This is a genomic window from Lelliottia sp. RWM.1 (assembly GCF_016859735.1).
Taxonomy (GTDB): Bacteria; Pseudomonadota; Gammaproteobacteria; order Enterobacterales; family Enterobacteriaceae; genus Enterobacter.
This window is the reverse complement of the sequence record NZ_WLVC01000034.1, coordinates 1-57648: the sequence shown is the minus strand read 5'-3', so window position 1 is coordinate 57648 and position 57648 is coordinate 1. Positions and strand designations below refer to the sequence as shown.

At 46.0% G+C, this 57648-nt stretch carries 61 protein-coding genes and 2 pseudogenes; 45 read left to right on the top strand and 18 right to left on the bottom strand.

Translation table 11 applies throughout. The features are described from left to right. The 24 genes and pseudogenes from trhI to GF617_RS27190 all read left to right on the top strand — a co-directional run. Positions 1–1083 (top strand): annotated as a pseudogene (gene trhI / locus GF617_RS19925) (IncHI-type conjugal transfer helicase TrhI); the annotation flags it as partial. Positions 1084–1477: 394 nt separating this feature from the next. Continuing rightward, the gene (locus tag GF617_RS19920) at positions 1478–2350 is read left to right on the top strand and encodes a hypothetical protein (RefSeq protein ID WP_000041927.1); all 873 of its coding nucleotides are present in this window, start codon (positions 1478–1480) and stop codon (positions 2348–2350) included. A gap of 57 nt (positions 2351–2407) precedes the next feature. Beyond that, positions 2408–2785, top strand: a complete 378-nt coding sequence (locus GF617_RS19915) for a hypothetical protein (RefSeq protein WP_000120822.1) — start codon at positions 2408–2410, stop codon at positions 2783–2785. Between the two features lie 60 nt (positions 2786–2845). Beyond that, the gene (locus tag GF617_RS19910; protein ID WP_000810361.1) at positions 2846–3823 is read left to right on the top strand and encodes a hypothetical protein; all 978 of its coding nucleotides are present in this window, start codon (positions 2846–2848) and stop codon (positions 3821–3823) included. A gap of 57 nt (positions 3824–3880) precedes the next feature. After that, the gene (locus tag GF617_RS19905; protein ID WP_000063335.1) at positions 3881–4939 is read left to right on the top strand and encodes an AAA family ATPase; all 1059 of its coding nucleotides are present in this window, start codon (positions 3881–3883) and stop codon (positions 4937–4939) included. 131 nt (positions 4940–5070) lie between these two features. Continuing rightward, entirely contained in the window at positions 5071–5244 is a 174-nt protein-coding gene (locus GF617_RS19900) for a hypothetical protein (RefSeq protein ID WP_001176645.1), read from the top strand. Between the two features lie 63 nt (positions 5245–5307). Continuing rightward, positions 5308–6435 carry a DUF3150 domain-containing protein gene (locus GF617_RS19895; protein WP_000174396.1) on the top strand — a complete coding sequence of 376 codons (1128 nt, stop codon included), beginning with the start codon at positions 5308–5310 and terminating at the stop codon, positions 6433–6435. Positions 6436–6511: 76 nt separating this feature from the next. Then, on the top strand, positions 6512–8518 hold the full coding sequence (locus GF617_RS19890) for a VWA domain-containing protein (RefSeq protein WP_000762700.1): 2007 nt from the start codon (positions 6512–6514) through the stop codon (positions 8516–8518). 72 nt (positions 8519–8590) lie between these two features. After that, entirely contained in the window at positions 8591–8812 is a 222-nt protein-coding gene (locus GF617_RS19885; protein WP_000192120.1) for a hypothetical protein, read from the top strand. 113 nt (positions 8813–8925) lie between these two features. Then, positions 8926–10158 carry a toprim domain-containing protein gene (locus tag GF617_RS19880; RefSeq protein ID WP_000220379.1) on the top strand — a complete coding sequence of 411 codons (1233 nt, stop codon included), beginning with the start codon at positions 8926–8928 and terminating at the stop codon, positions 10156–10158. Positions 10159–10427: 269 nt separating this feature from the next. Then, positions 10428–10949 (top strand): hypothetical protein, encoded by a 522-nt coding sequence (locus tag GF617_RS19875; protein ID WP_001011130.1) that lies wholly within the window; start codon positions 10428–10430, stop codon positions 10947–10949. A gap of 78 nt (positions 10950–11027) precedes the next feature. Further along, positions 11028–11906 carry a hypothetical protein gene (locus GF617_RS19870; RefSeq protein ID WP_000762003.1) on the top strand — a complete coding sequence of 293 codons (879 nt, stop codon included), beginning with the start codon at positions 11028–11030 and terminating at the stop codon, positions 11904–11906. A 69-nt stretch (positions 11907–11975) separates the two neighbouring features. Continuing rightward, positions 11976–12911, top strand: coding sequence for a hypothetical protein (locus tag GF617_RS19865; RefSeq protein WP_000691119.1), 936 nt, complete (start codon positions 11976–11978; stop codon positions 12909–12911). 68 nt (positions 12912–12979) lie between these two features. After that, positions 12980–13900, top strand: a complete 921-nt coding sequence (locus tag GF617_RS19860; RefSeq protein ID WP_000991697.1) for a hypothetical protein — start codon at positions 12980–12982, stop codon at positions 13898–13900. A gap of 66 nt (positions 13901–13966) precedes the next feature. Then, entirely contained in the window at positions 13967–14905 is a 939-nt protein-coding gene (locus GF617_RS19855; RefSeq protein WP_000472041.1) for a hypothetical protein, read from the top strand. 171 nt (positions 14906–15076) lie between these two features. After that, on the top strand, positions 15077–16033 hold the full coding sequence (locus tag GF617_RS19850; RefSeq protein WP_000149830.1) for a hypothetical protein: 957 nt from the start codon (positions 15077–15079) through the stop codon (positions 16031–16033). Positions 16034–16296: 263 nt separating this feature from the next. Further along, positions 16297–16572: a hypothetical protein gene (locus tag GF617_RS19845; RefSeq protein ID WP_001004200.1), complete on the top strand. Its 276-nt coding sequence runs from the start codon at positions 16297–16299 to the stop codon at positions 16570–16572. Between the two features lie 44 nt (positions 16573–16616). After that, positions 16617–17207 (top strand): hypothetical protein, encoded by a 591-nt coding sequence (locus GF617_RS19840; RefSeq protein ID WP_000578891.1) that lies wholly within the window; start codon positions 16617–16619, stop codon positions 17205–17207. 7 nt (positions 17208–17214) lie between these two features. Further along, a complete protein-coding gene (locus GF617_RS19835) occupies positions 17215–17472 on the top strand; it encodes a hypothetical protein (RefSeq protein ID WP_001371933.1) in 258 nt (85 codons plus the stop codon). Positions 17473–17545: 73 nt separating this feature from the next. Continuing rightward, positions 17546–18082 carry a hypothetical protein gene (locus GF617_RS19830; protein ID WP_000107167.1) on the top strand — a complete coding sequence of 179 codons (537 nt, stop codon included), beginning with the start codon at positions 17546–17548 and terminating at the stop codon, positions 18080–18082. 16 nt (positions 18083–18098) lie between these two features. Next, positions 18099–18545: a hypothetical protein gene (locus GF617_RS19825; RefSeq protein WP_000549069.1), complete on the top strand. Its 447-nt coding sequence runs from the start codon at positions 18099–18101 to the stop codon at positions 18543–18545. A gap of 90 nt (positions 18546–18635) precedes the next feature. Continuing rightward, positions 18636–19598 (top strand): DNA replication terminus site-binding protein, encoded by a 963-nt coding sequence (locus GF617_RS19820; protein WP_000119428.1) that lies wholly within the window; start codon positions 18636–18638, stop codon positions 19596–19598. Positions 19599–19607: 9 nt separating this feature from the next. Continuing rightward, positions 19608–20513, top strand: coding sequence for a hypothetical protein (locus tag GF617_RS19815; protein WP_001198595.1), 906 nt, complete (start codon positions 19608–19610; stop codon positions 20511–20513). Beyond that, positions 20449–20793 carry a hypothetical protein gene (locus GF617_RS27190; protein WP_001805195.1) on the top strand — a complete coding sequence of 115 codons (345 nt, stop codon included), beginning with the start codon at positions 20449–20451 and terminating at the stop codon, positions 20791–20793. The genes GF617_RS19815 and GF617_RS27190 overlap by 65 nt, the downstream gene beginning before the upstream one ends. Positions 20794–20814: 21 nt before the next feature. Here the strand turns inward: GF617_RS27190 and GF617_RS19805 are convergent, their stop codons facing one another. Then, the gene (locus GF617_RS19805) at positions 20815–21990 is read right to left on the bottom strand and encodes a tyrosine-type recombinase/integrase (RefSeq protein ID WP_000795949.1); all 1176 of its coding nucleotides are present in this window, start codon (positions 21988–21990) and stop codon (positions 20815–20817) included. Between the two features lie 169 nt (positions 21991–22159). Here GF617_RS19805 and GF617_RS19800 point away from each other — a divergent pair, with 169 nt between their 5' ends. Continuing rightward, complete coding sequence (locus GF617_RS19800) at positions 22160–22372, top strand: Hha/YmoA family nucleoid-associated regulatory protein (protein ID WP_001285422.1); 213 nt, start codon at positions 22160–22162, stop codon at positions 22370–22372. A 360-nt stretch (positions 22373–22732) separates the two neighbouring features. Further along, on the top strand, positions 22733–23815 hold the full coding sequence (locus GF617_RS19795; RefSeq protein WP_001232447.1) for a hypothetical protein: 1083 nt from the start codon (positions 22733–22735) through the stop codon (positions 23813–23815). Between the two features lie 165 nt (positions 23816–23980). On the opposite strand, the gene GF617_RS19790 is transcribed toward GF617_RS19795, so the two are convergent. The 13 genes from GF617_RS19790 to GF617_RS19730 all read right to left on the bottom strand — a co-directional run bounded on the left by GF617_RS19790 (position 23981) and on the right by GF617_RS19730 (position 37388). Continuing rightward, a complete protein-coding gene (locus GF617_RS19790) occupies positions 23981–25480 on the bottom strand; it encodes a helix-hairpin-helix domain-containing protein (RefSeq protein WP_001284318.1) in 1500 nt (499 codons plus the stop codon). 25 nt (positions 25481–25505) lie between these two features. Continuing rightward, entirely contained in the window at positions 25506–27143 is a 1638-nt protein-coding gene (locus GF617_RS19785) for a PP2C family serine/threonine-protein phosphatase (RefSeq protein WP_000081059.1), read from the bottom strand. Beyond that, the gene (locus tag GF617_RS19780) at positions 27143–28183 is read right to left on the bottom strand and encodes a TerY-C metal binding domain-containing protein (RefSeq protein WP_001253656.1); all 1041 of its coding nucleotides are present in this window, start codon (positions 28181–28183) and stop codon (positions 27143–27145) included. The genes GF617_RS19785 and GF617_RS19780 overlap by 1 nt, the downstream gene beginning before the upstream one ends. An 84-nt stretch (positions 28184–28267) precedes the next feature. Continuing rightward, positions 28268–28906, bottom strand: coding sequence for a VWA domain-containing protein (locus tag GF617_RS19775; protein ID WP_001253658.1), 639 nt, complete (start codon positions 28904–28906; stop codon positions 28268–28270). Next, positions 28906–29547 carry a TerD family protein gene (locus tag GF617_RS19770; protein ID WP_000116681.1) on the bottom strand — a complete coding sequence of 214 codons (642 nt, stop codon included), beginning with the start codon at positions 29545–29547 and terminating at the stop codon, positions 28906–28908. Before GF617_RS19770 ends, GF617_RS19775 begins: the two co-directional genes overlap by 1 nt. A gap of 22 nt (positions 29548–29569) precedes the next feature. Next, on the bottom strand, positions 29570–30208 hold the full coding sequence (locus GF617_RS19765; RefSeq protein WP_001253657.1) for a VWA domain-containing protein: 639 nt from the start codon (positions 30206–30208) through the stop codon (positions 29570–29572). Positions 30209–30670: 462 nt separating this feature from the next. Continuing rightward, positions 30671–31138 (bottom strand): tellurium resistance protein TerW, encoded by a 468-nt coding sequence (terW, locus tag GF617_RS19760; RefSeq protein WP_001176767.1) that lies wholly within the window; start codon positions 31136–31138, stop codon positions 30671–30673. A 17-nt stretch (positions 31139–31155) separates the two neighbouring features. Then, positions 31156–32364: a DUF4236 domain-containing protein gene (locus tag GF617_RS19755; protein WP_011152964.1), complete on the bottom strand. Its 1209-nt coding sequence runs from the start codon at positions 32362–32364 to the stop codon at positions 31156–31158. Positions 32365–32374: 10 nt separating this feature from the next. Further along, positions 32375–33331, bottom strand: coding sequence for an HpcH/HpaI aldolase/citrate lyase family protein (locus GF617_RS19750; RefSeq protein ID WP_011152965.1), 957 nt, complete (start codon positions 33329–33331; stop codon positions 32375–32377). Beyond that, positions 33331–34410: a cysteine protease StiP family protein gene (locus GF617_RS19745; RefSeq protein ID WP_001585166.1), complete on the bottom strand. Its 1080-nt coding sequence runs from the start codon at positions 34408–34410 to the stop codon at positions 33331–33333. Before GF617_RS19745 ends, GF617_RS19750 begins: the two co-directional genes overlap by 1 nt. Position 34411: 1 nt before the next feature. Then, positions 34412–35185, bottom strand: a complete 774-nt coding sequence (locus GF617_RS19740) for a hypothetical protein (RefSeq protein ID WP_001040058.1) — start codon at positions 35183–35185, stop codon at positions 34412–34414. Further along, on the bottom strand, positions 35178–36320 hold the full coding sequence (locus GF617_RS19735) for a phosphoribosyltransferase domain-containing protein (protein ID WP_001280115.1): 1143 nt from the start codon (positions 36318–36320) through the stop codon (positions 35178–35180). The genes GF617_RS19740 and GF617_RS19735 overlap by 8 nt, the downstream gene beginning before the upstream one ends. Before the next feature lie 9 nt (positions 36321–36329). Further along, positions 36330–37388, bottom strand: a complete 1059-nt coding sequence (locus tag GF617_RS19730; protein WP_012695441.1) for an ATP-grasp domain-containing protein — start codon at positions 37386–37388, stop codon at positions 36330–36332. A 320-nt stretch (positions 37389–37708) separates the two neighbouring features. Between GF617_RS19730 and GF617_RS19725 the strand changes: the two genes are divergently transcribed. The 8 genes from GF617_RS19725 to GF617_RS19690 all read left to right on the top strand — a co-directional run bounded on the left by GF617_RS19725 (position 37709) and on the right by GF617_RS19690 (position 44475). Further along, positions 37709–38290, top strand: a complete 582-nt coding sequence (locus GF617_RS19725) for a tellurium resistance-associated protein TerZ (protein WP_000254137.1) — start codon at positions 37709–37711, stop codon at positions 38288–38290. Next, positions 38290–39447, top strand: coding sequence for a TerD family protein (locus tag GF617_RS19720; protein ID WP_001054786.1), 1158 nt, complete (start codon positions 38290–38292; stop codon positions 39445–39447). The genes GF617_RS19725 and GF617_RS19720 overlap by 1 nt, the downstream gene beginning before the upstream one ends. A gap of 22 nt (positions 39448–39469) precedes the next feature. Next, positions 39470–39925 (top strand): tellurite resistance TerB family protein, encoded by a 456-nt coding sequence (locus GF617_RS19715; RefSeq protein WP_000007449.1) that lies wholly within the window; start codon positions 39470–39472, stop codon positions 39923–39925. 22 nt (positions 39926–39947) lie between these two features. Beyond that, the gene (terC, locus tag GF617_RS19710; protein ID WP_000255079.1) at positions 39948–40988 is read left to right on the top strand and encodes a tellurium resistance membrane protein TerC; all 1041 of its coding nucleotides are present in this window, start codon (positions 39948–39950) and stop codon (positions 40986–40988) included. A 48-nt stretch (positions 40989–41036) separates the two neighbouring features. Then, positions 41037–41615, top strand: a complete 579-nt coding sequence (terD, locus tag GF617_RS19705) for a tellurium resistance membrane protein TerD (protein ID WP_000116680.1) — start codon at positions 41037–41039, stop codon at positions 41613–41615. Positions 41616–41683: 68 nt separating this feature from the next. After that, positions 41684–42259 carry a TerD family protein gene (locus GF617_RS19700; RefSeq protein ID WP_000301247.1) on the top strand — a complete coding sequence of 192 codons (576 nt, stop codon included), beginning with the start codon at positions 41684–41686 and terminating at the stop codon, positions 42257–42259. A gap of 428 nt (positions 42260–42687) precedes the next feature. After that, positions 42688–43929, top strand: a complete 1242-nt coding sequence (locus tag GF617_RS19695; protein WP_001053340.1) for a VWA domain-containing protein — start codon at positions 42688–42690, stop codon at positions 43927–43929. Between the two features lie 90 nt (positions 43930–44019). Beyond that, positions 44020–44475, top strand: a complete 456-nt coding sequence (locus GF617_RS19690) for a hypothetical protein (protein WP_000374058.1) — start codon at positions 44020–44022, stop codon at positions 44473–44475. A gap of 240 nt (positions 44476–44715) precedes the next feature. On the opposite strand, the gene GF617_RS19685 is transcribed toward GF617_RS19690, so the two are convergent. Both GF617_RS19685 and GF617_RS19680 read right to left on the bottom strand, forming a co-directional pair. Then, on the bottom strand, positions 44716–44907 hold the full coding sequence (locus GF617_RS19685; protein WP_000398479.1) for a hypothetical protein: 192 nt from the start codon (positions 44905–44907) through the stop codon (positions 44716–44718). A 91-nt stretch (positions 44908–44998) separates the two neighbouring features. Next, positions 44999–45340 (bottom strand): hypothetical protein, encoded by a 342-nt coding sequence (locus tag GF617_RS19680; protein ID WP_001151572.1) that lies wholly within the window; start codon positions 45338–45340, stop codon positions 44999–45001. A 625-nt stretch (positions 45341–45965) separates the two neighbouring features. Between GF617_RS19680 and GF617_RS19675 the strand changes: the two are divergent. Both GF617_RS19675 and GF617_RS19670 read left to right on the top strand, forming a co-directional pair. Continuing rightward, a pseudogene (locus tag GF617_RS19675) lies at positions 45966–46186 on the top strand (type I restriction-modification system subunit M N-terminal domain-containing protein); the annotation flags it as partial. A gap of 140 nt (positions 46187–46326) precedes the next feature. Then, complete coding sequence (locus tag GF617_RS19670; protein WP_000880375.1) at positions 46327–46581, top strand: hypothetical protein; 255 nt, start codon at positions 46327–46329, stop codon at positions 46579–46581. 2 nt (positions 46582–46583) lie between these two features. Here the strand turns inward: GF617_RS19670 and GF617_RS19665 are convergent, their stop codons facing one another. Continuing rightward, the gene (locus GF617_RS19665; protein WP_000166877.1) at positions 46584–48623 is read right to left on the bottom strand and encodes an ATP-dependent helicase; all 2040 of its coding nucleotides are present in this window, start codon (positions 48621–48623) and stop codon (positions 46584–46586) included. Next, entirely contained in the window at positions 48620–49606 is a 987-nt protein-coding gene (locus tag GF617_RS19660) for a hypothetical protein (RefSeq protein ID WP_000211823.1), read from the bottom strand. The genes GF617_RS19665 and GF617_RS19660 overlap by 4 nt, the downstream gene beginning before the upstream one ends. Before the next feature lie 920 nt (positions 49607–50526). On the opposite strand from GF617_RS19660, the gene GF617_RS19655 reads away from it, so the two are divergent. The 9 genes from GF617_RS19655 to GF617_RS19615 form a co-directional block, all read left to right on the top strand. Beyond that, on the top strand, positions 50527–50919 hold the full coding sequence (locus tag GF617_RS19655) for a hypothetical protein (RefSeq protein WP_000341066.1): 393 nt from the start codon (positions 50527–50529) through the stop codon (positions 50917–50919). Between the two features lie 647 nt (positions 50920–51566). Continuing rightward, positions 51567–52223, top strand: a complete 657-nt coding sequence (locus tag GF617_RS19650; protein ID WP_000462754.1) for a trypsin-like serine protease — start codon at positions 51567–51569, stop codon at positions 52221–52223. Between the two features lie 202 nt (positions 52224–52425). Beyond that, on the top strand, positions 52426–52923 hold the full coding sequence (locus GF617_RS19645) for a membrane protein (protein ID WP_000340139.1): 498 nt from the start codon (positions 52426–52428) through the stop codon (positions 52921–52923). 4 nt (positions 52924–52927) lie between these two features. Continuing rightward, complete coding sequence (locus tag GF617_RS19640; RefSeq protein WP_012695445.1) at positions 52928–54316, top strand: hypothetical protein; 1389 nt, start codon at positions 52928–52930, stop codon at positions 54314–54316. 400 nt (positions 54317–54716) lie between these two features. Further along, positions 54717–55010 (top strand): helix-turn-helix transcriptional regulator, encoded by a 294-nt coding sequence (locus tag GF617_RS19635; RefSeq protein ID WP_012477377.1) that lies wholly within the window; start codon positions 54717–54719, stop codon positions 55008–55010. Between the two features lie 4 nt (positions 55011–55014). After that, positions 55015–56340 carry a type II toxin-antitoxin system HipA family toxin gene (locus GF617_RS19630; RefSeq protein WP_000088044.1) on the top strand — a complete coding sequence of 442 codons (1326 nt, stop codon included), beginning with the start codon at positions 55015–55017 and terminating at the stop codon, positions 56338–56340. A gap of 60 nt (positions 56341–56400) precedes the next feature. Next, the gene (locus tag GF617_RS19625; protein WP_000134171.1) at positions 56401–56607 is read left to right on the top strand and encodes a hypothetical protein; all 207 of its coding nucleotides are present in this window, start codon (positions 56401–56403) and stop codon (positions 56605–56607) included. Between the two features lie 100 nt (positions 56608–56707). Next, positions 56708–57118: a hypothetical protein gene (locus GF617_RS19620; RefSeq protein WP_000985909.1), complete on the top strand. Its 411-nt coding sequence runs from the start codon at positions 56708–56710 to the stop codon at positions 57116–57118. 12 nt (positions 57119–57130) lie between these two features. Next, positions 57131–57648: hypothetical protein (locus GF617_RS19615; protein ID WP_072203509.1), on the top strand; the 518-nt coding region annotated here is incomplete at its 3' end.

Here is a 57648-nt window from a genome sequence, read left to right as displayed (position 1 = left end):
ATCGGCCCAGATCCGCGAAATTTTAATCAGCGAGTCAGCTTGGGAAGAAATGACCTGCTTATTCGCACCTTCCTTAGGTGTGAACCTGAAATTTTAGAGGTGGCCGGAGCACTGATAGGAAAGAATGTTTACCGTTATGCCAAAGAGTTACGCTCGGCAAAAAAGGGAGGGGGAAAGGTCACTTTTCGTTCATATGTAGATATGGAGGAACAGATACAGGGTATTTTAAGCCTTATAAATCAGGATCCACATGGATGGGCAATTCTAAGCCGCAATAATGCTCACTTGGATGAGCTAGAAAGTTTGATCGAACAGCCAGTAATTCGTTACGGAGGTAAATCATTCTGGGATGAAAAAGAAACAAGCGATGTGTTAAGCCTTATGGCCTTTTTCCGACAATCAAATGATCCTCGCTTAATGAAGAGAGTATTGGCATTGTTTGGAGAACAGGAATCAGTTTTGGATGAAGTGGCATTGAGTATGAGAGGAAGAAAAGTTACTTTTGGCGACCTTGCCATCCCGGAGGACAGTTCTCTCGAAACAAAAACATTACATTCAAACTTCGTGCGCTTTACCCAGGAAAGTTCTGATAAAGTTGAGATAGCAAAACGTTTCGCCAACCTTACGAAATGGATGGAATCGTCGTCAATCAAGATGAGGAGTAATAAAGGTACAGCAACCTTAACAAAAATTGCTTTAGACACTTGTAAACAGTGGGCAGAAAAGACTGGTTGGATGAATATGATAAATCGTGCTGCTGCAATGTCATTAGGCCCTAGGAAGAAGGACGAGGAATACAGCCCAGAGAAAGTAGTCCTATCAACCTTGCATGGTTCAAAGGGTCTTGAGTGGAATAAAGTAATAATAATGAGTTGTAATGCGGATCAGATACCAAGTAAAAGATCAGTTGGGGAGGAGGCAATAGAAGAAGAAAGACGTTTGCTTTATGTTGGATTTACGCGTGCAGAAAAGCAACTTTTTGTAATGTGGTATGGTGATCCTTCTTTCTTTTTAAGAGAATGCAGTGAAGAAAAGATAAAAGAAGCAGCTAATATTCGAATTTCTCCACTTTATACAGAATAATTCGATATGGGCATTTACTTATGCTTAAAGCTATAGTATAAAAACAATGAGCTTAAATATCAGCTCCCAAATTTGAGTAACTTTGCTTAAAGTTACTTTCGCGTTAAGCGTTGATTTAGCCGTGAAAAGCGGCCAGCTTAAACAAGCTGTAAGACACCACCGGCAAAATGTCACCTTTGTCGCTGGTGCACTTCCCATGCCTGCAAAAGGCAATCTGAATTTACCAAACCGTAACTAATTTAGCTCCTCCTGGGGCTATTTTTGTTGCGTACTTCTAATGCCAGATAGTATAAATCAGGCGGTTCATAGCTTACGGGAGATGAATGACAGGCTTTGCCTTCGTGTTGAAACAAAAATTTGTTTCTTCCTTCTTACTATATATAGGTGACCCCAAATGTCTAAAAATAAAGCTCGCAGTAAAGCCCTTCATCAAACCTTTAGTGAAATTATTCCAGAGATGGATAAGGCGCTAAACAAACAGCTCTTAGAAGTTCTGATGAAATATACAGAACGTGATAATGAACTGATTGTTATTTTGAATGAGGACGGCCCAAATATCATTGAACTTAAGTCTCTTAAGCCTGTGTCTTTGTTGGCCGAAAAGCTTTCTGCTTATTCAAGCTATTATCATGTGGATGTTGTGGAGCTCGTGGTCAAGAAAATTGATTTCGAAGGAGCTTATAAGCTTCTTAAAGCTTCCCCAGATGTACCACTTTTTAAAAGCTTAACTGAACTGGATAAATATCTTGTTGAGGAGTTTGAAAAATACGGATTAAATTCATTTCTTGACGTGGATAATCTGGATTACTCACTTGAAAAAGCCAGTGAACTCAAAAATGAGCAGTTAATAAATTGGGTTTCGGACATCATTTGCAAACGTGAAAAATTAACTTTACGTAAGCGTTTTGATGTCGCAGTAAAGGCCCACTACGAAAATGTAGAAAAAATGTATGATACCATTCGTCCGTTAATGAAAAAACTGGGTTTCCCAGAAGATCTCATGACGCACACCTTTAGTGAGTTAAGCGTTTTTGAAACTAAAGGATGGGACCATGCAATAAAATCGAAAATTGAGACTCTCGCTAAGCGTGAAACTCAATATTTAGATGATGCGGCTAAAGCAGAGAATCGACGTCTTGTAACAGAGAAGTTGGAGAACTCTTTAGCGATTGCACCAACTAAACCAACAAGAAATTGGTTACATATTGCCGGAATTGCCTGTTTGGTAGTCTGCACGTTCATGTATGTAACTAATAAATTTATTTAATCCTGTTAAGGGGGAACCCTAACGGGGCTTCTCTTTGAACAAATCGAGGAGCGGAAAATGTCATATCTTGAATATATCAATGAAGTAAAAGTGTCCGGGATAGTTATCAGTGCTGTGGAGAAAAAAATGACTGACCAGAGTATAGGTTTGTTAATAAAGCTCAAAAATAGGATGAAGACAGAAGTTGATGGTGAAATCACTGAGAGAGAATTTTCAGTTCAAATCAAGGTGTCGCCTGAAATGTATTCAACCTGTTTCACTGGTATAAATCAGGGTGATGAGTTGATGGTCTCCGGTTATATTGTTGTCGATACTATTATGATTGAAGGGAGAGAACATCCTCTTGACTACATGAGAGTGGTAGCAACAAGTAAGTTGGCTCACATACCTAAACCTCTAAAAGGTTTTGGACAAAGTAGCTTTAATCAGATCTGACATTAAACCCACCCTAAAGGGGAGAAATCCCTTCATGGGATTTCTCCTTTTGGAGTCCCCATGAAACAAAAATTTAGGGCTACTGCAATAAGTAGTAATCAACTTAGTTTTTTTTCTATATTCGATATAGATGAAGATGAAATAACGCAAATAGTTGATTCACCCAAAGAGCATTTAAATGATGCATACACGTCCGGATTAAACTTTAAATCAGATGAAAGTAACATTTCTGAGATAAATTATGATTCTGAAAGGCGTGAAAATCACCTTTATGAAAAATCCAAATTACTTAAAAATCAGATTTTGCATACAATTAATTTTGCAGCAGAAACAGATTATCTATATTCGGTTGAAGAATATAACCCAGATTTGGGTGGTCTGGTAATAGAATGGACCCCTGAGGATGTGTATGTTGTTTTTCTATCCGCTATGGAAGAGTCTTTGGAAATCATTAAAGAACTAGTGTTGAGGAGAAAGTTATTCTTCAAAGATGACAATGGTAATATCACAGTGAATCCACTTTTAGAAGCTGAAACACGGTGGTATATGTCAAAATCATTTGAATACACTTGTTTATCTCATGGACTTGATGCATGTGAATTTAGAGCGGAATTAAAATCATGGCTCTATTATCATTCGCATCGTTCGATTAGTGAAAACACGAAATTAGCTGAATGCAGGAATGATGATGAAATCATTTTGCATGATTGCAATGACGATATGGGCTGGGACATCTTCTTTGATCAGGATTATTTAATGTCAGAAAAAAAACTGGCTGTTAAATGGACTGACAGGGAAATTATGGATGTTTACATAAAAGCTTTTAAATCCACATTAGAGTTGTTTGACGAGCTTGTTTCATGTGATCTGTTAACTAAACGAAACGCTTTTGGCAAGTTAGAAATAAATCCAATATTCGAAAATCATTTTGAATGGATCATGTCTGAAGCTTTTGAAATAGTGGGAAATCATCTTGGTTATAATGTGCCTCAAATCAGGAAACTGATGGCAACTATTTGCCAAATGAATCTCAAATAAAATGCCACTGGCAAACATCTGCCAGAGGGCGGTGTTTGCATTTTACCGGAGTTAAAAATGTCTAATGCCGCTATGAAGTTAAATGAAACATCTTCTGATGCTTATGAAAAATTAGAAGCTCTTCTTTCCCCGGATGTTATAAAGTTAAAACATTATGTGGATAAAGGTGAGTATCTTTTAGTTCTAGCAAAGGACCTTTTTGGTATTCCAGAAATGGATCCAAAGATGGCTGTGCCTGTTTTCAAAACTAAAACCTCGTATCGAGCTCCGCTGAACAAAGACTACATACCAAATCCCCGAATACTTGAACAAGTGGTTAAACTGCTTATCAGTCCGGATATAGATTTAAGTGTGTGTCTTAAAGGTGAGTCCGGTTCTGGCAAGACTGAAATGGTAATGTACATTAGCCACATGATGAATTGGCCGCTGACAATTAAGCAGATCAACAGCAATATTCGAGTTGATGAGCTTGAAGGTGAGCGCAGTCTTAATGGTGGTAATACAGGTTTTGTACACAGCGATTTGGTAACGGGATTTCGTAATGGTCACCTCATTCTTCTGGATGAAGTGGACAAAATCGATCCTGATACGGCAGCAAAACTTCACATGCCCATTGAACGTAAGCCCTGGTCACTCAGTGCTAATGGTGGTGAGGTTATAACTGCTAATGGCTACACGCGATTTATTGGTACTGCAAACACAAACATGAGTGGAGGCGCTCGCCGGTTCGTTTCTTCTCAACGTCAAGATGCAGCTTTTATAAAGCGGTTCTTGATAGTTGAAATGGAGAAGCCCGACAAAGTTGCTTTAACCAATGTGCTTACTAAACGATATAGCTCTTTGCCTTTTCAGGTCATTGAGAAGTTCGTAAGAGTAGCGATTGCAGTAAATGACTCTGGTACAGAAGACAGTGTGATGGATATTCGTCAATTAGTAGCTTGGGTTGGCACGTCGATGACGTTAAAAACCTTTAGTCTTCTTGACACTTTCAAAATAGCTTTTGCTTCTGCTTTACCTTTACATGTGGTCGATCTTGTTCTTCAAGCTATAGATCTTTCTCTTGGCGAAGACAAGGATAAATCGCTGGAGTATTTCACAGCAAAAAAGTCGAGTTAGATGGGATTTGTTATGAAACCTCTGATATTTGTATCTCAGAGTTATCCCATCTTGAATTTAGTGCGTTTTTAAGTACGGATGGTGCTGCTACCATTGCTATAGCAAAAAACGGAACTAATTTTACTGGACTTATGCAACTGAATAACGACTATTCTTTATTGTTTTATCATGATGGTAAAATAAATATGGAAGGTCTAATTAAAGAAATGGAATTAAAAGGTTATATGTATCAGGGAGCAATGGGCAATGATGATGTTGCCGCTGAGTTTCCCGGTATTCTTTTAATTGCACCAGAGAAGCTTTAATATCAACCCTATCGGGAAATCTTTCCCGTTGGGGAGGGTTTCCCCTTTTTTTTGGAGAAACCCATGACTTTAAATACTTCAATGCTTAACAAAGTATCTGCAAAACAAATCTCTGAGAATTTTGCAAAATCATATCCAGATTTACTGGAAGGTGCAGTTATAACAAAAATTGAAATAAGTGGCTGTCAAGGATCGCGTCGAACCGATAAAATCGATTTGTCTTATGATGGAGATGATATTACGGATCAAAAAAGCGTATCTAAAAGCGAAGTACGTTGGATTGACATAAAAGCCCTTAGCTTCAAAAGTACGATTACCAGCAGAATATCAACCCTTTGCTCACGCTTGTGCATCCGCTATAGCAATATGTGGATTTTACCAGTTTCCAGTATGGAAGAGTTTCTGGAAGGGGCCCAAGAGATTGAACGAGAGTTTCAGGCAGGTATTCAAAACGTTGTAGACAATTATGAGATGCATATTGAGGCTGAAAAAAATAGAAGCCCAAGAATGTCTTCTTTGATTGATCAGTTGAAATTAACTAAAGATGATTTCATAAAATCCTTTAGATTTAATATTGCTCACTTTATTCCTTTTACGCCTATTAGCGTTGAAGGTGATGAAACCCAGGACTACTATCAGGAACAATTGATAACAGATCTGGCAGAAGAAGCAATGAGGGTTTATGAAAAAATTAGTAAAAATAATAATTTGCGCTCAAGTACTATTGACCGACTGAAGCAAATGCAAAATAAGATCATTAGCTTCATGTTTATACATAAAGAGGCGGCAGTACTTGCAGAAGCTATAAAACACATAATGAATAATTTACCTAAAGGTGCCATTTCTGAACCTCGCGACGTTGCGGTGTTACAGCAGTGGTTTTATTTCATGAGTGATGCTTCAATGTTAAAGCGTATTATTTCAGGAGAGCAAAAGGTTACTGACTGGTTGGAATCTATTACCAGATCATTTAATCAAAGCTCACAAACAGAACCGAACGCGCTACAGAACACAGGTATTGAAGCTATTTTAGATTCAACAAATGTGTTTCAGGTTGAACCTGTCGTAGAGAACGATATAAAAAACAGCACGTTTTCAAACACTGATTCTGTAGCTGAACCTGAGAAATCAGTTTCGCAACAGGAAGACAATGCTGAAAATGGTTTTGATATCGAGCTCAAAGGCTGGTAACTGTTTGCTTTATTAAAAACCCCAGATGGGTACTTCACCATCTGGGTGAGTACCCCTTTTTATAAAGAGGTATTCTATGAAATTAGATCTTAAATCATCGCCGCGCCATATTAAGCGTTTACAGAATATAGCAAAAGTCATTAGCGGCTTAGGCGATGTAAGAGTTGTAATAGACGACAATACCAAAGGACCGTATTTTGATCCTGTCAATAAAGTTTGTGTTTTACCAAACGGCGATTATAGCGATGATGACTTTGTCAGTCTGATTGAAGGTTTTACCTGTCATGAAGCTGGTCATGGTCGCTATACCGTCAGTGAGGTTTACAGTGACGCCTTTAATAGTGTTCTCATGTCATCTGAAGGGTTTACACGCTTCGATGACGGAATGAATGCAGAGTTTGAGAGCCTCGCTGAGAAACGTAAAGCTTATAGCAGGGCAAAACGTCTTACCGGGCTTATAAATCTGTTCGATGATGTACAGATGGAAGAGAAGGTTGGTAACGATTATCCGGATGCAAAGCGGCGGCTTGCAGCCACTTACGCACTGATGGTTAAAGCCGGAAGGATGACTCCTGATATATCTTCTCGTCCGGAAAATCCTGTCCTATTTATTGAGTGGTATCTGCTTAACTCATTGCGAGTAAAAGTCCTTCAGCAGGTAGGTCACAAAGAAACCCTCGATCCGTTTTTTGACTATGCCCAAAAGATACTTTCTCCAGTAATTTCTGATGTTGAGGAAATTTTTCATGATGCTCTTGGTTGTGAAAATACTCAGGGCTGTGAATCCCTTGCTCGTAAGACCCTGGCTCTTTTAGAGAGACTGCGGGATGAGGCAAAGGAACAACAGCAGCAGACAGAGCAGGAGGAGCAGGAGGCATATGATGAATCCGAGACCGATACCGATACCGAATCAGAAGATAAATCGCTTACGTCGACTGATAGTCGTGAGGATGATTCTGAGGACGATAGTGAAGGTCAGGCAGATACTTCCGATAACGCTGATCTTGCTCAAGAGGGATGTTCTGAGCCTTCAGAACTTGCTGAAGATAACGAGGGAAATAATGAACCCACCGGTGGCAATCCCACGGGTGATAACATTATTGAAGACGATACTGATGCGATTAACCCTTCCGAGAGTGAATCAGATGAAGCCAGTTCGACTAACGTTGAAGATGAAAGTAACTTTTCATCGGCTCAATGGGAGATACTGGCAGATTTGTTGGATGCCTTTCTTAGCAGTGATGAGGATAGCGAAGATTATCACGATGCTTTGGCTAAAGAGATTGAAGGTATTGCATCAAAAGTATCCGATGACGTGAAAGCCGAATTCGGTGCTTCTGAATGGGATATCCCTGATCTCCTTATCGATTTGAATGTTTACAATGAGGCTTTGTCTCTGAGTCATTCAATCGGTAGCGACTTGTCTGTTTTACAGCAGGTTAAAATGCGTGGCCGAAACAAAACTCATGAGCGTGGAATTACCTTCGATGGAAATCGATTAATTCTGTCACAAATGGGAGTTCGTGATGTCTTCAGAGCTCAAAGCGAATCTAAAAATAGAGGGCATGTTGGCCTCGTATTAGTTCGTGATATTTCAGCGTCAATGGCTAATGATGAAAGATATATTCATGCCATTAAGTCAGATCTTGCTTTATCGATGGCCGCTGAAAGTTTGTCAAAAATGCATGTCTCCAATATAGTTTTTCCCTTCAAGGAAAGTGAATTTGAGATTATCAAAACGTTTGATCAAAGCGTTGAGGAATCTCTATCGAAATTCACTCTTGGATGTAAGGGTTATTATACCCCTACGGGATCTGCTTTAATGGCAGCTGTTGATCTGTTACTTGACAGCCAATTCGATAGGAAAATAATTTTTCTTATAACTGATGGTTATCCGAATAAATCGGAATTTACTATCGTCGAAGTTATGGAAAAGGCTAAATGTAATGGAATAGAAATCGTTGGTGTTGGTATTAAGACTGATGAAATAATTGGTTTTGAAACGGACACTTTCGTAACAGTTGATGATACTTCTTTATTGTCTATTGAAGTCAGTAAGCTAGTTCATCAAATACTTTCTTAATAAACTCTACCCAATCGGGGCAAAAAGGCCCCGGTGGGTCTTTTTGCTCCATGAAGGAATAAGGAGCAAAATATGACTCAGATAAAAACTTACCGTGTAGAACATGAAAAAGTCGGTGCGATGCATAAAGTCCGTATTTTCGGACGTGTTGGTGAAGTTATAAGCAATGATAGCCCTCAGGAAAGAATCTTCCGCGAAGTCACTATAGCGGAGGGTAATAGCCAGCAGGCTGCGTTACTTGTAGATAACTACATACAGCGTCTTGAGAATAATGGCTTCACGACTGAAGCATAAATGTTGAGGGCCCCCGGGCCCTCTTTCTTAAATTCTGCGTTGTGGGTTTCTCCCTGTCTTCTGCACCGCAGAAGGCATTGAGAAACTCACAATGCCAGATAAGAGAGATCATCATGACTTATGCATCCCCGGCTCTTCGTCGTAAACCACAGGAAGTATCTGAACACTTTATTAAACTCGTTCATGCTCGAATTGCTGAAGTGTCTGGCTGGAAGTATATATTCGAAAGAATACCTGCTTTCAAAGACGCTTGTGCAAAAGCCCCGAGCCAGGTTCCTTGCCCGTTTACTGGCGCAGGGAAATCGAAGTTTCGTTTCCGACAAAAAGACCTTTATACCGGATGTGCGATCCATAATGACTTTCCGGTAAATGAGTTTTGCGACGGAATTGATGTTCTGGCGAAATATTATGAATTAAGTAAAACGCAGACTTGCAAAAAGATTCTCTCAGATTTTTTCGGGATGGATCTGCATGCTCCGTTAACTGACGCCGACATTGAAAATGAACGACGCTATAAATCAGCAGTTCGTGCCACAGAAACTCTTGACCGAGAGGAAGTGGCAAAGCGAATGCGAAAACTTGATGTGATGTATCACTATACCGGTGAAATAAAGCCTAATACTCCTGTTGCTTTGTACCTCCGTAATCGTGGGATCTCCCGCTTACTGAGTCACTTACCAAAGGATTTAGGCTTTAATAACCGGATCTACTATTGGGATAAAGATAAGCAGAAATCGATTATCTATCCGGGAATGATTGCAATCTATCGTGACACCCGAGGTCGGCCTCTGACTATCCATAGAACATACGTAGACAAAAACGGTGATAAGGCACCTGTAGAAAATCCAAAGCTGATGATGAAGCCTCCTGCCGATATGACAGGTGGCTCAATTCAGTTGTTTGACCCTCACTATGATTCAGGTAGTTCGACCTGGACACTGGGAGTGGCTGAAGGGATCGAGAATGCGCTTTCTGTTGTAGAAGCGACTTCAACACCATGCTGGGCAGCCAGCTCCGCATGGTGCCTTGAAAACGTTACTGTTCCTGATTTTTTACTGCCTCCGCCGGATGTAAAATATATAAACTTTTATATCTGGGCGGATAAGGATATTGCTAACTCACAAGGCACTCGTGCCGGTATCGAAGCTGCTCAGCGACTTCAAAGCCGCATGGTTGAGTTTTTGGCTAAACGATATCCCGCATCAAAGCTGACAATTGAAGTCTTCGAACCAGCACAAGATATTCCTGATGGGAAAAAGGGTATCGACTGGAACGATGTTCTCCAGTTAACAGGGCAGGATGGATTCCCGATTCACTGGGCTCCTGAATGTCTTAATCAGCTGTAACAACGATAACTCCCCCGCATTTTGCGGGGGGGGTTATCTTATCAATATTATTTTTTAAATTGTATTGATAAGATAACCGCTTTCCTTCGTGATAATTACCTGCCTTTAAGGTCTTTTCACGGCTGAGATGCTTGCTCAGTTAAATAAATGTGCGGTACTACTGGCTATGGTCGGTTGTATGACATGGTTATTCCATAAACTATTAAAACCCATAACGGGAGTATTACCGTTATGGTGATGCTCGTCGTTTTACATCGGAGAGCATTTTAATGAATTTTCAAACTAACGAAGTTTTTAATAAATTTGCTGCTGTTATAAAATCGCGCATCGTCAATGAACCATCGTCATGCTATTTGCTGCATGATAATGAGATAGATATAACGATTTTGAAACATGGCATATTAGAAAATGACAGAAACCTGTTGTACGTAGTTCGTCCTTCAGGAACGTGTTTGTTGCGTTGTGACAAATATTTCTATCCGAAATATTATCTTCGTTGCCGTGGAGATTATAAGTCATTCATATATGTCCATCTTGATCTACATAGTGGTGAAGCTAAAGAAATCACATGGGAGCAAGCAGACGATATGCTGTCTAGTCCAGGAAAACCCCCATTAAAAGGAAATCTTGGACGATTTGAGTATATAAAAGTTGTGGTTGAGGACCTTCGTATTCGAGGTTACGCTGATTATCTTCCTGCGTATAATCTTGATGACCTTCGCCGTTTTGCCTTACAGGACGACCGCCCATCCCTTGTCAGATACATTGACAATGTAATGGCAACGGTCTGATTGGTTGCTAATTGATTTACATATTTTCCCTGATGGCCAACCTGCATCAGGGAGGCCTCAATAACGACTGGAGGCTGTATGAAGTTAGCTACGGACCTGGTAAAAGCTATTTTGATTAGAAATGGTGTTGAACCAGTAAATATAAGCGAATCATCTAAATTATCTTTGAAACAACCACTGACAGAACTTAAATTCAGTTTATATTTGCGAACTGAGCATTTATCTCACTTCCTACCCGGTTATGTTTATTCTATAAAAGAATGTCCACTGTCATATGACATCGGGATCGAAATTCAGAAAATCTTCGAAAGTTTACATTTGTTAAACGAAGAATTTGAATCCCTCGGTTTTGTTTCTGTATGGATAGAAATGCATCAAAGCATTTTTGAACAAAGTCGGTTTAAGAAAAGTAACTTTACTTTTCGGGAGGAAGAGGTCGAGCTTGCTAAAGGGCTTGTTTGTTCTCACAATTCACAAATAAGTAATGCGGCTTATTTCTGGCTTCAGCACTTTGAGGAGTTTATGATTTATGTTCGTAATAAGCTTATCGACCTCTTTCGAGAGGCCTATGACCTGATCCTTGGAATGCAGCAAGTATTTTTCATTCGGGAAAAGGAAGAGCTGTTGAAAACTATAAGTTATGGGGATGACCTGTATGAGGTGAAATTAATGGCGGCTGAGCTTTACTCTATCGAACAGAACTTAAAGTGTTCTGAATCGATAAGTACAAAATCTCAAGCTTCGGCATATATTAACCGCATCCGTGAGTTTGTGCGTTCGGGGTGGAGGCAGGGCTATATAGTCTGCCATCATAAGCGAAGTAATCAAATCTCATCATTGTCATTACCGATGTACTTGAAAGATACGTCAGGCCGAAGTGCTCGAAAGCGAGTAAAACGTCTTATATCTTCTACAGTTTGTGGTAGAAATAAAGATTTAGGTCTTACAGATTTTTAATTAAATTATACCCATGTGGGGATCACACCCCATATGGGAGTGATCCCTTTTTTATTGAGAGAGGATCACATGAAAATTATCGAAAAAATCATTAATGCCTTTTTGGTTGTTCAACATAAAAAAATACAGGTTAAAAACATTACATTTTTAGACAATGGGCAGGGCATGTTCTCTGGTATGTCTTTTGATGCTGATGTTTCACTGGAGTTTATGTATGAATCAGCAAAAGCATATAGTTCTTGTTTCTGTGATATTCCCTTTCCAGGTTTTGAAGATGCAAATCTGGAGGAAATTACGAAATTTCAATTAGATGCTTTGAAGCAAAGAAAGAATCATTCTTTCATTGTTAACCATTTGAGGTTTCCTATAGTTTTAAGGGAAGGGTGCAAAATCGAAAGAGGAGAAGTCTATTCAATTTCGAATTGCACTTATAATAAAGAAAGATTGCAGTATCTTTTTTCTCAGGATATTTACGGTAAGTTGTATAATTCCTTAGAGAAAGAATTAAGCTCGTTTTTCTCATTTATCAATGTTGAGGTGCACGAGTTGTTAAAAGATGCTGTATGCTTTGCATTAAAAATCCTGAATAAGATATCTTTGGATACACCTGAAAGACTTATTAAAGCTTTTAATTATCGTGACTGGTATTGTAGTTACGATGTTGAGCTTTTTAGGAAAGGCTTACCTGGTCATATTCTGGAAGAGCTCATTGCTCCAGATATCTTACTTTCAGACCTTAACGGTTGTAGAAAAATACTTAGAAATGCAAAACGATTTCTAAATGGACATACAAAAACCAATTGTGTTTATATTAAATATGAATGGTGGTTGGGGCCTGTGGATACCTCACACTCAGCTAAGTTGATGTCTGACAAAGAAATTAACAACCGAAGTGACTTGAAGAATTTTTCAAAGGTCTTTTTCAAAGAGTGTTTAAGTTCTGGTAAGTCGGAATATGAAAACCATCTTAGTGAAAAAGAACATGCGCTTCGCTACAATTATTAATTAAAATTATTTTCTCCCATAGGGATTTCTCCCTTTGGGAGAAATCCCTCTATTAAGAGGGTATTTAAATGAATGCGATACAAAAGTTAGTTGAATCTATTCTTGTTAAAATGGGTTTTGTTGGCGCTGTAGTGGAAAATATATATTTGGATTCAAAACCATTTCGGCATATTCGATTTGTGGCTGATATTCCAGTAATATCTTTTCTACCTCATTTGGTGAAATATCTTAAGGGCGCAGACCATCTTTACTGTGGTAACGATGATTTGCATCCTCTTTTCATTTATTTTTCCGAAGCGGCTACATTAAAAGCAGGCCCTGTAAATCTCGCGAACTTTCGTTTTGAAGTTTCTATAGCTTCAACTCATTTACGACTGGTCTCAGAGCAGCCTGATTTGCTTATCAAAGGATTTAACCGGGATAATCTAGAATACGTTTATTACCGCTCAGATTTGGCCTCTAAGGATCTTATACTAGGCCTTGTTGAACACGGTTCTCCTTTCATAAAACATCTACATGGACTTATACAAAAGCGAATTTTAAACGAGTTCTCTCTGATTTTTTCTGTTCTTGAAAAGATTTTAGAAAGCGCGAAGCCACAAATTCTTGCTTGCTTCCATAGTGTTGATTATGAAATGAACGTAAAAATAATAGCCGAAGCTATACCTGAAACTGTATCTAATCAGATAGTCACATCTGATTATATAGTTAATTCTATATCAGATGCGGACAAGTTTATAAATCATGTTCGTCGCTATTTAGCAGGCAGGGTAATGAAGAGGCGGATATACGCTGAATTAGATGTTTGTGAAGAAACATCAAATATTTCACTAGTGAACTTAGGATGCTTTACGTCTCCTCTGCTCGTTACGGAATATCAAATGTTTAAGCCACACTCTTCAGGGTTATATCGAAAAGCTATAAACAACTCCTTAAAACAGTTCAAACCAGAAATGCATGTACCTTCTGAAGAACTCTTTTATAATTAATCTAACCCATCCGGGAACTTGCTTCCCGGTGGGAAGCACTTCCTTTTTAGTCATGAGGTAGTGTAAATGTTTAAAGAATCTGACCACGTGGAATTTGTTAGTGCCTTTCTTTATCAAAATTTAGGCCTTAATGTTCCCGCTGACGATATAACCGTTCAATTATCTGATACTTCGTTCGACAAAGTAACCTTTGATTACGATGTAGATATCGATAATTTAAATTGTATGTTGGATCTCTACATATCTGAACTAATAAAGCACAACGCATCTTACTCCGATTCTATTCTTTTGAAACAAAAAATAATTTATTTTCTTGGAGTATTTAAGAATTTCGGATTTTTTACGTTTGATATTCGCGGATATAGTAATACTTTAAGCCCAGTTAAAGTTATTGATATTGTTTCAATGATTATTAATGACTGTGAAGAGTTATCTAAAGCTAATTCTTCTACTGATGCTATAAGAAATCTTTATCTCGATAAAATGAAGGTGGATGGGAAAGTGTTAGTTGCGAAATTTGCACTTAAACAGTTTTTTCATTCCGACTTTGGTGACTTTATCTCATTTGTCGAGAAAAGAATTACAGATTGTCTTAATGAAACTTTAAGGATTATCAAAGCTGTTGAACATGGCTTTGTACGTGTTGGGCAGCATAAGATTAATCGCCGTATTAATGATGACTTAAAGTTATGCATTGATTTCAATACTGATGATTATCCGGCAAATATGCCAGATATATATATTAAGTTTAACGATACATTTGATGGGAACGGGGCGTTATATTGTGACAATGATGCCCTCATATCCCTCTATACCGATGTTGCTTCAATTATCAATGTGCCGGTGATGATGGAAGTAAGATTGATCAATAAAAGAGGGCGTGTTGTCTGTGATTCTTCGCATTCAACTTACGTATCTCTCGAAAGTAATGACCGATACAGAGTAACTGATCGCACATTACTAATAACTGAAGCTTTTGACGATTTTCGTAACGCGTCTCAATGATCCTTTTGCTTCAGTCCAAAAAAGTAACTTTGGTTGGCTGAAGACACTTGTCTATGACAATGTAAAATCTGTCGCTGGCATCTTCTTTTAGCTTAACCAAACTTTTATCTAACCCAGTGGGGAAGTCGCTTCCCTTCTGGGGCACTTCCTCTCAAATTTGAGGTAGTGTATATGACACATTCATCTGATGATAAAAACTATGTCCGAGCAGTTCTGAGCTATCTTGGCATAGATTTTGATGAGGCGGATATAGTATTAAGTGTTTGCCATTGTCAAAGTGACGAGCTTTCTTTTACCTGTAATATCAAAGCTATTGAACTCAAGAATGCTGTTGATTTATATGTCGATAGTATCTCTGAGAATGAAATAGAAGCTTTAAACAGAGAATCTTTAAAATCTCGACTCTGTTACTTTCTTGAGGTGTTTGACGCAGTCTCTGGTCAGTACCTTGAGATTTCAGGAAAACACTTTGCAACTAGCCGTTTTGAATATGATGATGTTTGTAGTGAAGTTCTTAGCATGTCTAATGATGTTTCTCAGTCGAAAGGTTATGACCGGGATGAATATAACAGACTGATGCAGGTTGATGGTCAGGTTATGATTGCCCGTTTTGCTTTGCAACAGTTCTGGGATACTCATTTTATTGGACTAATAACATTTGTATCTGAGTCTATAACATCGAGCCTCTATAAAGCTTATGAAACTTTTAGTGATATAAGTTTGGCTTGCTATAAACTGAGTGAATATTCTTATTCACGCTCTATCAACAGTGAATTGACCCTTAATATTTCACTTAAAGAAAATGACTTCTGTGAGGACCTATCTGATTGCTATATGGAAGATGAGGCTTTACCTTCTGGTAGGGTAATTTCTCGACGCAACAATGACTCCATAATAAGTATTTATGAGAGCTATGCTGCGGCTTCTTATATTCCGATGATTGCATCTTTGGAAGTCGTTGATGAATACGGCGAAGTGGTTACTGACCTCTGCCATACCGTTTATGTTTCAGAGTTAACCGGTGGGCGGATTAAAATCCACGACCGTAATGACTTAGTATCTGAAGTTTTCGATAACCTAAGAAATTTAAATCTTGCAGTTGGAGATTCAGTTTCACAAGCTGCTTGATTCTTTCCCTGATTTTGATTTTTTCTCACATACTCTTATGGCACGGTTTCCGTGCCTTTTTTTTGCCTCGCTTACAAGCGTCTACTCCTCTTCTACCTATCCCACCTTACATCACCACTTAAAATCTATCTTTCTAATTCCATTATCCTTTTCGTAGCCTCTAATGCTCTGGTATGAACATACTCTTTAAACTCAAAAAAGTGCTATTAACGAAAAAAAATCCCTAAAGAGATTTGTATACTGTTCTCAACCAAGGAGAGCTCATGAATGAACTAAAATCCAAAAACGAGAACAGTACCAAAAGCAACTTTCCCCCGGTTGATAATCAGTTTTGCTTTTACCATGTTGATTTCAGCATAGAACGACTACTTTCAACGGCCGAGGATCTCCAGTTTGAGTACATCTTCCAGAAACCTGGAAGTGAAGTAAGAAAGGATTTGGTTGAGCGATTCGAACGTGGAGAGCGCTTTGTTACAGCTTCACACTGTGACAATTTCTGTGAAATCCTTGGTTGTCAAGGCCATCAGGAAAATGCATAAACCCATAAACCTACATTTCCACTTTTAAGGATGTTCACTAAAGAATGATTGGAGAAAGTATTTTTGACTGGGTAATTTACGGAATATCCATTTTGATATTTGCCTCAGCACTAATTGAAGGAAAGACAACTCGCTACCCAGCACTTTTTTTCTATGGGAGTTTAATTTTAATGTTAATCCTGATAGTTGCTGGAGGCCTTAACTGGTGGTTCTACAGGTCAAAATATGGCGCAGTAATCGTTATCTTCACAGTGGTCTCTTTACTGATGACTCGATTCCGCCTGGTCATATATAAATTAAGATTAAGAAAGTTAGTTTCAGAAATCAGATTTCGTATAAAAACGGGTTTTCGTATAATTCTTGTTTTGTCGGATAATGAGGATGAGCGTAATGTTCTGCTGTCTATGCTTAGCAACGTATTGCCAGAGCAAACGCTTATTCACACGCGTGATGCTCTCGGACCTCATTCAGAGCCTATCCTAAAAGCTCTTGAGCTACATCATCAACAGGGAACAGGTTACATACTCGTCTGTGAACAACAAATCTCAGCGCGTACGTGGTTGAGTATCGTAGAAAATGGGAAACCTGATACATCTATAGCTGTTAATTTTCATTCGATCCCAGAAATGGAGTGATTTTTCAATGAGTAGAACCGTTTCACAAAGTGTCACAGAAGATTGTCTTTTTGATACCCGCACACAAGTCAGATTACAACTAAGTCGAAGCGTTCATAAAACGCTGGCATCTGCTAAAGAAATTTTACAGGGAAGGGGGGTTGATTCGGTCTCTATTGAAGATCTTGTGCGAGCCTGTCTTGAAGAGAACCAGCCAATTGATCTAGCCTCACTTTACCTTGAAAATCTCTTAAAACAGAAAGGTACCAGCATTTGCGATTTTTAGTGTTTTCAAACCTATTAGATAAAATGCCGGTTGTGTTTATATAACATCAATAATTTCATGCAACAGGTAAAACATGAGTACTCAAAAGCAACTTTCCAGAACTACCGGCACTGAACGTATGTTTAAGGAAGAGCTGGCGTTATCCTTAATTTGTTGGGTTTTCACCAGTCCTTTTACCAACTGGACCGATAAAGTCTTCAGTGGTATTGAAGTTCCGTCTGAAGGACCGTCATCATTACGGGGTGAGACAGAAAAATTCTTTCGTTTTGTCGTTAATGAAGAAGGCTACGACGCAGGAAGGGCTGCTATTGGTCTTGACCTATGTTGTTTTTCACTTCCGTTGTGTTTGTTCCCGGACGCTGCCCTGTCTGAGGAAGAGGTTATGAGTAAGTTAACCGGAGAAGTTATCCATGGAATTCTTCTTTCCTTACCTGAGTTTATTGATATGCCAGAAGTGCTCGCTTACCAGGTCAGGGATGAAATTCTTGCTTTTAACACTCGCTGTGGAGACGGGATCTTTCATGGTTGGAACACGGCTTCAGAATTGTGGAAGTTTGAAATCTTTCCCCGCACCACCATCATGATGCAGCATACTTCGGCAATACATTAAAATTAGGCGGGGCAGAATGCATAAAAAACTTTTTCTTCTCGAATGGAAACCCTGTCAGAGCCGCGTATGGGCCGGTTGGATGGCCCTGTGGTTGACTATCAGTTTTCTGATGTTATCTGCCTTGCTTATGACAGATCATCTCCTGAACAAAGTCATCCTGCCGCCAACATGGTTGTTGATCTGGTTTTCGCCAATGCTGGGGTTTTTGATAAAAGTTCGCGTCGTCGAAACTCAACATTTCCTGGAGCATGACCTCTGTGTTGCAGGTTTCTCTTTTTACCGCTGGAAGAGGTTAGTTTCTCCCGGGCTTTGGTCAGTTGACTGTATAAATGGTCGTTTTCGCCTCAATCGGATCACCCAGGTGGGTAAGACTATCCACTATCCATGGCGTCTCCATTATCATCCTTTGTTCATGAGCCCTATCGAACATAAATCGCATGCTGTGAAAGCTGTTTCAAAATGACTTCTTTAGAGGTTTACATGACATTTATGTTCTGCAAGGTCAGCCTGGGCAGCAAAATTGATTGGAAATAACATGAGCCTGGAGAAACGTATGAGTTATGACGATTTGCCCTATTTTCGTGACCAGATTCTGGAACGCATCGACTCGCTCAAGTGTTTTCTTTCGAACACCCCCCCGATGATGGCAAACCTGATGACTGTCTCCACCGTATCTAGAACAGAAGAGCGCTTGAAGCAGGTTAAACCCATCAGGGTTAGTATTAAAGACGATGCTTCGGTTGAGGAAATTATTCAGGCACTTACTGACATCTGTGTGGATGACATAGAGTCATTAAGTCATGATTCCACCAAAGTAACCACTAAATACCCGGGTCTAATCATTGTCCCCGAAAGAGCAGATCTTCTCGAAAGCTTGATCACTTCTATAAACGAAGCAAAAAATGATTTTGCTGCGGCAATGAGGCGTATCGATAATAAAAAGAATGTCCGTTTTGATAAAGTGCACAAGAAGCTCCCGGGCCTTGTCGCTATGCACTCAACAAGAAATATCCTTTTCATCAAGTCCCAGCTTAAAAAAGTTACTTTTTCATGGCGGCTAAACCGAAACCAGGAAGTTAAAACAGCAGAGCAACTTGTGAGTTTGTTGGAGCGCAGGAGAGCCTCAGAAGTAAAAAATGTAGCAACTACCAATTTGAATGTCGTGTCTAATATCGATAAGGCTTTACACCGTCTTGAATTTCACCCACTGAAGCAGGGCGAATCTTATCGCCTTTGTCGAACTAACTCTTTCCCTGTTCCGATTGCTCACATTTTTGCATTTAGGCCTGAAGGGCAGGAACGAAACGGGAATAAATATGCTGAGACTGATTATTCAGTAGTAAAAGCATCCTTGCCCATTTTCGCAGCAGGCAACATACCTCAATTAAAAACGCTCTCTGACTGGGCTCCTGAAAACAGCCAGGGTCCGTCCAACCAACGGAAGCTGAGCCTGAAATATACAGAACTCGTGCCGGGGGCTGAGCTGGGCATTTTCATTGTCAGCCCCGAAAATTAAGGAACAACAATGCAATGGATTTCCACAGCCAGCCAGAAAATCGATGAGCGTCTCTATCGTGTCTGCGTCTGGGTAAAAAAATATCACGCTGATGCGATTAACCGCGTTGTGCTAACCGTTGATCTAAGTAAAGCCCGACATGACCCTGACGAGGACCAGGTAAGAGCAGAGCTGCTGTGCGGCCATTATTTTTTGCTTCGTAAGGAAAACGCTTCGAACTCTGCGCCTGACGATCAAAAGTTTGCTTTCCTGCCTGACGGGCGCAATCTGTGTTGGCAGACCGCAACCCCGGTGCTTCAGCATCTCCTACTCAATAAAAACGTTCCTGAGTCGCTGAGGTTGCTTACGGACTACATACATATGCGTCTGGCCAGGCTGACAATGGTACCTATGTCCGGAACCATCATGAACGAGGCTCTGCTGGACAGCATCAGCTGGGTTAAGGTGGATTTGACCTACTTCTGGCAGTACGAACAGCTCAGCTCTCATCTGGGACCCATCCAGATAACCCACAAGGCACTTGTACGCTTCGGGCACCTGGCAAAGAATGATGAAAACTCCAGTGCCATAAGAATTCTGCGTCAGCGTCTGTCTTCAGAATTCTTACAAGAATTTCAGATGGCTGAGGATGAGCTAAAGCGCAAACAGTCGTTGATGGGCACCATGGACGTGAAAATGCTGTTTCATGCTCATTACCCCAGCCAGAAGATGCTGGTGGCTCGATATAAAAATGGTTGGGTAATGGTGGATTGTTTTCTGTTTCACCATACCAAACCTAAGAAAAAAGCAAAAAACAAAACTACTGTGGCTAAGCCTCAACTTAAACAGACTAAAAGAGAAGGGAGTGAAAATGGAACTGGGCATTATGGTGTGCATCGTGTTGTTACTCTCAGTGGCGGCGGCGTGGATCAGTAATAAGACAGTTGATTTGCTCGAAAGATTCTATTTCAAGCGTCCGCTGAGCATGGAGTACGCGGCATGGCTACGTGTAATGTGTGCAGGCTTGTTATTAGTTTTTATTCAGGTTGCTCCCCAATTTACACTCCTGTATACCCTTAAACTTGTCACGCTTATTAATCTTGGAATCCAGACAATGAAATTAAATGGCGTGTACAAATATAAAAGGACGGGAATTTTGCCTCCGGGAGGGGCACTCTCTAATCTCACCAGACTTAACCCGTTCAAGAAAAAATAAAGTTATGCGCCCGTGAGGGCGCTATTCATCAAAGGCATTTCGCATAAGCTTGATCATGGCTTTTTTACCAGCTTCAATATTGCGAATGTAGCGCATAACCATTTCTTCATTCGACCAGTTCCCCATTTCCATAATCTGTGGTAGCGAGTAACCTTCAATATCCAGCTGTATCGCACCGCCTACACGAACGCTGTGCCCTGTCCAGTAACGGGTTTTAGTCTCATTTGGATAAAGCTCATTCCACATTTCTTTAAATGCCCGTAAAAGGGAATTTTTGCTGAGCATACCGGCATCGTCCACAGTGTCTTCCTCATCTTCATCGTTCAGAAGACTTTGTTTAGCACGGTAGGGCAGGTTATGCCGTTTAAGAAGCTCAGATAGCTCATTCCCTTTACTCCGAAGCTTCCAGCCGGGTGGCATATAGCCTGTATCATGGAAATTTACGGCCTGGAAAAGGTATTCATCCGGATGACTGTGCTGATCCATTTTCACAAGGTTCATCAATCTCAAGAGGCAGTTAGTTAACTGACGTGTCAGCCGGTAGGTAAGAAGTGTACTGATGTTCGTTTTTGTACGGTATACCGTCAGGTTAAATTCACCGGTCATACTATCCAGAGACAGATCTTTCAGACGTATACGGCGAATTTCGGATGAACGGAGCAGTGTTTCAAAGCCTGTCCAGATCAGGCACAGGTCACGAAGCTTACGAACTGAGTTTGTAGTACTGCGTAACTTTATCAGAGCCTTGAGATCGCCAATAAGAAAGGGAGTTGCCTGTTTAGTCGTCTTTCGCTTCCGGGCTTCCGATTGTTTTAAGGCTTCCAGCATGTACCATGCTTCAGACGTAATAATCCCGGGCAGGTTAAGCCCTTTTTTATGGATACTGTTTAAGGCCTGAAGACAGCTGTTTATGCTGCTTCGTGACAATTTGCCTTCAAGATGCCCCATAAACGCCAGCAGAGCTTCCTCAGACACGGGGAGCGAACTTACTGGCCAGTCTGTATGCAACCGGGCATTCGCCTGATACCATTCGTTCCATACTCGTAGCCAGTGCAGATAGGTTTTAGCTGTGTTGTATCTCAGATGGGAAAAGTAACGGATCAAGCGTGAAAGCTGTTTATCATGGTTGCCGAACGTTTCCAGCTGCTGATGCAATTCGCTTTCCGAAAACTGTCTGATCACTGATTGATTCTTCATCCTGCTCACCGGGATACACTGGTTTTATTTACAGTCATTTTAGCACTCATGTACCTGGTTATGAACAGGGTGGAAACAACGAAAAAGGTTGTGAAATCGTTAGGCTTAAGTGAAAAATGATATTAAGATTATCCCTGGCCAGTTGAGGCCTGTCTAAAGAAGGTTGATTATGTCTGACACAAAGCAGTCTTATTTAATGAAATTCCGTAAGTGTAGTTCGTTCGAAACGCTCGAAAAAGTATTTGAAAGGTTATGTGAAAAAAACTCGGGTGTCGCCTCTCTTGAAATTTCTGGTGCTTATGATCATCGTAAAGCTGAACTGACAATGAAAAAGTTATATGACAAAGTTCCTGCGAGTGTGTGGACCTTTGTTCGCGAGTAATTATTGATATTGGCACAACAAAAAGACTGTGTCTGGATTTGAAAATAGTTTATGCCCCTTTCGGGGCTAAAGGCACTGTAATAGCCTGTCTTTTTAACTTTCTTATTAAGTTCGGAGAAAGACTTTAATCATAAGCCAAGCCCACTGCTAAATACATCCGATATTCTCCTTAATTTTAGAAGTTGTGATAAAAGTTACTTTACCTAAACTTCTCTCTCCATATTTGTAAGGCTCTCATTTGATTCTTGTCAAACATTAATCTGGAAAACTAAAAAATCATTTCTTTTAATTCGTTTTACAGAAATCCTCCTCCGTTATTTCGGATATAGTTTGAATAATTATCAAAAACGGGGTGCAGCCATGCGTAAGAGTTACACATTTGGTATTCCATTTGGACTCCAGAGAGAATCAGGACTCTTTTTAGATATTACAGAGGTCAGCCGGGGTATCGACTGTAACTGCATCTGCCCCGCTTGCAAAACTGATCTGTTAGCAAAGCAGGGGGAGGTCAAGCTTTGGCATTTCTCACACAGTACTGCTGTAGCCGGTGACTGTGATGGTCTGATGGAAGCCATCCGGGGAAAAATTATTGAAGTCATCAACGAGCACCAGGTTCTTGGTTTCCCAAATCTTCTCGCTGGCGACGATGGTGGGCCGGTTTCACTGAATGAGGTTATTGGAAGCGGCAGTATGTTCGGAGGCACAGCTGATCTGTTCGTAAAGGTTAATGATTTATGTGTGGCCGTCTTTCTGGACAGGGATCGTAGCATTTCTGCGAAGTTAACCTTTGACCACCTTCATCCTTCCGAAAGAGTTGCCGCATTGCGTATCGATCTTCCAGATATTGAATATGAAATCAGTCAGGTGCAGCTCGGGCGACGTAAAACAACATACAGTGAGTGCATTGAAAGCCTGATCATTGATGAGACCAGTTCCCGGGAATGGCTATATCATCCATTAATGCATGAACTTGAATCTGAACCTCTTCAGGAGTATCGGGGACGGGAGCCTTCAGAGGAAGGGCCTCTTCTTCAGCGCCTTGCTGACTGTAAGATGAAATTGCCTGATATCCTTCCGGGCAGTCATAACGCGTTAGTCAGGTTACAGCAGGATACGATTGTATGTCTGTGTAGGTTAACGGTTCGGGCTTATGACATCGCTCAGACCGATGAATTTCCTTTGTTCCTTCGCTATTTCAGGTTGCACTGCCTGGAAAACAGCGAACATGTCAGTTACGAAAGACTGATCTGCTGGCAGGAAATGATTTCAAAAACCCAGGAAGGCCAGTCCTTGACACAAAACGAACTTGAATATCTTCATGAGATTGTCCGCATCGCCTTATACAATCACCGGCTTAACAATGTCAGTATTTCAGATGTTAAAAACCATGACACAGGAAAGGAGAGCGGCAGGGTAGAGCCACAAAACTATTCACTCTTATAAATAAATTGGGCTTTGCGCATTAAACCCTTGCCGCAGGAGGTGTACCGCATATCCGGCACAGACAGTCAGTTTTTCTGGCAGCTTAAATTTGACACAGCTTAATATAGTGATTCATTAAACAGGTTCAGTATGCTGCCAGAACGTTTTAGTCGTTATGGGCGTCCGTTAGTTTTCTACTAACTGAACGACGACCAGCCTGCCGCCTTCCTCCTTTGACAGAACAAACTGAGCGTTATTCGTCAGTTCAATTTTTTCCCCAATGGCAATCTGTCGTTTATCCGGTAATGACATAAGCCCATTTATGCCTTCATTTACTAACCACCACTGATCGTTATGGAAAACAAAATACCCAACTCGTTTCCTTTGCAAATCGGTTGTACGCTCATTTGGCGCAATGAGGCGATTCACATGCCACGCATAGATTGACTGCCCGCTCCACACCATCAACCGGTGGTCGTCAGGACGATAACTGCCTTCCTTTCGGGAAGAATATAAATTTAGAACCGGTAATTTACCCTTGTATGGCGTACCGCAGTAGGGACAAACCGGCTTTGTCTTACCCGAGAAAACGTACCATTTCTGTTCACACGCCTTGTTCTGGCAGGGCTGTATCAGATCGACTGTTTTAACCAGGGCGCTTTCCCACTCATCGGCGGTCGGGCGTTTAGTGGCATCGTGTAAGCCATCTATAAAGGCGCGCTCAAACAAAGGTGTCAGATAAGGGCCCATGATGGTGTAAGGAATTTTCTCCGGGTCAGCCCAGGGCAGTGAAAAGGACGATAGCTGACTGACTTTGACTGCATTGCTTTTGTCTGTCGGATGTTCAATGAAGAGTGCCTTCTCACCCATAGATAAGGTCTCATCACGTACTTCATCCGACATGTCATGTATTTTTCCGCCACGTAGCGGATGACGGAAGAACAGATACATGTAGATAAGCACCGACAGCGCATGACGGTCAGTAGTAATGCTTGGCAATACGCGGTTCGGATCCTCTTTGGAAAGATGACTGGTTTTCACCACTTCCGGAGCGATAAAATCCGGGGTGCCCACCACGTCGGGAGGATACTTTCCAGGGACAACCAGGCCGTCTACGTCAATGATGCAGGCATGTCCCATTTCTGGATCGATAAGCACGTTTTTATAGCTTAGATCGCTGTGACAGAGACCTGCCGCATGCATCCTTCTGACGGCTCTTGTCAGCAGCAGACAGACCTTGAGATAGGTAAGCGTATTGCCTCGTTCACGTGGGTCGAGAAATTTGTTCTGGTTGCTGGCGCTGGCAAACCATTTGCCTTCCTTTTCACGACCTTTTATGCCAAGAAAATCATCGTTTTTAGAGCCGTATTTAAAGAAAAAGTAGCTTTTGTAGGTTGGAACCACGATGCCGATTTTATGCCCATGCTCAACAACATGGGTCGGCCAGCAAAACAGGTCCTTCCAGTATTCACCTCCGGACTGGCCAAAAATGTTTTGCCTGTAGCGTCCGGTGATCATATCAATCCGATCCCGGGCCTGCTCGTTCTGCGGTTTATGATAAAAAGCGACGACGTATGATTTATCAGGCGAAAAGTAAACATCCTTCATCGAGCCCGAACCAATTACCTCGTCAACATACTGGACTGTTTCGCCGTCCTTTGTTTTGCACGTAACGATATTTGCCATATTGATCACCGAAAAAGCGTATCCCTTACCACAACACCGCAATAGTGCGGTCATCATGGTTCCCTGTGGAGAAAAAGTTAAGCCAGTCGCCTAACCTCTCAGGCGCAATACTGGCGTCTGTAAGGACAGGGTTGAGCTCATCAACGAGACGGGTCCATTTTTCGTCACTGCGAAGCCCATTATCCGTCTCAAACAGAGGGTCTGAGACGCCGTCTGTCATGAGGATCAAGTGAGATACATCATTCCATTTACCCACGCTGATGCGGCCGCTAAACGAGGGGTCTGCGATAATGCTCTGGTCAAGGAAACGGGTTTGTCCTGCGTATTCTCCGCTATCGGGATTTCCCAGTATCCTGACTTTACCGGAAGGGCTGTATGCACCTATCGCACCATCACCAAGCCAGAATGCAGCCGCAAACAGCTCGTTATCAGTTCGTAGCGCTACAGTTGCCAGAAGGGTTGTTGAATAGGATTTCACAGGTTGTTCTGCACAAATGGCTTCGTTCTGGATACTGTTGACCGCGAGCGTAGCTGCCTGTTTAAAATGATGAAGCATGGCGTTTATTGTTGCCTGCTGATCGCTCCCTTCCCACGCCGTGATGTGCTGCTTTAAATGGACGCCTTTCACACCACTGAGCTGATTTAAAAGGTAATCGCCAGCCGTTTTGACTGCAATCCGGGAGCCTTCCCGGGAATTTACCGCACTACCGGCTCCGTCTGCGACCAGCATGACAGACCATCCTGTTTCCTGGCAGTGGTTGATGTAGAAGTCGTCATCTCTGAAGCTTCCGGCATGCTCATGAGAGCGTCCCCGGCGACTGGCGGCAGCAATACGTATATCACCCCTGACCAGGCCAGCAGCGTCCAGATGGGACTTAGGGTAGGGAGCGTCTGCTGGTGGCTCTACCACCTTCCACAGGCTTCTCGGATCGGGATTGATTATAAATAGCTGTTTTGTTTCACATTCGTCGTGCGACGTGCATGACCAGATTACTGAAAGCTCTATATCGCCGCTTTCGGTGGGAGTACCTGTCAGCAACTCCTGTTCTTTGTCAAAAGACAGGCCAATGTTCCGGGGAAAGACAACGTCCCTGACAGTAGCCTGCTGGCCCTCACCCAGAACGATAGCAACCGGCGAAGAGAAACGTTCGCCTGCGCGGGCGTTGGGGATCGTTATTTTAGCTCTCGGGGGAACGGCAGGTGGCACAGCTAAGCTGGCCCGCTGCTGGCCTGTCGGTATCTGCCCGGGTTTTAATACCAGGGAAGACAGGTTTTCGTCTTCCCTCTGTGCTGGTTTATCAAATTCGTAATAAGGCATCAGCTTCCAGAACGGAGGATGAGGCTCATTTTCTGGCAGGGGTTGCAGTGCTGATGTATCGGTAGCGTCAATGCCCGGGTTATCAGCAACACTTACGACCGTTTGTTGCTGATCGGAAAGACTGGATGCTGACGAGGCGGCAATCTCTGCGTCGTTATCACCTTCGCTAACCCGCGCAGATAAACCCTGTGCAAGGCTCTCAATCCGCTCTTTAAGCCGCATAATTTCTTCGGTAAGGGATGGGTCCTGCGATAGAAGTAAAAGCCGCTCACCTTCAACAGGGTGGCCCAGCTCAGACAGAACTAAGCGGATAATCTTCTCTTCAAGTAAAGCATTTTGCGACATCAACCTCTCCCTCTGTTTACGTCGAAGTTAGTGTTTCCGCCATCATTGCTGAATGACAGGCCTGTTTCACACCACGGGCAGATCACGTCATCCGGGCCGTCAATACACAGCAACTTTCCGCATGAGCACAGGGCAAACGCACTGGCATTACCGCAGTGGGGGCAACCCGGTACGCCATGCAGTTCGCTGGTATTTACCTGCAAACCGGTAGCGGTGGCATCTGACCACGCAAAATAGTCCTCATCGATGGGATAGCATCCGGCAATATTAAAGCTGTTCAGGTTCAGACTGAAATCGAGCCCGGAAACCCTTGCTGGTGGCCGTTCATACTTCATCAGGTACGGACGACGGGTCTTGCTGCAACGGCCGGTAAGCGTAACGCAGTTTTCGTCGTACGCTTTTACTGGCTCGTCCTTGGCCAGCCGGACTATGTATTCAGTCTGGCTGAGCTCAGGTTGTTTGTCGTCCCCGACGCTGCGGCTGTGCGCCGTAACCGAGGCCGTGATCCATTTGATGAAGCGGGTAAAGTCCCCTTCCTGAGATTCGGTGAACAGCATGACATTCTCTGTCAGTTGCCGCAGGATATTCAGGTCCGCTGACGGCCCCAGGCCAACGGCAATGAGATTCACTTTACTCGCGTAGTGATCCTTCCAGCGCTTCACTTCTGCGGTTGTGTCGTCAGTCGGACGTCCGTCGGTAAGGAGATACACGACGGGTTTCCAGTCGCCTTTAGCCTCATGAGTGGTTTTTCTGACCTGGGTATCAATTTGCACGGTCAGCTCACGCAATGCAGCTCCAAGGCTCGTACCGCCGCCAACGGGAAGGCGGGGAGGGTAGAACGAGGCAATTTCGTGAAGAGGTACAATCGTACGGGCTACACCGGCAAATGCGATTACCGAGACCCAGGCTGTTTCAAGTGCGTGTGGATCCTTTCTTAAATCTCCGACGATCATTTGCAGACCATCAGTCATTTTTTTCAGGTTTTCACCAATCATGGACTCTGAACAGTCCAGGACAAAAAACACGGGAAGGCGTCTCATAATTTTCCTCGTACGGCTGGTACGGCCAGCAGAAAACGTTGCTGTACAGAAAGGTGCTGCCCGGAAACAGCACCTTTCTGTCTGTCAGAGCACCAGCTGGATTTCTGGTGGAGGAGGGGGAAGGGTATCAGTTCCGTTATTAATCCCCGCGCTTGTGCTGCCGGAAGACACGCTGGCCGATACCCATTTAAAGAAACCTGCAAACGCGGTTGAATCTAGCGTCTCCAGAGACACAACCTTATCGGTGAGCTGTTTTAAGTGCTCATGGCCTGCTTTAGGACCAACGGCGCAGGCAATGATGGATCCGAATCCCCGGCCGCGAATCGCTTTTACCGCTTCACCGTACGCCAGGGCATCAGAAGGGGTTCCATCAGTCATCAGGAATACCAGAGGACGCCAGTCTCCTTTGGTATCACCATCTGAGCGACGTACATCCCGTTCAACACACTGCATCAGACATTCAAGGGCAGCACCGGTGAACGTCCCGCCTGCGCTTGGCACAACGATGTCAGAAAACTGGAAGTCTTCCAGCGGCGTGAGAGGAATGAACTCACGCGCCTCATTGTCATAGGTGATAATGGAGATATGAACGCTTTCGAGGGCGTAGGGATCCTGGCGAAGAGCGCTAAGCATCGCCTGAATTCCAACGTTAACGGAATGGATTGACTCACCGCGCATCGAGCCGGATGTGTCGATAACAAGGTAAACAGGCAGGCGGCGCATCACATGTAATTCCTCAGGTGCGAGACAAACGAATCTGATTCTGAAGGCTCACCAATTGCCCTGAGTTTCCAGCCTGTAGCCTCGCGTATCAGCTCGGCAAAGACCATGGAGCGCTGGCTGGCGAAGGCGGGTCCGCCAGAAAGATCGAATCGTGCCATTTCAATATTACGGGCATCTACTGCCCGGATGAAGGCATTCTGAACTTTACCAAAGTGCTGCTGGAGCTTTTCACCATTGTAGATCTGAACGATGAACACAATTTTCTCGTACTGAGCGTCAAGGGAATTCAGGCGCACAATAATTTGCTCATCGTCACCGTCACCGGCTCCGGTTCGGTTATCGCCCGTCAGCCAGATATTGCCTGACTTATGGCGAAGGCTGTTGAAAAAGATGATATCGCCATTCACAAGCGTTGGTTTACCATTTTCCACATTGCCGAGATCGGTCACCTTTCCGGCTGAATTACACAGGAAAGCGATCACATCAAGGTCGTATTCTTCTTCTTTTTTACCAAAGATCCCGCCGAGAAAACCTTTCTTTTCCTCATTAATATCCCAACCGAGGCCGATAGTAACGGACGAGAGATCGTATTCATTTTTTTTCAGGCTTACGCCCTGGCCTTTGCTCAGACTGACAGACATGATATCCCCTTAATCAATAAAATTATAAGACCACATTTACTTCTGGCGGCGGCGGTGGCAGGTCTTCAAGACCGATCACTTCTTTTTTGCTGGACTCCACTTTCTGACTGCCTACCGAAATGCTCGCACTGACCCATTTAAAGAAAGCTTTAATCGTCGAACTGTCAGCTGTATCGAGCTGAACCACGATTTCAGTGATTTCTTTGAGGACGCTGGTATCGGCATCATGCCCGGCTGCACATGCCACAACAACGCCGGTTCTGGCCGCTTTAAAGTCATTCAGGCCTTTACGCCAGTCATCATTCGGACTTCCATCCGTCATCAGGAATACAAGGGGACGCCAGTCACCTTTAGTGTCAGCCGTCGTTTTCTGTACTTCTTTGGCAATGGAGCTGGCCGTGAGGGAAAGCGCTTCGCCAAGAGACGTGGTGCCGCTGGCTGTTAGTGCTGGCATCTGGAAACTCAGGAGGTCTGTCAGGGGGACTGCCTGTCGGGCTGAAGAATCAAAGGTGATCACTGACACGTGAGCCGTTTCGAGTGCATACGGATCCTGTTTCAGCGTGGTAAGCAGCGTCTGAACGCCATTTTTAACCGCTTCGATAGGCTCTCCGTGCATAGAGCCGGACGTGTCGAGTAGCAGATATACGGGTAAGCGTCTCAAATGTAATTCCTTCTTAAGAGATCGGAAGAGGAGAGTAGTTTCAGGAAGAGGCCAGGGTTTGTTGATTTGATAAAACGGCACGACATCTGTCGGGTGGAGATTAAATACTCAGAAGCGGCATTAAAGAAATAAGTTAACCACCATAGAATTACCGACATGTGAATGGCCTCTTATCAACAGAAAAATAATTCAGACCGGACTGGAATATAAGATTTCTGAAAAAACTCGGACAAATAAACTGTCTTATGTATGAAATTCATCATACATCACAGATCTGCATGAATGGAGTGTAAAACGCCCAAAGATTGATGTGTAGCACAAGAGGATGTCAAGACACCAGGTTTTGTAGTCAGTAAGGCGCTGCTGGCATTGCGGGAGGAGAATAGATCAAAACTACGTCACGCCAATACAGAGGTAAAATATGACAAAACCGGGGTTTTCACCCCGGTCTGAGATTTAGCGTCAGGACTTTTTAGCGCTGTATTCTTTTATCAGTTCGTCAACGGAGTGCAGAGCCAGCTTCTCTACCGCTTCACTTCGGGTCGAGCCACTCAGCGCAGCCAGACGGTCAATTTTTCTTAAGATCCGCATGCGTAGCGATAAGGACACGGCTGTTTTTTTATCCTTATCGAGTACGACCTTCCCTGTAGACTCACCGGTTTTCAGTTCAGCATTCTGTGCGAGCGCTTCATTCATCCGGCGAAGGGTCTTTTTATCCAGCTGGCCCGGATTAACGAGATGGTAGGAATGACCTGCCTTGCTGTATTTGATCTCCGCAGAATATGACTCGCGTAGCTCTTTGAGGGCCCGGGTTAATGTCGGCTCTGAGCATTCCAGACTGGTTATAATGTCGGCAGCGGAAACGGGCTTGCCGGTGCCCAGTAAGTTGGCAAGCTTAAAAATCCGGGCCTGTCTGGTATTTAATTGCATCGTAAGATTTAGCCTGCTTAAAGGGTTAGTGGTTCAATAGGCTGAAAAATGAAGGTACTGCTCATCTTTCGAATAACCGGGTGATCGCCTAACGCTTCAACCGGATCAATGTGTTCTATGCCTGCAAAATTTACTGACGACATCTGGCTGCGAGTGCATTTGCAGGACAGGATATACTCATCCTCCAGATAGCCGGTCCGCTTACTGACCCGTTGCGTAAAGCCTGACACAATCACGTTGTCGAAAGGTAGCGTATGTAAAACGATACCGACCAGGCGGAACAAGCAGCCATGGACGTGGCGGGCATAGTTTTCGCGTACGGCTTTTTGCGTCATGGCTTTTTCCGTCAGCTCCGTGCCCCGGGCATTAACGCCGTAAATCTTATCAGGGAAATCTTCAATCTCAGCTAAATCAACGTCCAGCAGGACTGCTGATAGCTCCGGCTTTACTTCAAATGCAACAATCGTTTCACGCGGCCATTCAGTTTCTGCCAGCACACCCGCCAGGTATGATTCGAAAAACGCGGCGTCTGTCCGGAACTGCTGCCGGGCATCTGCCTGAGCCGTGGCGAGCCGTTTTTCATGTTCTTCTGCTTCAAACTTCCAGTTTGCATACTGTTCGGCCCAGGCCGTCCGTTGTTGCTGGTACCGGTGCTGTCGAAGGGTATTCTCACGCTCCACATCAATCAGCTCCTGCTGCCACCGGCGAAGATTTTCGGCGTGGCGCTCAGCTTTAGCTGATTCCGATTCAAACCATTTACCCAGAAAACTAATGCCTTCGCTCTCGGCAGGCTTTTCCGGCAATGCAAGGTAGTCTGGCTTTTCTGGACGCACCGGTGCCGGAACCTGAAAAGGCGACGTTCTGTTATGCAGGTATACTGCTTCCAGCTCTGCCCAGCTGATGCCTGTTTTTGGATCCGGCGTCAGCTCGTGAATATTACGGATTGCGGTTACCGCTGACATGAGTTCAGCGGCTTCCTGCTCAAGCGCCTGTCTGAGCCCCGGGTCGGTTGCCGTCCGGTTTCCACCTCCGGAACGCGCGGCCCGGTCAAGCCGGGTACGGTAACTCAGCCCGGTACCGGGCAAGCCCAGATTGGCATAGGTCCCCCGGCTACCAAAAGAAACGGAAGCACCTCTCGGCCCGACACTCAGGCTCGGTGCACCGTTACTCAGGTTGAGGCGAACGCCAGGAATAATGTTGATCGACTTTCTGAACCTGAACCCCATTATGATTTCCTTAATGATGCTGGGTCACGGTAAGTAATCTGATTCCATCAGCGCTTTGCTCGTTCTGTAACCCATAAAAACGAGCTCTGTCCAGAATGCCAGCCGCCCAGCGGCGATGTGTGGCGGGTTCACACATTGCTCCCTGCGACTTAAACACGGCCTGGGTAGAGTTCAGGATCCGCAGAGCGTCAGAATACTCACCCTGAGTGACCATCAGCGCGTTTTGAATGACCTCTATCTGACCCGGGTGAATGGCCGTTTTCCCAACAAGCCCATGTGCCATATCAAGAGCCAGCTCTCTGGCCATAACGGCATGATCGTCAATATGCTCACATACGGGCGCGGTCAGGGCAAAATCACGCGGGCCGAAGACTGAAACGAGCATTTTGATGACGTAGCCCATCGGGCTGTCATACAGCGTCAGGTCCCGGGGGCGGCGAAGCGACACAACGTTCATAAGATCGTTGCCGCCGATTCGAAGCGCAATAATGCGGTCGTGGCAGGGATGTTCCACCAGGCGAGTGGCCAGCTCGCGCATCTGAACCACGTCAAAGACGTCTTCTGTTTCCAGCGTTGGCATCATGCACAGGTGAGTCCCGCCCATGATATCCCACCATTCAGCTAACGAACTGAGGGTAAATTTCGGCAACACAAACCCATCGACAGCGGAAAGATCATAATGCGCTTTTAACCATCTGCCCATTTCGGCATGCCGAGGGCGAATGAACACCAGAGGCCAGTCATTTTTACCCAGGCTACGCATGCTGTTACTGAGCTCGTGCAGCAGGTGCTCCAGATTTTTGAGGGCGATGGGGATGTCTGCTTCACTGACAGCATCCTCCAGGCAAATCACCAGAGAGCGCAAACCCGGGATTTTCCCGTGCAGGACGGCATCAGCAATATCTTCCCGTGTTGCAGGCATGTATAGCGTGGCTCCCAGATTCCAGGGAGAAAGACGATTTTTCATCAGAGTACCTTCTTGATAATGGTTACAGCCCGATACTGGCCGAGGGTTCCCCCCATTTCTGTAACAACTATTCCCTTTTCACGAGCAAGCCCTACAAGCAAGGCAACGTCCGGGTCGTCAATAGAACGCACAAATACATGGTCCGGTACCCGACGTAATACAGCCCGGGTTGCTTCAGCAATACCGGGTTTAATACGATTGACGCTGTCCACTTTAAATTCATCGGCCAGGAACGCGATAACGTCGCGACTTGTCTGCCATAAGACCCGGGCTGACTCCATATTCCAGCTCAGGGTAGCGAGGGATGACGGGGTTAACTTCTTACGGAAATGGGCGACGGTATCGACAAGCATCCGGCTGCATTCGAATTCACTGAGATGCTCGCAAACCATGCACCCATGTAATCCTTCAGAGGACCATACTGACCGGGAGATCAGGCCTGATACCGGCGCACCCATGATGCCAAAAGGAATGAGCCAGTCATCATCACTGGCTGCAAGCCAGGAGCAGCCACAGGGATCGGCCAGGACAACCAGTCGCGGCTGCTCAGGATAGCCCGGGCGATCTTTCAGTGCGCGTACAAGCTCTCCGGTAATTGCGCCTTTACCTGTCCATCCGTCAACAAAGACAATACCGCTGGTACCATGGCGCTCTTCAATGACGTCGAGGGCTGCACCGTCAATTCCACGATCCCGGATAATGCTGATACCGTAATGCCATGAGGTTTTCCCCATGTCACGCAGGGCCTGGTGCAGCATAACGCCGAGCGGCACGCCAGCTCTGACGAGACTGGCCAGTACAATGGGCTCATCACCGAAGCGTTCGGCCAGAGCAATAGCGAGCTGTGTGACTTCTTTTGCAAGTCTCTCTGCGCCCCGATCCAGCGCCCGGTGAAACAAATCAAGATGCCATTGTGTTGGCGCTGGCTCCTGACTGAGCATGTCCGAATAATGTTTCTTCCCTGACTGAATCAGCTCTTCTTTTTGCTCAACCGGCGTCATCTCAATGACTACCGGCTTTAGCAGAAATTCCACGTCACCGGGCTGGTATGAGCCGGTAAATGTGTCATGTGGCTGCATTTTAATTTTCTCCAAAAATTCGCTGTGAAATGGCATCTGCAAACTGACTCTGACGCGGGATGCCAAACCAGCTGCACAGTTTCATAAAACGATGATCGCTCAGGCTGTCGCCCAGACCAATTACGGGGAAGACTCCGCGTTCAGCCCGAAGTTTTTCAAGAAGCCATCTGACTGCCAGCCCTTTCTCAACCGCGGTGGGAAGCCAGGCCACGTTATTACTGTTGCGGTGGATGTAGAAGCCCTCGGTCGGAAACACCGTTTCTATCTCATCTGCAATGGCATTGAGCTCGTCAAGGCGGGTGCTGTCGCGGTGCTTCATCACCATATAAACCGCCGTTTCACCGTATTCGAAGTTCAGCCTTGCCCAGGCATTGATCCCTTTTGCGTCCATCATTTCAGTGATCAGACGCTGCATCGATGTCAGCTTTTCCTGATAGGGAGCCAGCTGGCCGAGCATATGGGCCTTCCACTCCTCGTCGGGTTTGCCTTCTGGCGTGAGAATGACGGCCCCGTGAGTGGTGATTGCCCAGGAGTGGAAAGGGATCCGTACGCGGCTGATTTCTTCAGTTCCCCGTGCGGTAACGGGTATGAGTTCAGCCTGCTCCAGGAGCCAGTCCACCAACATGGACTGTTCTTCCGTCATAAAGCTTCGTGGATTCAGGGTGCGATCAACGGCACCGGTACGGAATGGCTCCAGGGCCAGCTCGTCCACCATTTTACGACGGGTCTGAAAGAGCGTGTCGTCAAGGTCGCTCAGAACAACGGGTTTATTCATAGGTAACAATCTCCACGACGGCCGCAACCTCAGCCAGCGCTTTAAGAAGCTGCGTGTCAATACTTTCTGCGGGTGTCTCAGTACACACAAGAATGCGGTCAAACTGCTGGTGGGCGACGTTATAGACAAAATTGGGGATGCCCAGCCCGTAGTTATCCGTAAAGGAAATGGCGGACTCAATGGCATAACCAACGGCGATAGGGGAGCGGGTGGTCGATCCATAAAATGCCTGTGCTCCGGCAGCTTCGAGCCGTTCAGCAAGCAGGAACGGCTCCCAGACGAATTCCCCGGTCCCGAGAACCAGAATACGTTCCCCCTTGTGGACGGAGACCTCATGGCCGAGATCGGCCGCAGGTGCGAGCATCCCCAGTCGGCCCCAGGACTGTTTTCCCTGGATGTCCCATTCTCCTCGTGAAGTTACGTTGACTTTCGGCATGTCCGGGACAGGTGCATCAGGTAATGGGGTCCATCCCCACTTACCGCTTACAAGAGAAACCGAAGTGACTGGTAAGGTGCTGCGCTCGGACAAGGCTTTGCCACTCCAGTCGGTAAGCGTAACGGCTATAACCTGTTCAATATGTTGAAGCTTGCCGGTATTACGCAGGGCTGAAAGCAGGTTAATAAAGGTATTACCGGTGGTTGCCTCGTCATCAATCAAAACCAGCGTTCGTGCGTTGGTAACACGACGTCTTTTCTCTTCATCATCTGGCAGATAGATCAGATGATCGGTGGCGTGGCTGTGTTCTTCCTTGAACTCGCAAAGCAACGTGCCATCAACCGGGTGACGGGTAGAGGTCAGATAGACAGATTCAGGATGCTGGTGGCGCACTTCATCAAATACACCGGCCCCAAGCCCAACGGCGGTTTCAGCCATACCGATAAACAGTACGGGTCCTGTCAGTGTCGAGGGGAACTGGCTGGCAAGCTGTCTGTAGGCCTGCCGCATGACTGAGGGTGGCACGGGAATGTGCCTGCCGAGTACTTTGCTGACAAACAGAAAGGCGCGTTTCGGGTTACGTCTTTCAGCGATGTCAAACAGGTCATCGAGCGAAACTTCACCCTGGTCGCGGGTTACCTGAATCGTACCGCATGAGAGGGTACGGCGATAAATCATATCTTCGAGGATATCAGACATAAATACGCCTTAATTCAGAAGGTTAGAGAGTGATTCCGGGTATGCAATTACATCCGTAATGGATCTCACCGCAACCGGAGAAAAGGTGTTTTTAGCGCTCTGGCGCACCATATCTTCAGACATCAGACCGAGCTTAAAGGCAGCAAATAACCCAGGAAGGTTCACCCCGCTGTGAAGGGTATAACCCACCCCCCCTGACGGACGCATGTTGGTTTCAAGCAGCACCGGGTTGCCATTCACATCGTTTCGCGTCTGAACATTCACCAGCCCGTCGGCCTTCATAACCCTGGCGCAGTCACACGCCAGTTCCCAGGCGCTTCCTTCGTTTACCAGATACTGGATAACCCCTTCCTTACGGCGTCCCACGGCTGCGAGTATTTCGCCCTTATCCGCGAGGATATCGACGGAAAATTCCGGGCCTGGCAGGTACGGCATCAAAACAAGGGGTTTAAACGACTCAGCAGCTGATGCTGCTGCAATATACTGTTGCGGACTGACCAGACGATGTTCGGGATGATTAAAGACGGCCATAGGCGAAGCACTGTCATCAAAGCGCCAGAATCCCATGCCATAGATACCCGTCACCGGCTTCACGCATACCGGGCTGTCAGTGAACGGCGGGGCCGCGAGGTGTGTTTTTAATTCTGCCAGCGTATTCACCCGCCAGGATGGTACGACCGGGAGACCCTTTTGCTCCATAAACTGAGCAAAAGTAACTTTTTCGTCAGCCAGAGTTAACCAGTCGACGCCCGTTGCACCGGTAGTAAGGGTGGCACCGGTCGATTCAATGGCTGAACGGTGTTCTTCAAACCACTGGCTGTTACGGCCAGTATGAATATGGTGGATGCCGTAGGACTGAATGGTTTCCTGGATAAACTGAAGACGTTTTTGAGGATCTTCAGGTTCAGTCAAAGAATAGTCGGCAACGGAAAGGATTTCATTTCTTTCGTTACGGTGGGAGGCAAAAACGGTAATGGCAAAATTATTTTTTTTTGCAAATGATTTTACCCCCTGAATAATATCTCGCTGGGAGGATAAACCTTCCATAAACCAAATTTTCTTGTTCATTTTTTTTAATTATCCGGAACGCCATGCAAATTTATGATTGAGAAGTGAGTCTATGAGTGTCTAAGCTACATGTCAATCATAATATGATTAATAACTCCTGTGGTTATGGAGTGCGTCAGGTTTTTTGGATTCCTGATAACACATTGATATTTAAATTAAACTTAGAAAATTAACACCCTGAAAAGGATTTCTTTTTGTGTTTTTACAGAAAACTACCAAAATTTCCCTTGTCAGAGAACTTCATCATGATATGATTTTCTTCGTCAGTTACTAAATATACCTTTGATTGTCTCGGTCATTACCATTTTAAGGAATAAAACATGGTTTCATTAGTTAAGAACCAGACGGTATCACTCAGCAAAGAATCATCTGCATTAAGCCAGCTTCATTTCGGTCTCGGTTGGGATCCGGTTAAGAAAAAAGGTCTTCTTGGAGGATTGTTTGGAGGCAACGACTCAATCGATCTCGATGCTGGCTGCGTATTAATGGACAGCACCGGTAAAACAATTGACACCATCTGGTTCCGCAAACTGGAATCCACCTGCGGCGCTGTTGTGCACAGTGGCGATAACCTGACCGGTGAAGGTGACGGTGACGATGAGGTGATTAATGTCAACCTCTCCCGACTGCCTGCAAACGTTGAATACCTGGCGTTTACGGTAAACAGCTTCCGTGGTCAGTCGTTCAATGACGTCGAAAACGCGTTCTGCCGCGTTGTCGATCAAACCGGCAAAGAGCTGGCTCGCTACAAGCTGACTGAGCAGGGCTCACATACCGGGATCGTTATTTCTTCGCTGCGCCGTAATAACGGCAACTGGGACTTTACCGCCCTTGGCCATGCCTGTCGCGGCCGCACAATTGACGATATGCACTCCGATATCGTTTCAGCGGTTATTCGCTAATGAACCTGACGCCGGGGGGCAATGCCCCCGTTCCAGCCCAGGAGTTGCGGGTCCGGATCACCTCGGGCGGCCAGGTGGATGCTTCGGCGTTTCGCCTGTATGCCGACGGGAAGGTGCAGGGTGATGCGGACATGGTGTTTTATGGTCAGCCACGTAACGATGATGGTACCGTCAGCCTGGTCAGTGAAGGCCAGTACTCAACCTTTACTGTCGCGCTCAACCGGCTGAAACCTGATGTCCAGAAAATTGCGTTCACCGTGACCTGTGACGGTGGGCAGACGGTGTCCGGTCTTCGTAATCTTTCCATCGACGTGGAGCAAGGGGCTACCGGCCTGGTTAGCGGCAGTGTCGAACTGAGCGGCCGTCAGGAAGCAGCCTTAATTCTGGGTGAATTTTACCGTCGTAATAATGACTGGAAATTCCGCTTCGTTGCGCAGGGGTTCAACGGTGGACTTAAACCGCTGGCAGAGCATTTCGGCGTAAATATTGCCGACGAACCGGCTCCCGCAGCCCCGACTCCTCCGGTTGTAACCCCTCCGCCAGTTGAGACAAAAATCAGCCTGAGCAAGGTATCGCTGACAAAAGAGAAGCCTGCAATCAGCCTGACCAAACGGGATAACTTCGGTGAAATCCGGATCAACCTGAACTGGCACCGGGGCAGCGGCAAATCAGGCTTTGCAGGCATGTTCGGCTCCAAAGGAATCGACCTGGATCTGGGGGCCTTTGTTGAGCTTCAGGACGGGTATAAATCGGTCATTCAGGCGCTCGGTAATGCATTCGGTGATTATCGCGATGAACCGTATGTTCAGCTCAAGGGCGATGACCGGACGGGTGATGTATCAGACGGCGAGTGGCTGCATATCAATGGACGTGAATGGAAGCATATCCGCGAAGTGCTGATTTACGCCTTTATTTATGAAGGTGTTCCCAGCTGGGACAAGACTGATGGTGTGGTCACCATTCATGTGCCGGATCAACCGCCCATTGAGACCCGCCTGACCGAAGGTGAAAACCGTCGCACATTGTGCGCCATTGCCAGACTCGTAAACGAAAACGGCGCAATTAAAGTCGAGCGAATTAACCAGTACTTCAAAGGCCAGGACGAAATGGACCGGGCATTTGGCTGGGGATTTCGCTGGAGCGCCGGTTCTAAATAACACAGCAACAAAGGAAACAGGTATGAGCTTTTTCGACAAAGTTAAAGGTGCCATTAACTCAGGCCGTGACGAACTGACCCGCCAGGTTGGCCGTTTCAAAAACAAAAAATTCATGCAGGGCACCGTTGCTGTATGTGCCCGTATTGCCGTATCGAGTGACGGCGTAAGTTCGGAAGAAAAGCAGAAAATGATGGGCTTTCTGCGCTCTTCAGAAGAGCTGAAGGTCTTCGATACCAATGAGGTGATTGAGTTCTTCAATAAACTGGTTTCAAGCTTCGATTTCGATGTTGAAATCGGCAAGGGCGAAACCATGAAATACATCCTGGCGCTGAAAGATCAGCCTGAGGCCGCTCAGCTGGCCTTACGTGTTGGTATTGCCGTTGCGAAAAGTGACGGTAACTTCGATCAGGACGAGAAACTGGCCTCCCGCGAGATCGCTATCGCGTTGGGCTTCGACCCGGCTGAATTTGGCCTCTGATCCACATCCCTAAGGGTAAAATATGGTTTCCACACACATCGGCTTCCCGACTGAAACGGTCATTGTTTTTATTGCGCTTTCAGTCGGTGCCATCTTTATTGACCTGTTTATGCACCGTGATGACAAGCCTATTTCGCTGAAGAGTGCGGCGCTCTGGTCCGTATTCTGGGTTGTGGTTGCGATGGCATTTGCCGGTTTCCTCTATATCCACCACGGTGCTGAGGTTGCCAGTCTGTTTGTCACGGGTTATGCGCTGGAGAAAGTGCTGTCGGTCGATAACCTGTTCGTCATGATGGCCATCTTCTCCTGGTTCGCCGTTCCGGATCGTTATCGCCACCGTGTTCTCTACTGGGGGATCATTGGTGCCATTGTCTTCAGGGGCATCTTTGTCGCCATCGGTACGAGCCTGCTGAGTCTGGGGCCGTATGTTGAAGTTGTCTTCGCTATTATCGTTGCCTGGACAGCGGTCATGATGCTTAAAAGCGGTGATGACGATGATGAAATTGAGGATTACTCCCAGCATCTGGCTTACCGCATGGTTAAACGCTTCTTCCCTATCTGGCCGAAGCTCAGAGGGCATGCCTTCCTGCTTAACCAGAAGGAAGTGGATGCTGAACTGGCGAAACCAGAAAACAGCGATGTCACCATTGGCCGTGGTAAAAAAGCGGCGCTGTATGCGACCCCGCTGTTCCTGTGTGTGGCTGTGGTTGAACTCTCGGACGTAATGTTCGCGTTTGACTCGGTACCGGCAATCATTGCCGTCAGTCGTGAACCGCTTATCGTCTATAGTGCCATGATGTTTGCTATCCTGGGCCTGCGTACTCTGTACTTTGTCCTTGAGGCACTGAAACAGTACCTGGTTCATCTGGAGAAGGCCGTTATCGTGCTGCTGTTCTTCATCGCGGCAAAACTCGGCCTGAATGCGACCGATCACATCTGGCATCATGGTTACAGCATCGCGGCAACAACCAGCCTGTATGTTGTACTGGGTGTACTGGCGCTGGGCATTCTCGCAAGCGTCATGTTCCCGGGCAAACCTGAATCTGAGGAAAAGGGGAGTTAATCCCCTTAAGTGTTAACCTGAACAATTACTAATCGAAGAGGTTATTTTATGAGTGTTTCTCTTTCCAAAGGCGGGAACGTCTCCCTAAGTAAAGCAGCTCCGTCAATGAAAAACGTCCTGGTGGGCCTTGGCTGGGATGCGCGTTCAACAGACGGTCAGGACTTTGACCTGGATGCTTCAGCATTCCTGCTGGCCTCAAACGGCAAAGTGCGCGGCGATTCAGATTTCATCTTCTATAACAACCTGACGTCATCCGACGGTTCCGTAACGCACACCGGCGATAACCGCACCGGTGAGGGCGATGGTGATGATGAATCGCTGAAAATTAAACTGGACGCCGTCCCGTCTGAAGTTGACAAGATCATCTTCGTTGTGACCATCCACGATGCTCAGGCTCGTCGCCAGAGCTTTGGTCAGGTATCCGGTGCGTTTATTCGTCTGGTTAATGACGATAACCAGACTGAAGTTGCTCGCTACGATCTGACCGAAGATGCGTCCACTGAGACTGCCATGCTGTTCGGCGAGCTGTATCGCCACAATGGTGAGTGGAAATTCCGCGCAGTAGGTCAGGGTTATGCTGGTGGTCTGGCATCTGTATGTGCTCAGTACGGCATTAACGCGTCCTGATCAAAAAGTAACTTTTCTACCCGGGGCTGTTAATGCAGCCCTCATTCAACTGTTTGCAGGAGCTAAAAATGGCAGTTTCTCTCGTAAAAGGCGGCAATGTATCTCTGACCAAAGAAGCACCAACCATGAATGTTGCTATGGTTGGCCTAGGCTGGGATGCCCGTGTAACCGATGGTCAGGGTTTTGACCTGGACGCTTCCGTGTTCGCAGTAGGCGAAGACGGTAAAGTGTTGTCAGATGCGCATTTCATTTTCTTCAATAACAAAACCAGCCCTGATGGCGCGGTAGAGCACCAGGGCGACAACCGTACCGGTGAAGGCGACGGCGACGATGAGCAGGTCAAAATCGATCTGACCAAAGTCTCAGCAGATATCAAAAAACTGGTGTTTGCCGTTACCATCTATGATGCAGAAGCGCGTAAACAAAACTTCGGCATGGTGAGCAACAGCTTCATGCGCGTTTACAACAACGACAACGGCACGGAAATTGCCCGTTTCGATCTGTCTGAAGATGCCTCAACCGAAACCGCTATGGTCTTCGGTGAACTGTATCGTCATGGCGCTGAGTGGAAGTTTAAAGCTGTCGGTCAGGGCTTTGCCGGTGGCCTGGCGGCTCTTGCCTCCCAGCACGGCGTTAACATCTAAAATAACGCTGAATCATACCCCGGCAATGCCGGGGTTTTTTTTGGTTGCGATCCGCTATCAGGAGGGGGGGGGCAGAAAGGGTTCGGGAATCTCAGAAAGCAGAGAGATGTTAATTCTGACGTGAGCCTTTTAAAGGCAGGAAACGGATTTTTCTCTGGTTGCTGGTTAAAGCCTGTATTCCGTGCCTTATATCAACAGCATGCCCCTCTGATATATGTTACGTTTGCGACTTATGAAGGCACGGGTTCTGGAAGATAAAATACCCGACCAATGGAAATTCCAATTCAACAGGTATAGAAACTTCAACGTGATGAAATATGGTGTCACACCATATATACGCCTCACCAGAAATCCAGCGTCCTGAACTAAGCCAGGGGAACCTATATAAACGCTGCGCTTTAAAATAATCAAAAATCAGGAGAGTTAATGTGAATCTACAATCCGGACAAAACATACCACTTCAGCAATCTGCGATCAGGCTGAATCTTCAGTACCCTACCAAATCCGGCTTTAAAGGCGAACCCGATACCTGCCTGTTCCTGCTTAATGCTCAGGGAAAGGTCAGCGGCGATTCTGACTTTATCTTTTACAATAATCTGTCTTCTCCTGAAGGGGCAGTAAAGCTCGTTACCGGTTCTCAGCAGTCCAGCATTGAGATAGCACTGGATCGTGTTCCTGCGAACATCAGTAAAATTGCAATCACAGTTGTCATTGATGGTGAAGATACCATCAGTGGGCTCAGTTCGTTGAGCATGCAGGCTCAAGGAATCGCTGAGTTCCAGGCTGAGACTCAGGGCCGCAGTGAGAAAGCAATTATCCTGGGTGAAGTATATCGGCACAATGGCGCCTGGAAGCTTCGTGCGCTCGGGCAGGGTTTCAACGGTGGTCTTGAGCCTCTGGCCATTAGCTATGGCGTTGATGTCGCACAGCCAGCTCCGCAGCCAGCAAAGCCTGCTCGTATCAGTCTGGAAAAGAAACTGGAAACCAGATCTCCGCGCCTTGTAAGCCTCGCTAAAAAAGCCTCGGTCAGTCTTACTAAAAATAAACTGGACACCCTTGAGGCAGCGGTTGCATTTGTACTTGACGCATCCGGCTCAATGAGTGGCCAGTTCAGTAAGGGTAACGTTCAGTCTGTGCTGGACCGCATCGCCGTTCTTGCCGCCCAGTTCGACGACGACGGTGAAATGGATGTCTGGGGATTTGGAGAGAAGCATAAGAAGTATCCAAACGTCACACTGGACAACCTGGACACATATATTCAGTCCATTCGCGGGGCTGGAAAGCGTTCAGCCTGGGAGAACCTGCCGGGCCTCGGAGGGACAAACAACGAGCCTCCTGTGATGGAAGAAATAGTCGACTACTTTAAGGACTCGAAAATCCCGGTGTATGTTGTATTTATTACCGATGGCGGGATCAGCAAGACCCGGGCGATTAAAGATGCAATCCGGCGTTCTGCCAACTACCCCATCTTCTGGAAGTTTGTCGGCCTGGGTGGTTCAAGCTACGGTATCCTCAAAAATCTGGATGACTTTACTGACCGCCGGGTTGATAACACCCACTTCTTTGCCATGGATGATTTCGGTTCGATTAGCGATGAAAAGTTATATGATAATCTACTGGAAGAATTCAGACCGTGGATCGATGAAACAAAAAGGTTAGGCATCCTTTAATACGCACAGTTTGAGCTTGGTTGAATGAGCTCTACAGCAGCTTAATACTGTAGAGCCTTTGTTCATTGGAAATCGTACAGGGAGGCGCATATGGACCGCATCAAGTACCTGAAATGGATAGCTGAAGAATCACCAAGTACGGCTCAGCAGCTGGTGGCCTGGTTAAACAGAGCAAGGCACTATACGCCCGACATGAAAGAGCATCAGGCAGGTGTACAGATTCAAGAAAAGGGGATTGTTGTAGGGCTTAGACAAAGTACTAATCGTTATCATGGAGATTGTCTGACCATACATGTGGTACGGCTTCCGGAAGAAATACAAAACAAGGGATGGTTTAAGTCTTTTCTGAAGCTTTGCTGTGAATCGAATCCCTGGTGCGATGTTGTAATAGAAGACGTGAAAAACCCATATTTATTAAGCTTTTGTAAGAAACTAAACTTTACTGTATTAGATGAATTTTACCCGAATACTTACATAGTAAACACAGATGCCATTATGAGTTTACCTATCCCACCCTTAGGGAGATACGAAACCTATCTTTATTAAACCTGCGAACCTTTACCGGTTGCGTGGGGAGCGGATGGACTTCGGCTAAAGAAAAATCACATCGTCTATTTTGACCAGAAAAAGCTAATCTGCTTGATGTAATGCAGAAACGCATTACATTAATATCTTCTCCCAACAATCACCTGAACAATTCCCTGATTGCTTTTCACCTCATACCAGTGCTGGCTCATAGTTAGTCCTTAAGCAAATTTGTTATCGGAATAAAGAACGAAGCCAGCCTCATCGAGGCGCATAACCTTCTTCCCTTAACGCCTGTTGTAATTTTTCAATTGCGCTTTTCATTACCCAGGCTTCTTCGTCACTCACAGCACAGCCACGAAGATCGCTCCAGCTCAGACGTTTAACTAATTGAGCAAGGGCCATAGTTTCATTCTCATCAAGCTGCAAACTCAGTGTCTCAATACCTTCCACTATCTAACCTCCCTTATACTGAAAAATGGCGCTTTATTTCTGACCAGATGCCGAAGCCTTGAATGCGGCCGGAACTGCCGTTGTTTCTACTTTACAGAAATGGAATTAAAAAGTGGTGGTGCTGGGCACGTTTCTTTTCCAGTCGGGGTTTAAGCCAGAGCCGAAACTCATTCAACTTCTCAGCAGCCAAAACCGCTTCAACGGGGAAAACTTTATATTTACCCTGCTGCTGAGGTTCACCCAACCATCGCCTGATGGCTCCGTCAGTCCATAAACGAGTCTCTTTGAGCCTGGTTACAGTGACCCATTTCCTGGACCATTCATCAAATTGTCGCTGGCGATCCCGATAACGTTGTTCTTCCTGCTGACGAAGCCAGTCACGATCAACAGCGAATTTTCGGTATCCAACAAAGAGCCCTTGTACTTTGGCCATGACAACATTCCGGTTTGCTTAGAACTGTTCAGACAGACATGTCAGGGATAAAGCTGAAGAAAAAGGTACAACGAAGAATAACCAAGACATAGGCCTGCCGGGTAAGTGGTGCGGTGCACAGGACTGTCGGAAAGTACGCTCAGAGAGGGTCGTTTAAGCATGATGCACCACCGCCAGCCAGCCTTAATAATGGTAATGTACCACTGGGTTACCAGACAGACCAGTAACGCATCAAACATAAAACTGTTTTTTAAAAAACGTCAGGAACGTAGCCTGACCTTTTAACCAGTGGTGTAAAAAACATACAGATTGCTCTGAGGTATGAGGTTCAGCAACTAGCCTTGTCGACGCAGAAACATTAAGTAATCAATAGCAGCTATCGCAAACAATGGTGAAAACCACCACGTGCTTTTCAACAAGCCAAGCGGCAGAAAGAGTACAGTTGCCATCGAATAAACAAAAACACGAACCATACCATCTGTAATAAACATAGGCTATTTGCAATCTGAGGTTGGATTGTAGATTTTAGTTAGAAATGGATCAAAGTCCGTTTTGTGCAAAACTTGGTTGACAACCCTCTTTTGGAAGATGTGCCGTTTCGTGCAAAAGTTGGTTGGAGGCCAAGATGGCAGAGTTCGTAGGTTCGGCTGCTTCGCAAGCTGATTTCATTTGGAAGAACGCGGAAGACCTGTGGGGGGGGATTTCAAGCATACCGACTTCGGCAAGATCATTTTGCCGTTTACTCTGCTGCGTCGATTGGAGTGCGCACTGGAGTCTACACGGGAAGCATCGCTCGATAGCCAACCAGCCACGATTGAGTTCTTAGAAGCAGAGTTCAGTGTTGATTTCGATGCGCTGCTATCTTGACCGCCAATCAGACCCGCATGGTTCAGGTTTGTGTATGAGAGTCCCCAAATGGCTGTAGTTCTAACCAAAGCCTTGATTGAAGCCGGCCGCGCCGGAAATAGTGGGTACAGAAAAGGCAGTTGCTTGCGCTGGGCGTAAGTTACCCGCCGAAAAGCGGCTGGATCGAACGACTGATCGGCACTGAGGTATCTGACGAGCAGTACGAACGCTTTCTGGGGCACAGCACGAGCAAGCAGGCTGAACAGATCCTACGCGGAGAGCAGCCAGCCAAGGGGCTTCAGTATGCAAAGCGAGCGAAGAAGCTCGCTTCTGAAAGAAAAGCCACAATTGATCTGGATAACGAGCACCTGTCTGAAATCGAAAAGTATCGGTAGCCCTAGACTTTTAGCCGCTGAAGATCTCTTAGATACCATTGGTGAAACTTGCTGAAGTCAGCCTTCTGTTTCTCTACCGTGCTGTTATAGATCGCATCACTGGTAACCGCACAAGCAGTCCAGCCAGCCTCATAGACGAAGCGAGTAGCTATCGGTGACTTCTTCGGGGTGCTATCCCAGCGGTTTTTGAGCCACCGCGCAAGCCCTTCATCAAGAGGGACCACCAGATTTAGCTGCTGTTTTGTGCGAGTGATACCGACATAAAACAGCCGACGTTCCTCCTCGATTTCCTCTTCGGCCGGAGGGGTGTTCATCGATGTGCGAACGCTGTAAACATCATCGGGTTTGCCGCCAGGAAATTCCTGCTCATTCAGCCCGATCAGTATTACGTTATCCCACTCCAGCCCCTTGGAACCATGCAGTGTGGAAAGGATGAAGGGATCGCAGTCAGTAGCAGCCTCGCCTGGATTCAAGATAAGGTTTAAAAACGTGCGGGAATCGATCTTACTGGAGTCAAGTAGCTCCCCGATCCTCACGACCCCTCGTTGCTGGTCGTTCGATCCAGTGCGAGTTACACCCTCAGAGCCAACACTATCAATGAAACCCTCCATACTCAGGCGTCGTAACACATCGATAGCAGGCGTTTCCTCTCCGTCTTTCTGGCAGATAGTGGCGAGCCTGCCCAGCCGATCTTTTTGGTATTGTGCGCCCTCGAATAACTGACCTAGAGCAGACCATAGGTCGGCGTGCGGAGCCATCAATCCACTGAGCGCCGCTTTGAATTGCCCTTTCTGCCATCTAAAACCAGCCTCCTTCAGAAAGCCGTAAACAATCGCTTGTTTGTTGGGATGGTTTTCCAGTAGCCGCAGATCGCCGTACACAGACAGCAAGACGCCAACTACCAGTATCCCGATTTCGGTGCGGGTGTGTAATGCGCTTGAACCATTGAGGTAGCGATAAGGTAGCCCACACAGGCGTAAAGCAATTTCCGCCTCAGCAAGGTTCGCCTTAGTGCGGGACAATATGGCTTGTGTTCCACTGCTCACCGAGAGGTTTGATAGCACCTTGGATAGGCAGTTATCAAAGTGCAATCTGACCTCTGTTTTGGGGGTGCTAGGATGACTGACACAAAGCTTGGTCAGCTTTGTAGAGTTGCGCCGAATTACCGAGTTAGCCATCAAGGAAAGCTCATGGCCAAATCTGAACGTGCATGACAGTTGAAACACCTTCGTATTCGGGTAGTGCCTTTCAAACAGTCCGCCGATAAAGTCTGGTCGAGCACCACGCCACTCATAAATACACTGGTTAACATCACCAACAGCCATAACCGACGTATCCGACTTAGATAGCAAGCGGGTCATGTCATGCTGTATCAGGTTAACGTCCTGATATTCATCAACAATGATGTGCTTGAAGTGGGCACCAAGGCTGCTGTCATTACGCAACAGTGCGACAGCCTCAATCAAACAGTCATCAAAGGTTCGCAGACTGTTTTCCTCCAGCAGCTCACAATAGCGGCCATAGGCGTGAATAAACTCCCGTTTGATGTTGCTGAACGTTGGATCATTGGCAGCATCAACAGGAGTTACGGCCGCCGCCCGGCAGCGAGCAATAAACAGCTCGAAGTTTTCAATTTCATTGGGGTCAATATAATTCGCCTCATGGTCAAAGCCATAGCGGTAGGCTTGCTTTACCAGTTGCTCATAGCGGTAGTCGCTTGGAGTAATGAGGTCTTTCTTCTTGATTATCTGTTGGCGTTCTCCGTAACCAACAATCTTTAAGGCCAAGCTGTGGAACGTGCGGATTTCTGGAATCACGCTCGACATCAGTGCCGTCTTCAAGTTCTCCGTGAAGCTCACCTGCGCCGACTTGTTGTACATCAGGATCAGAATGGAGCGAGGATCAGTTCCCGTCTTGACCAGCCGCTCAACGCGCTTTACAAGTGTGGTTGTTTTCCCGCTACCAGGTACGGCTTTTACCAACGCATGTCCGGTGTCATGGCTGACAATACTTTTCTGCTCCCAAGTCAGTCTTTTGGTCATGCCTTAACCTTGTAATTGGCGCACTGACGGGCCTCGGTGTAGGGAACGATCTTTGCCTTACTGTGACATTGCAGATAGCCATCCTCCCATCGGCCTGCTTGCTCGCACATAATGCAGTTGGGAAATAGTGAATGAGGATCGGCGTGACGGATAAAAGCTCGTAAGTTATCAGCCAGCTCAGCGGCCCCTAACGATCTAGGCCATGTGTTCACGTCAGAATTGATTGTTAAATCCACTTCAGCGAGCGGCATCGTTTGTTCGTTGAGTCGGCCGGAACCACTTAAACTCCAGACAGACATATCCACGTTACCTACTGAGCAGACGCCGCTACAGGTGTCCACAGATTGAAACGGGGGAAGCCAGTTGAATACTCTCAGGATCTTCTCCTTGATCGAGTAGGCCCCGGTAAGCAACATCTGAATATCAGAGGCAGATTGGACCTTAAACTCAAGAATCGGGATACCGGCTTCGATCTTGTCTTGAGAGCAGGGGTGTGTGACACAAATCTCTACGTAGCAACGCCTTTCGCCAGTCGTATCATACAACATCACGTCTGGTCGCAGCCCTGTGACCTTATCGTGTTTTTCCAGCTCTGCCTGATCGAAAAATTGAGTCAAGTTGTAGCGTGCAGGCACGGATTTTACGCACTGACGTGCTTCGTCTCTAACCAAGGCTAAACGAGAACCATTACAGGCAACCCGGCGCTCCAGCTCAAGGCTAATAGGCATTTCACGGCTGAGAGCTTGTTGGTAGCGATAGAAGAATGCTTCTTTGCCGCACTTGTGAAGATAGGTTTCAAGGGCACAGCATTCTTCCGAATGGCGAAAGTGCTTAGCGTTGAACTCGCCCATTACCGGGGTCAGGGGGCTCTTACAACCTGGGCAGGTGTAAGTATGTGAGCGCAGGGCAGCGCCAATGTGCGTGAGGGTGCCCTCGCCGTCTAGCGCGTAAGCGTATTGTATTGAGCTGGATTGAGTTGTCATGACTGCGTATCCTCCCAAAAAAATCCAGCTAAGAACAGACCTTACGGCAGGCAAATGGTAAGTAGTGCTTCTTGAAGCAGTCGAGTGTACAGCGGCTCAGTGAAAAAGCTAATCGCCCGCTCAACAACCTAGTGATACTGGTGCAGATTCGACAATGAGTTAATGCCCGGAGAGCATCTGCAAGACTTCTAGCTGGAAGGCATTCCAACCAGCCCTCGCTTCTGAAAAGCCGTCAGGAAACGGTAAAATCCAACCAAGTGAGCAACTTCACTTGATCAAAGATCTAAGGCTAGAATGATGGAATTCCAACCTTAGTTTGCAAATAGCCTAAACATATAACTTCCTCTGAGGATTTAAAAGAATTCTCAGATGTCTTGAAAGCTACTTTTTAAACTTTCTCATTCTGAGAAGCATATTTAATTTTGCTGCGTCTGCTCGTGCTGCTGCTACAGAAAGGGCTTTATGCAGTGAAACTACCACGACAAACAAACAGAACATCGACCAGAATCCATCCATTTCGTTTACCTAATCGTTGAGGTTTTTATTCGGGATATCTGGCTAAATAGGACTACACAGATACCCAGTTAAACCCCCCGCTTACATAACACTCCGGTTCCTCACCAGACGTTTTATTCTATCGCGGTCTGTGGTTATCAGAAGCTGCATAAACCGGTTATTTAGTCCGTTACGCGAAAATTATTGAGGATCCGGGCTGTTAAACTGTTCTTCCTCTTTCGCTTCCGGAGAAAAGGGGAGGTGTCACCCTGCGGCCGGGTAGTGAAAGGGATTTGACGTAATTCAGGCGAAGGGCGAACAAGACCGCAAAGGACGCCCGGGCGACCGGATACCTGCCGGGTTGTGCGAAGTAAAAACCGGAAGCAGTGATAACACAAACAGGCCCCTACAGCGTAAGGATTGTGATGGACGATAAAGAGCAATTTACGAATCTTGTGGCAAAGCATGCCTCCGGACTCACCGAAGAGCAGCTGGCCGGTTACGATGCCTGTTCCCTGGATGGTGAATGCGTCACGCCTTCATACGAGGTTTTCCGGGGGTATCGTACCCGCCATACCCTGGATGAATTTCTGGAGATGGCCATATCGCTGAATGCCATCCACCCGGATGAATATTTAACGGATATGCTGCTTAAGCCTCATGAGGTGATCGGCGCTCTGGCCGATGAAGGCGACCAGCTGAACAACGCCACCCCGGTTTATTTCTTCCCGGATACCGGCGTCTATGCAGCGGCCGTCAGTGAAACCCGGGTGCTCGATGCCTGGCTTTGCTGGCCATGCTACCCGGCGAACTGGTAACGCGGCCGTTGGAATTGCACCGGCAGGATACGAATTTAACCGACCCCGTGGCGGGAAGGTTATCACAATTGCATGTCCTCATCCCTCAAGCCCCCTGCCAGGCCCTAACGTGCTGTCAGGCTTCGCCTGATTCCCGATCTGCGCCGGTACTTCAGCCGATAACTTTTTGTTTTCTTTTTATTTTCTCCCCATTTCCTCAAAGTTCGCGGGCGGCGTGGACAGGGCACCATTGCCGCATGTGGGGTCTTAATAAGGGCAGGGTGGTCAGGTTTGCTCGATGCCGGGGGTAGGCCCTACCCTTTATGGGATGAGGACATGCAATTCACTAAATTAATCGACAGCACCGGTGGTGACTTATCTGTAACGGGTCAGTTTTGATACGGGGAATGTTTCAGGGTTAAGATCTGGAATCATAAAAATATACGCTCCCGTTCAGGACATACGACTTGAAATGGATAATGCCATTAAAGGAATTCCAGCCTTTCGTCGATAACAGTGCCATAACCATGTCATGGAGGAGACTAACCGTGTTTCAGAGGTGAGCTGGTGCCTGGCAAAACATACAAACTCAAATATCAGGAAGCGAGTTTAGTTGTTTATAACATGCAGCCGTGTAACTGATTAGGTACCGGCAAAAGGAGGAAATAATGTTTGAAAACTACGTTTGTAAAATCTATGTAAGCAATGATCCTCATTTTAGTAGCCATCTCGAAGCAACTGCGTTTGGTTTCGATAATGGTCAGCAGCAAAAGATTCTCACCGCAGCCCATGTTGTTACCAATGCTCTTGGAAAAATTTATCCCGTCAGCAATACACTTAAACTTTACGTCAAATTTCTTAACCATCAAGGACTGGTGAACGAAGAGCCTGTTCTAGTCGATTTCATTCTCAATGAGGCTAATGACAGGGCAGACTTTAAAGACGGCATTCCGTTTGTTGACAGTGCAGAAATCGTATTACCAGCTGGAATACAACAGCCTGTAAGTAGTTACTTTAAGGTCCTGGCTCCCGCAGCTGGCATGGGTACATTGGGTGTCGGATATCCAATGAATGAGACAACAATTTCGACATTCCCTGGTGAAGTTTCAGGCATTTGGCCTTTAAATTGCTCAAATCATTCTCCCCAACATCTCACAACTCGCTTTGTAATAGCACATTTCAACACCGATGGTTGCTCTGGTGGACCCTATGTCGTCTCCGAGAATGACGAGCATTTTGTCATTGGAAGTCTGGTTGGAATAATGTCTGGAACCTGCCCAGATTCAAATCCACACATGTCTGTTCAGTCCGCTACTGATTTTTAGCAAAGTCAGTTCCAAAATGACGCTGGCACGATAGTTATTTTGGGTCTGCCCGATATGGCGTCTGCCCTTACTAACAGCAACAGCATTGAAACTGACAAACATGAACTCGAAAGTGCCACAATAGTAAGTCATGATTTCTTCATCACTTTTATGGTGCTCTTTTTCACCTATCACACAGCAAGTTATGAATACGAGGCCTGTAATGGACGCTACCGAAACTGAAGAGCTCGAAAAAATTCGCAAGAAGGCAATGGATGAAGTTACAAGTGCTCTTCAGGCGCTTGAAAATAAGTTCCCGGGTATTACTGAGGGCGCAGCAGCTTTGGCGGGGTCAGGCGTAGGCGCAGCGGCTTCCTTCGGTGCTCTCTATACGCTTGGTACAACGGGAGTGTCAGCAGCAGGCATAACCTCCGGGCTCGCTACAGCAGGGTCTATCGTCGGTGGCGGTATGGTTGCAGGCATTGCGGTATTGGCCGCACCTGTAGCTGTGTTAGGGATTGGCGGGTACGCGATAGTGAAACACAAAAAAAATGCGAAACTGACAGCCGCCCTTAGTCAGGCCATCCAAAAGCTCTACGAAGTTCAGGAAAGGTTGATGTCGAATGCGGAATATTTTAAGGCAGAAATTGCTGGCATCAAGGCAACAATCGACATGCTTACTAAGAAAGCTCCAAAAGGTAGCCTGGTCGCGGTGAGGTAAACACATGAGTCAGTCTCCTTATGATGATGAGTTCAGGGCCATCCGTTATATTCAGCTCCGTGGTCAGGATATCGCGAACGCTCACGAGACAATTAACAGTGATATAGAGAGCCTTAAGGCACAGTTGACCGGGCTAATCAGCGGCACTGAACTTGATGAAGCGGAGCATCTGGCGCTTAAAGAACATCATCTGCGAGAAATGACCCCTTCAGATACTGCCATGCATTCTACTGGTCTCAAGACTATATATAGCGAGGCTAACCAGCGTGTATGCGGTGATATTGGACTGGCCACAATACTCTCCACGGATGACTTGGCTGTTGTAGATGCCCGGATCCAGAATCATATTAAAGAATTTAATGATCGCTACGCACTCGACGCCTGGGATTATGCTATTGCCTGCGGATGCGGGCTCATAGCATCCATGCTGGATTTACTTTGCGTCAGAGCCCCGCCAAAACCTACGGTGAGCTTTACGGCAGAAGTGGATGGTATTTTCAATAAACAGGTGCAGAAAGCCTTCAATGCCATTTTGCCGGAGGACCTGAGTACAAAACTCTCAGATTTGTTCCCTATAGGGGCACCAGACAGTTCGATCAGCAGCGATTTAGTGGGTGCGGCCGGTGGCGTTTTGTCTCCCACAAATCACCGCTTAAGAGCTTTGTCACACGATCCCGTACTGGGCATTATTTTCGGTATAAAGGATATGCTGAACGGGACCTGTACGGTGGTTCAGAATGGACAGATCGTGGTTTATCCTTCCAGTAAAGGCGTTACAGACGAAACCAATATTTTCAGGCTCATCGCCAGAATGTTTGGACACCTGGCATCGGATGTTAATGCCCCCTCAGCAAAAGGAAACCGTGGCATGGGGTTACCGGCTCCTTTTATGGGGCTACTTCGTATGCTTGAGGGGATCCCTGTGGGGAGTTCTAACTTCGGCAAACAAATAGAGTACATGTATGTCAACGGGTATGACTTTCGTCAGTTTATCGTGACAAGTATTCCGATGAGCATAATGGAAGTTTTGATGCGGGTTTTCTATGTGGCGAAACAGGTATCGCTGGGAAAAGGAGCTTTTGGGGAGACCTTACTGGATACCATGCCGTTGCGGCTAAATCCACGCTTCCGGATGATGCTTGCCCTGGGTTATGGAACTTCCAGTGCTGTTAACGCAGGTAAAATGTATATCACCGGCAATATTCTCAATGCGAATTACGCCTCCTGGATGGGGTTGGCCTGGAATGGTTTTCACTCACTCAAGTGGTCCCTTTATCAGCGACACTTAAAGCTTTGGGCCGGTATTGAAAAGGCAGAACTGGAACGGCTTCAGAACAATATAGACAGCATCGAGGCATTGACCATCATAGCAGGAAACTTGCCAGTCAAGTAACATTCACCGGAGCACCTCCGGAACCCCATAGCCCACCAGCTGCTAAAAATGTCTGCCTTTGCTTTTAATACTCTCTCTGCCTCCTCCCCGAGGCAGAGAGTAGCTCGTAGTTATTTATACAGCTCACAACAGGGCCATAAGATACTCCGCTTCTCGTTTACCGATGATCCTGATCTGTCAGCTCTCTTACCGGATGCTGTACGAGCGTAACGGCTTATTATTGATAGTTCTCTCATATCAAACCTCATAAAGATTTATGCTGCCACTTAGTAACAGCCTAAAGGTTGTACTCTCTATTTAACAGCTTTTAGGCTGTTAATTTGATATTACAGCTTTTAGGGTGTATGTTTAGAAAACAGCGTACAAGGTGTATCAGAGGAACTACTGAGGCCAGCTTATGATCAATAATGATTACCCGTTAAACACGCTCAACCAGTTGCGTCCCTTGCTCATTGGTTTTCGCAAGGCGAATGGCCTGACGCAAAAAGACCTGTCCGAAAGGTTAGGGGTCACTCAACAGACATACTCACGTCTGGAAGCCAACCCTGCCAGTGCGAGCATTGAACGGCTATTCAAGGTGTTTTCTATCCTGGGCGTAAAAATCAGCTTCTCCTCGACAACCGCCTCTTCAGAGGGGAAGCAGACGGAAGAAATGCTTAAATCAAACTCACCTGCACGACAGGAGAAATGGTAACGATATGAGCCGGAAACAGCAGCGTCTGGCAATCTGGATGAACGGAATCAAAGTCGGATACTGGGAAAAAAGTAAAGGGGTAGACAGCTTACAATACCTTCCTGACTGGAGTGCAGACGAACAGGGAAGGCCGCTGTCATTGTCCCTTCCTTTTACTCCCGGGAACCAGGTCTGGCGTGGAAATGTGGTACGTGACTATTTTGATAATTTACTCCCGGACAGCGAAGGCATACGCAGACGTCTGGCAATGCGTTACAAGGCCGATAGCCTGGAGCCTTTTGATCTTCTGACGGAGCTGGGAAAAGACTGCGTGGGCGCGATACAGCTGCTTCATGACGGAGATGAACCCACAGATTTATATTCCGTGAAGTATCACCCGCTTACTGAATCAGAAATTGCGGCAACTTTGCGTAATACCACGGAGACATTGCTACCGGGCAGGCCAGAAGATAACGACGACTTACGTTTATCTATTGCCGGTGCTCAGGAGAAAACAGCCCTACTGTGGCATGAAGATCGGTGGTGTATGCCGGAGGGTAATACACCAACGACGCATATATTCAAGCTACCGCTCGGACTTGTGGGGAACATGAAAGCCGACATGCGCTCGTCGGTTGAAAATGAATGGCTCTGCTCGGTACTTCTCGAACAGTACGGGCTCCCCGTGGCAAGAACGCAGATTGCTCACTTTGAAGATCAGAAAGCGCTGGTGGTAGAACGTTTTGACCGAAAATGGTCAGGAAACGGACAATGGATCATTCGTTTACCCCAGGAGGATATGTGTCAGGCCCTGGGCATTTCGCCATTACGAAAATATCAGGCGGACGGCGGGCCAGGTATATCGGAAATTATGGAAGTTCTGAGTAATTCAGACCGTGCTGAGCGTGACAAAGCGCAGTTTTTTATGACGCAGATAGTTTTCTGGATGATGGCCGCAACAGATGGCCACGCTAAAAATTTCAGTATTTCTATTGGGCCACAGGGACGTTATCACCTTACACCACTCTATGATGTGTTGTCGGCATGGCCGGTGATCGGTCATGGGAACAATCAGATATCCTGGCAGAAGTGCAAACTGGCGATGGCCGTACGTGGCAGTAGCAACTATTACCAGATATATCGAATACAACGACGCCACTGGATCAGGCATGGTGAGATAACCGGCCTGAGTAAACAGCAGACAGAGGCGATGATAGAGGAAATCATCGCCAGAACCCCGGGTGTCATTGAACGTGTTAGCGGGCTTCTTCCGGACCAGTTCCCCCAGCAGCTTGCGGAAAGTATTTTTGATGGAATGAGGCAGCAATGCAGGCGCCTGGCTGAGAAATGACAGCCGCAATTTATAGTGTGCATGTTTTCAGAATAGCTGATGTAAGCGTGAGGATTCAGTATGACTGAAGAACAAAAAAGAATAGAGCGGGCTATTGAGTTGGCTTGTCGTTACGGCGGAACCGATGAAATGCATCATCTGCAATGGGTCGTGGATCAGATGGTAAGAGAACTTGCTGGAGAACGTTATGCACAGATTGTAGCAGATGCCACCAGCGGAGAAGATGGGCCTGATACTTACAAATGGAGTGTTGGGATCGCGCCTTAGCATCTGTCAGTCTGGGGATGAAAACGTACTTAACATCCAGCGAATTCCCAGACTTCACATTAAGACTAGAGTAACGGCCGCAATCACGTGAGAGAAAAAAATGGCAATTTTAGCAATCATTGCAGTTATCGCCCTGGGTGGGTACGCCTGCGGGTTTATTAAAGCCCGTGAGCTGAGCGCTTTGCGTAAAGAAATGAAACTATACGTGGATCGCATGGAAGCGGCGGAGCTGGACTTACACGCAATCAGAAGTGTAGCGGAGCACCGGTTGCACGGTGCAGGTAAACAGTTTGCCGACCTTTACAGCCGTATCGACGGTGCAACTGTGACGCTGACACCCGAAGATCAGCTGTTACTGGCAACGATGCCATTTAATATTCAGGATGTAGAAGACATCGTAAACGAGCGCGGTCCAAAGACAATTAGCGGCCGTCCATTCTGGGAAGTTGAGCCAGGCCCGCATGACTATGAATATGGCCCGCAATATCCGTATTTCCCAGACCAGCGCTAGGAAGAGATCAAGATGAGAGAGCCAAGACCCCGCCATACCTTGCAGGTCATTCGAGTGCCTTCTCTGGAGGTTCAGGATCTGGGGCTGACCAGCTTTGATAGCTGGCTTGACGAGAACGGTTATGACAAAACGAATGCCAGAAATAACCGTACCATCTGGGCGAGAGAAGGCGGATGGCATCTGAAACGTTGCAGAAATCTGGAAACTGGCACGGACGATTTCTGGTTTATCGCTTTCGATGGTAAAGGCGGAAAGATATACCCGCTGAAAACCCAAAGAGACTACCGGGCTGCATATCGTAAGCTGGAAGCAGAAGGTTATGCACCTGCGGTCATCGAGCAAATGACCACAGGCGCAGCATATAACCTGGCCTATCCACGTTCCACCCTAAAACAAGCTGAGACGGCCACCAGCGAACCAAAGCGGAAACCTGACGTAGATGGGGTCGTCTCAGAAAACGGAATCTATGGTCACTCCCGTTTTTGCAACACCGATTTTGACGACAAGTTGGCTTGCTTGAATCTATCCGG

Bases quoted from the DNA above. Each gene is read 5' to 3' on its own strand.
- GF617_RS19720 (WP_001054786.1), top strand. From the start codon at position 38,290: ATGAACCTGACGCCGGGGGGCAATGCCCCCGTTCCAGCCCAGGAGTTG.
- GF617_RS19785 (WP_000081059.1), bottom strand. From the start codon at position 27,143: ATGTCGCAAAATGCTTTACTTGAAGAGAAGATTATCCGCTTAGTTCTG.
- terW (WP_001176767.1), bottom strand. From the start codon at position 31,138: ATGCAATTAAATACCAGACAGGCCCGGATTTTTAAGCTTGCCAACTTA.
- GF617_RS19730 (WP_012695441.1), bottom strand. From the start codon at position 37,388: ATGAACAAGAAAATTTGGTTTATGGAAGGTTTATCCTCCCAGCGAGAT.
- GF617_RS19855 (WP_000472041.1), top strand. From the start codon at position 13,967: ATGTTTAAAGAATCTGACCACGTGGAATTTGTTAGTGCCTTTCTTTAT.
- GF617_RS19805 (WP_000795949.1), bottom strand. From the start codon at position 21,990: ATGAAGAATCAATCAGTGATCAGACAGTTTTCGGAAAGCGAATTGCAT.
- GF617_RS19795 (WP_001232447.1), top strand. From the start codon at position 22,733: ATGCGTAAGAGTTACACATTTGGTATTCCATTTGGACTCCAGAGAGAA.
- GF617_RS19890 (WP_000762700.1), top strand. From the start codon at position 6,512: ATGAAATTAGATCTTAAATCATCGCCGCGCCATATTAAGCGTTTACAG.
- GF617_RS19655 (WP_000341066.1), top strand. From the start codon at position 50,527: ATGGACGATAAAGAGCAATTTACGAATCTTGTGGCAAAGCATGCCTCC.
- GF617_RS19750 (WP_011152965.1), bottom strand. From the start codon at position 33,331: ATGAAAAATCGTCTTTCTCCCTGGAATCTGGGAGCCACGCTATACATG.
- GF617_RS19840 (WP_000578891.1), top strand. From the start codon at position 16,617: ATGATTGGAGAAAGTATTTTTGACTGGGTAATTTACGGAATATCCATT.
- GF617_RS19825 (WP_000549069.1), top strand. From the start codon at position 18,099: ATGCATAAAAAACTTTTTCTTCTCGAATGGAAACCCTGTCAGAGCCGC.
- GF617_RS19665 (WP_000166877.1), bottom strand. From the start codon at position 48,623: ATGACCAAAAGACTGACTTGGGAGCAGAAAAGTATTGTCAGCCATGAC.
- GF617_RS19820 (WP_000119428.1), top strand. From the start codon at position 18,636: ATGAGTTATGACGATTTGCCCTATTTTCGTGACCAGATTCTGGAACGC.
- GF617_RS19775 (WP_001253658.1), bottom strand. From the start codon at position 28,906: ATGCGCCGCCTGCCTGTTTACCTTGTTATCGACACATCCGGCTCGATG.
- GF617_RS19690 (WP_000374058.1), top strand. From the start codon at position 44,020: ATGGACCGCATCAAGTACCTGAAATGGATAGCTGAAGAATCACCAAGT.
- GF617_RS19860 (WP_000991697.1), top strand. From the start codon at position 12,980: ATGAATGCGATACAAAAGTTAGTTGAATCTATTCTTGTTAAAATGGGT.
- GF617_RS19865 (WP_000691119.1), top strand. From the start codon at position 11,976: ATGAAAATTATCGAAAAAATCATTAATGCCTTTTTGGTTGTTCAACAT.
- GF617_RS19745 (WP_001585166.1), bottom strand. From the start codon at position 34,410: ATGCAGCCACATGACACATTTACCGGCTCATACCAGCCCGGTGACGTG.
- GF617_RS19725 (WP_000254137.1), top strand. From the start codon at position 37,709: ATGGTTTCATTAGTTAAGAACCAGACGGTATCACTCAGCAAAGAATCA.
- GF617_RS19900 (WP_001176645.1), top strand. From the start codon at position 5,071: ATGCAACTGAATAACGACTATTCTTTATTGTTTTATCATGATGGTAAA.
- GF617_RS27190 (WP_001805195.1), top strand. From the start codon at position 20,449: ATGGAACTGGGCATTATGGTGTGCATCGTGTTGTTACTCTCAGTGGCG.
- GF617_RS19880 (WP_000220379.1), top strand. From the start codon at position 8,926: ATGACTTATGCATCCCCGGCTCTTCGTCGTAAACCACAGGAAGTATCT.
- GF617_RS19875 (WP_001011130.1), top strand. From the start codon at position 10,428: ATGAATTTTCAAACTAACGAAGTTTTTAATAAATTTGCTGCTGTTATA.
- terC (WP_000255079.1), top strand. From the start codon at position 39,948: ATGGTTTCCACACACATCGGCTTCCCGACTGAAACGGTCATTGTTTTT.
- GF617_RS19835 (WP_001371933.1), top strand. From the start codon at position 17,215: ATGAGTAGAACCGTTTCACAAAGTGTCACAGAAGATTGTCTTTTTGAT.
- GF617_RS19620 (WP_000985909.1), top strand. From the start codon at position 56,708: ATGGCAATTTTAGCAATCATTGCAGTTATCGCCCTGGGTGGGTACGCC.
- GF617_RS19660 (WP_000211823.1), bottom strand. From the start codon at position 49,606: ATGACAACTCAATCCAGCTCAATACAATACGCTTACGCGCTAGACGGC.
- GF617_RS19845 (WP_001004200.1), top strand. From the start codon at position 16,297: ATGAATGAACTAAAATCCAAAAACGAGAACAGTACCAAAAGCAACTTT.
- GF617_RS19885 (WP_000192120.1), top strand. From the start codon at position 8,591: ATGACTCAGATAAAAACTTACCGTGTAGAACATGAAAAAGTCGGTGCG.
- GF617_RS19920 (WP_000041927.1), top strand. From the start codon at position 1,478: ATGTCTAAAAATAAAGCTCGCAGTAAAGCCCTTCATCAAACCTTTAGT.
- GF617_RS19735 (WP_001280115.1), bottom strand. From the start codon at position 36,320: ATGTCTGATATCCTCGAAGATATGATTTATCGCCGTACCCTCTCATGC.
- GF617_RS19625 (WP_000134171.1), top strand. From the start codon at position 56,401: ATGACTGAAGAACAAAAAAGAATAGAGCGGGCTATTGAGTTGGCTTGT.
- terD (WP_000116680.1), top strand. From the start codon at position 41,037: ATGAGTGTTTCTCTTTCCAAAGGCGGGAACGTCTCCCTAAGTAAAGCA.
- GF617_RS19815 (WP_001198595.1), top strand. From the start codon at position 19,608: ATGCAATGGATTTCCACAGCCAGCCAGAAAATCGATGAGCGTCTCTAT.
- GF617_RS19700 (WP_000301247.1), top strand. From the start codon at position 41,684: ATGGCAGTTTCTCTCGTAAAAGGCGGCAATGTATCTCTGACCAAAGAA.
- GF617_RS19740 (WP_001040058.1), bottom strand. From the start codon at position 35,185: ATGAATAAACCCGTTGTTCTGAGCGACCTTGACGACACGCTCTTTCAG.
- GF617_RS19630 (WP_000088044.1), top strand. From the start codon at position 55,015: ATGAGCCGGAAACAGCAGCGTCTGGCAATCTGGATGAACGGAATCAAA.
- GF617_RS19680 (WP_001151572.1), bottom strand. From the start codon at position 45,340: ATGGCCAAAGTACAAGGGCTCTTTGTTGGATACCGAAAATTCGCTGTT.
- GF617_RS19905 (WP_000063335.1), top strand. From the start codon at position 3,881: ATGTCTAATGCCGCTATGAAGTTAAATGAAACATCTTCTGATGCTTAT.
- GF617_RS19830 (WP_000107167.1), top strand. From the start codon at position 17,546: ATGAGTACTCAAAAGCAACTTTCCAGAACTACCGGCACTGAACGTATG.
- GF617_RS19910 (WP_000810361.1), top strand. From the start codon at position 2,846: ATGAAACAAAAATTTAGGGCTACTGCAATAAGTAGTAATCAACTTAGT.
- GF617_RS19800 (WP_001285422.1), top strand. From the start codon at position 22,160: ATGTCTGACACAAAGCAGTCTTATTTAATGAAATTCCGTAAGTGTAGT.
- GF617_RS19715 (WP_000007449.1), top strand. From the start codon at position 39,470: ATGAGCTTTTTCGACAAAGTTAAAGGTGCCATTAACTCAGGCCGTGAC.
- GF617_RS19850 (WP_000149830.1), top strand. From the start codon at position 15,077: ATGACACATTCATCTGATGATAAAAACTATGTCCGAGCAGTTCTGAGC.
- GF617_RS19870 (WP_000762003.1), top strand. From the start codon at position 11,028: ATGAAGTTAGCTACGGACCTGGTAAAAGCTATTTTGATTAGAAATGGT.
- GF617_RS19790 (WP_001284318.1), bottom strand. From the start codon at position 25,480: ATGGCAAATATCGTTACGTGCAAAACAAAGGACGGCGAAACAGTCCAG.
- GF617_RS19640 (WP_012695445.1), top strand. From the start codon at position 52,928: ATGAGTCAGTCTCCTTATGATGATGAGTTCAGGGCCATCCGTTATATT.
- GF617_RS19650 (WP_000462754.1), top strand. From the start codon at position 51,567: ATGTTTGAAAACTACGTTTGTAAAATCTATGTAAGCAATGATCCTCAT.
- GF617_RS19645 (WP_000340139.1), top strand. From the start codon at position 52,426: ATGGACGCTACCGAAACTGAAGAGCTCGAAAAAATTCGCAAGAAGGCA.
- GF617_RS19770 (WP_000116681.1), bottom strand. From the start codon at position 29,547: ATGTCTGTCAGTCTGAGCAAAGGCCAGGGCGTAAGCCTGAAAAAAAAT.
- GF617_RS19780 (WP_001253656.1), bottom strand. From the start codon at position 28,183: ATGAGACGCCTTCCCGTGTTTTTTGTCCTGGACTGTTCAGAGTCCATG.
- GF617_RS19755 (WP_011152964.1), bottom strand. From the start codon at position 32,364: ATGGGGTTCAGGTTCAGAAAGTCGATCAACATTATTCCTGGCGTTCGC.
- GF617_RS19915 (WP_000120822.1), top strand. From the start codon at position 2,408: ATGTCATATCTTGAATATATCAATGAAGTAAAAGTGTCCGGGATAGTT.
- GF617_RS19895 (WP_000174396.1), top strand. From the start codon at position 5,308: ATGACTTTAAATACTTCAATGCTTAACAAAGTATCTGCAAAACAAATC.